The sequence below is a fragment of the Archaeoglobus sp. UBA230 genome (assembly GCA_002507545.1).
Taxonomy (GTDB): domain Archaea; phylum Halobacteriota; class Archaeoglobi; order Archaeoglobales; family Archaeoglobaceae; genus Archaeoglobus.
Map to the genome: position 1 here is coordinate 52,480 of DAVR01000024.1, position 54,696 is coordinate 107,175.

The 54,696-nt window shown below is 44.1% G+C and carries 65 protein-coding genes, 1 tRNA gene and 1 other RNA gene (2 of these 67 cut by a window edge); 41 read left to right on the forward strand and 26 right to left on the reverse strand.

Annotated elements, in window-relative coordinates; all coding sequences use genetic code 11:
• The 3 genes from proS to BP688_RS06490 all read left to right on the forward strand — a co-directional run.
• A protein-coding gene (gene proS, locus BP688_RS06480) for a proline--tRNA ligase (RefSeq protein WP_290598085.1) crosses the window boundary here: on the forward strand, positions 1 to 190 show its 3' end. It extends 1,232 nt beyond the left edge of the window; 190 of the gene's 1,422 nt are visible here — the last part of the coding sequence; its start codon lies off the left edge, out of view; the stop codon is at positions 188 to 190.
• 327 nt (positions 191 to 517) lie between these two features.
• Positions 518 to 856, forward strand: a complete 339-nt coding sequence (speD, locus tag BP688_RS06485) for an adenosylmethionine decarboxylase (RefSeq protein ID WP_290623564.1) — start codon at positions 518 to 520, stop codon at positions 854 to 856.
• A 4-nt stretch (positions 857 to 860) separates the two neighbouring features.
• Positions 861 to 1,883 carry a bis-aminopropyl spermidine synthase family protein gene (locus BP688_RS06490; RefSeq protein ID WP_290598087.1) on the forward strand — a complete coding sequence of 341 codons (1,023 nt, stop codon included), beginning with the start codon at positions 861 to 863 and terminating at the stop codon, positions 1,881 to 1,883.
• On the opposite strand, the gene BP688_RS06495 is transcribed toward BP688_RS06490, so the two are convergent.
• Both BP688_RS06495 and BP688_RS06500 read right to left on the reverse strand, forming a co-directional pair.
• Complete coding sequence (locus BP688_RS06495; protein WP_290598088.1) at positions 1,884 to 2,885, reverse strand: ABC transporter permease; 1,002 nt, start codon at positions 2,883 to 2,885, stop codon at positions 1,884 to 1,886.
• Positions 2,878 to 4,434, reverse strand: a complete 1,557-nt coding sequence (locus BP688_RS06500; RefSeq protein ID WP_290598089.1) for an ABC transporter permease family protein — start codon at positions 4,432 to 4,434, stop codon at positions 2,878 to 2,880. Before BP688_RS06500 ends, BP688_RS06495 begins: the two co-directional genes overlap by 8 nt.
• A gap of 72 nt (positions 4,435 to 4,506) precedes the next feature.
• Here BP688_RS06500 and BP688_RS06505 point away from each other — a divergent pair, with 72 nt between their 5' ends.
• Genes BP688_RS06505 through truA form a run of 4 tightly spaced genes read left to right on the forward strand, consistent with a single transcriptional unit; the run spans position 4,507 to position 6,840 of the window.
• Positions 4,507 to 4,698 (forward strand): CooT family nickel-binding protein, encoded by a 192-nt coding sequence (locus BP688_RS06505; RefSeq protein WP_290598090.1) that lies wholly within the window; start codon positions 4,507 to 4,509, stop codon positions 4,696 to 4,698.
• Positions 4,688 to 5,707 carry a type II glyceraldehyde-3-phosphate dehydrogenase gene (locus BP688_RS06510; RefSeq protein ID WP_290598091.1) on the forward strand — a complete coding sequence of 340 codons (1,020 nt, stop codon included), beginning with the start codon at positions 4,688 to 4,690 and terminating at the stop codon, positions 5,705 to 5,707. Before BP688_RS06505 ends, BP688_RS06510 begins: the two co-directional genes overlap by 11 nt.
• Before the next feature lie 22 nt (positions 5,708 to 5,729).
• On the forward strand, positions 5,730 to 6,041 hold the full coding sequence (locus tag BP688_RS06515) for a hypothetical protein (protein WP_290598092.1): 312 nt from the start codon (positions 5,730 to 5,732) through the stop codon (positions 6,039 to 6,041).
• A gap of 13 nt (positions 6,042 to 6,054) precedes the next feature.
• A complete protein-coding gene (gene truA, locus BP688_RS06520; protein ID WP_290598093.1) occupies positions 6,055 to 6,840 on the forward strand; it encodes a tRNA pseudouridine(38-40) synthase TruA in 786 nt (261 codons plus the stop codon).
• On the opposite strand, the gene BP688_RS06525 is transcribed toward truA, so the two are convergent.
• Genes BP688_RS06525 through BP688_RS06535 form a run of 3 tightly spaced genes read right to left on the reverse strand, consistent with a single transcriptional unit; the run spans position 6,827 to position 9,967 of the window.
• The gene (locus BP688_RS06525) at positions 6,827 to 7,759 is read right to left on the reverse strand and encodes an FtsZ/tubulin family protein (RefSeq protein ID WP_290598094.1); all 933 of its coding nucleotides are present in this window, start codon (positions 7,757 to 7,759) and stop codon (positions 6,827 to 6,829) included. The two genes, truA and BP688_RS06525, sit on opposite strands and share 14 nt — an antisense overlap.
• Before the next feature lie 22 nt (positions 7,760 to 7,781).
• The gene (locus BP688_RS06530) at positions 7,782 to 8,714 is read right to left on the reverse strand and encodes a glycosyltransferase family 2 protein (protein ID WP_290598095.1); all 933 of its coding nucleotides are present in this window, start codon (positions 8,712 to 8,714) and stop codon (positions 7,782 to 7,784) included.
• Complete coding sequence (locus BP688_RS06535) at positions 8,711 to 9,967, reverse strand: protoporphyrinogen/coproporphyrinogen oxidase (protein ID WP_290598096.1); 1,257 nt, start codon at positions 9,965 to 9,967, stop codon at positions 8,711 to 8,713. Before BP688_RS06535 ends, BP688_RS06530 begins: the two co-directional genes overlap by 4 nt.
• 97 nt (positions 9,968 to 10,064) lie before the next feature.
• Here BP688_RS06535 and BP688_RS06540 point away from each other — a divergent pair, with 97 nt between their 5' ends.
• The gene (locus BP688_RS06540) at positions 10,065 to 11,084 is read left to right on the forward strand and encodes a UPF0104 family protein (protein WP_290598097.1); all 1,020 of its coding nucleotides are present in this window, start codon (positions 10,065 to 10,067) and stop codon (positions 11,082 to 11,084) included.
• Here the strand turns inward: BP688_RS06540 and BP688_RS06545 are convergent.
• Positions 11,077 to 11,343, reverse strand: coding sequence for a hypothetical protein (locus tag BP688_RS06545; protein ID WP_290598098.1), 267 nt, complete (start codon positions 11,341 to 11,343; stop codon positions 11,077 to 11,079). The genes BP688_RS06540 and BP688_RS06545 overlap by 8 nt on opposite strands.
• A 74-nt stretch (positions 11,344 to 11,417) precedes the next feature.
• Between BP688_RS06545 and BP688_RS06550 the strand changes: the two genes are divergently transcribed.
• Positions 11,418 to 12,800: a cobyrinate a,c-diamide synthase gene (locus BP688_RS06550; protein ID WP_290623563.1), complete on the forward strand. Its 1,383-nt coding sequence runs from the start codon at positions 11,418 to 11,420 to the stop codon at positions 12,798 to 12,800.
• On the opposite strand, the gene BP688_RS06555 is transcribed toward BP688_RS06550, so the two are convergent.
• A complete protein-coding gene (locus tag BP688_RS06555) occupies positions 12,797 to 13,144 on the reverse strand; it encodes a TusE/DsrC/DsvC family sulfur relay protein (protein ID WP_290598100.1) in 348 nt (115 codons plus the stop codon). The two genes, BP688_RS06550 and BP688_RS06555, sit on opposite strands and share 4 nt — an antisense overlap.
• A 146-nt stretch (positions 13,145 to 13,290) precedes the next feature.
• Between BP688_RS06555 and BP688_RS06560 the strand changes: the two genes are divergently transcribed.
• The 4 genes from BP688_RS06560 (at position 13,291) to gatA (ending at position 15,878) form a co-directional block, all read left to right on the forward strand.
• Positions 13,291 to 13,363 (forward strand) — tRNA-Pro (locus tag BP688_RS06560).
• 32 nt (positions 13,364 to 13,395) lie between these two features.
• On the forward strand, positions 13,396 to 14,223 hold the full coding sequence (gene aroE / locus BP688_RS06565; RefSeq protein ID WP_290623562.1) for a shikimate dehydrogenase: 828 nt from the start codon (positions 13,396 to 13,398) through the stop codon (positions 14,221 to 14,223).
• A 9-nt stretch (positions 14,224 to 14,232) separates the two neighbouring features.
• Positions 14,233 to 14,514 carry an Asp-tRNA(Asn)/Glu-tRNA(Gln) amidotransferase subunit GatC gene (gene gatC, locus BP688_RS06570; protein WP_290598102.1) on the forward strand — a complete coding sequence of 94 codons (282 nt, stop codon included), beginning with the start codon at positions 14,233 to 14,235 and terminating at the stop codon, positions 14,512 to 14,514.
• On the forward strand, positions 14,511 to 15,878 hold the full coding sequence (gatA, locus tag BP688_RS06575; RefSeq protein WP_290598103.1) for an Asp-tRNA(Asn)/Glu-tRNA(Gln) amidotransferase subunit GatA: 1,368 nt from the start codon (positions 14,511 to 14,513) through the stop codon (positions 15,876 to 15,878). Before gatC ends, gatA begins: the two co-directional genes overlap by 4 nt.
• On the opposite strand, the gene BP688_RS06580 is transcribed toward gatA, so the two are convergent.
• Entirely contained in the window at positions 15,875 to 16,264 is a 390-nt protein-coding gene (locus tag BP688_RS06580; RefSeq protein ID WP_290598104.1) for a hypothetical protein, read from the reverse strand. The genes gatA and BP688_RS06580 overlap by 4 nt on opposite strands.
• Positions 16,261 to 16,539: an AF2331 family protein gene (locus BP688_RS06585; RefSeq protein ID WP_290598105.1), complete on the reverse strand. Its 279-nt coding sequence runs from the start codon at positions 16,537 to 16,539 to the stop codon at positions 16,261 to 16,263. Before BP688_RS06585 ends, BP688_RS06580 begins: the two co-directional genes overlap by 4 nt.
• Positions 16,540 to 16,742: 203 nt before the next feature.
• Between BP688_RS06585 and BP688_RS06590 the strand changes: the two genes are divergently transcribed.
• A complete protein-coding gene (locus BP688_RS06590) occupies positions 16,743 to 17,222 on the forward strand; it encodes a flavodoxin family protein (protein WP_290598106.1) in 480 nt (159 codons plus the stop codon).
• Here BP688_RS06590 and BP688_RS06595 read toward each other — a convergent pair.
• Positions 17,212 to 18,333 carry an aconitase X catalytic domain-containing protein gene (locus BP688_RS06595; protein ID WP_290623560.1) on the reverse strand — a complete coding sequence of 374 codons (1,122 nt, stop codon included), beginning with the start codon at positions 18,331 to 18,333 and terminating at the stop codon, positions 17,212 to 17,214. The genes BP688_RS06590 and BP688_RS06595 overlap by 11 nt on opposite strands.
• Positions 18,333 to 19,133, reverse strand: coding sequence for a spermidine synthase (gene speE / locus BP688_RS06600; RefSeq protein WP_290598108.1), 801 nt, complete (start codon positions 19,131 to 19,133; stop codon positions 18,333 to 18,335). The genes BP688_RS06595 and speE overlap by 1 nt, the downstream gene beginning before the upstream one ends.
• 33 nt (positions 19,134 to 19,166) lie before the next feature.
• On the opposite strand from speE, the gene BP688_RS06605 reads away from it, so the two are divergent.
• Entirely contained in the window at positions 19,167 to 19,682 is a 516-nt protein-coding gene (locus BP688_RS06605; RefSeq protein ID WP_290598109.1) for an isochorismatase family protein, read from the forward strand.
• Here BP688_RS06605 and BP688_RS06610 read toward each other — a convergent pair.
• A complete protein-coding gene (locus BP688_RS06610; RefSeq protein ID WP_290598110.1) occupies positions 19,679 to 20,422 on the reverse strand; it encodes an alpha/beta fold hydrolase in 744 nt (247 codons plus the stop codon). The genes BP688_RS06605 and BP688_RS06610 overlap by 4 nt on opposite strands.
• A 79-nt stretch (positions 20,423 to 20,501) precedes the next feature.
• On the opposite strand from BP688_RS06610, the gene BP688_RS06615 reads away from it, so the two are divergent.
• The 5 genes from BP688_RS06615 to BP688_RS06635 are packed head-to-tail and all read left to right on the forward strand — an operon-like array spanning position 20,502 to position 24,985.
• Positions 20,502 to 21,257, forward strand: coding sequence for a sulfide-dependent adenosine diphosphate thiazole synthase (locus tag BP688_RS06615; protein WP_290598111.1), 756 nt, complete (start codon positions 20,502 to 20,504; stop codon positions 21,255 to 21,257).
• Positions 21,254 to 22,066: a hypothetical protein gene (locus BP688_RS06620; protein WP_290598112.1), complete on the forward strand. Its 813-nt coding sequence runs from the start codon at positions 21,254 to 21,256 to the stop codon at positions 22,064 to 22,066. The genes BP688_RS06615 and BP688_RS06620 overlap by 4 nt, the downstream gene beginning before the upstream one ends.
• 42 nt (positions 22,067 to 22,108) lie before the next feature.
• The gene (locus BP688_RS06625) at positions 22,109 to 23,497 is read left to right on the forward strand and encodes an aspartate kinase (RefSeq protein ID WP_290598113.1); all 1,389 of its coding nucleotides are present in this window, start codon (positions 22,109 to 22,111) and stop codon (positions 23,495 to 23,497) included.
• Positions 23,475 to 24,791 carry a DHH family phosphoesterase gene (locus BP688_RS06630; RefSeq protein ID WP_290598114.1) on the forward strand — a complete coding sequence of 439 codons (1,317 nt, stop codon included), beginning with the start codon at positions 23,475 to 23,477 and terminating at the stop codon, positions 24,789 to 24,791. The genes BP688_RS06625 and BP688_RS06630 overlap by 23 nt, the downstream gene beginning before the upstream one ends.
• A complete protein-coding gene (locus BP688_RS06635) occupies positions 24,770 to 24,985 on the forward strand; it encodes a KEOPS complex subunit Pcc1 (protein ID WP_290598115.1) in 216 nt (71 codons plus the stop codon). Before BP688_RS06630 ends, BP688_RS06635 begins: the two co-directional genes overlap by 22 nt.
• On the opposite strand, the gene BP688_RS06640 is transcribed toward BP688_RS06635, so the two are convergent.
• Together BP688_RS06640 and minD are read right to left on the reverse strand one after the other, a co-directional pair.
• On the reverse strand, positions 24,982 to 25,170 hold the full coding sequence (locus tag BP688_RS06640; RefSeq protein WP_290598116.1) for a hypothetical protein: 189 nt from the start codon (positions 25,168 to 25,170) through the stop codon (positions 24,982 to 24,984). The genes BP688_RS06635 and BP688_RS06640 overlap by 4 nt on opposite strands.
• 4 nt (positions 25,171 to 25,174) lie before the next feature.
• Positions 25,175 to 25,969, reverse strand: coding sequence for a septum site-determining protein MinD (minD, locus tag BP688_RS06645; RefSeq protein ID WP_290598117.1), 795 nt, complete (start codon positions 25,967 to 25,969; stop codon positions 25,175 to 25,177).
• Positions 25,970 to 26,089: 120 nt separating this feature from the next.
• Here minD and rnpB point away from each other — a divergent pair.
• From rnpB to BP688_RS06690, 9 genes are all read left to right on the forward strand, one after another.
• An RNA gene (gene rnpB, locus BP688_RS06650) (RNase P RNA component) lies at positions 26,090 to 26,326 on the forward strand.
• Positions 26,327 to 26,374: 48 nt separating this feature from the next.
• On the forward strand, positions 26,375 to 27,304 hold the full coding sequence (locus tag BP688_RS06655; protein ID WP_290598118.1) for a MetQ/NlpA family ABC transporter substrate-binding protein: 930 nt from the start codon (positions 26,375 to 26,377) through the stop codon (positions 27,302 to 27,304).
• Positions 27,301 to 28,038 (forward strand): ABC transporter ATP-binding protein, encoded by a 738-nt coding sequence (locus BP688_RS06660; RefSeq protein ID WP_290598119.1) that lies wholly within the window; start codon positions 27,301 to 27,303, stop codon positions 28,036 to 28,038. Before BP688_RS06655 ends, BP688_RS06660 begins: the two co-directional genes overlap by 4 nt.
• Positions 27,996 to 28,739: an ABC transporter permease gene (locus tag BP688_RS06665; RefSeq protein WP_290598120.1), complete on the forward strand. Its 744-nt coding sequence runs from the start codon at positions 27,996 to 27,998 to the stop codon at positions 28,737 to 28,739. The genes BP688_RS06660 and BP688_RS06665 overlap by 43 nt, the downstream gene beginning before the upstream one ends.
• A 279-nt stretch (positions 28,740 to 29,018) precedes the next feature.
• The gene (locus tag BP688_RS06670; RefSeq protein WP_290598121.1) at positions 29,019 to 29,216 is read left to right on the forward strand and encodes a 30S ribosomal protein S17e; all 198 of its coding nucleotides are present in this window, start codon (positions 29,019 to 29,021) and stop codon (positions 29,214 to 29,216) included.
• On the forward strand, positions 29,209 to 30,075 hold the full coding sequence (dapA, locus tag BP688_RS06675) for a 4-hydroxy-tetrahydrodipicolinate synthase (RefSeq protein WP_290623558.1): 867 nt from the start codon (positions 29,209 to 29,211) through the stop codon (positions 30,073 to 30,075). The genes BP688_RS06670 and dapA overlap by 8 nt, the downstream gene beginning before the upstream one ends.
• Positions 30,076 to 30,105: 30 nt before the next feature.
• Complete coding sequence (gene dapB / locus BP688_RS06680; RefSeq protein WP_290598123.1) at positions 30,106 to 30,882, forward strand: 4-hydroxy-tetrahydrodipicolinate reductase; 777 nt, start codon at positions 30,106 to 30,108, stop codon at positions 30,880 to 30,882.
• Positions 30,883 to 30,921: 39 nt separating this feature from the next.
• Positions 30,922 to 31,401: a molybdopterin-guanine dinucleotide biosynthesis protein B gene (mobB, locus tag BP688_RS06685; protein WP_290598124.1), complete on the forward strand. Its 480-nt coding sequence runs from the start codon at positions 30,922 to 30,924 to the stop codon at positions 31,399 to 31,401.
• 31 nt (positions 31,402 to 31,432) lie between these two features.
• Positions 31,433 to 32,011, forward strand: coding sequence for a pyruvate kinase alpha/beta domain-containing protein (locus BP688_RS06690; protein ID WP_290598125.1), 579 nt, complete (start codon positions 31,433 to 31,435; stop codon positions 32,009 to 32,011).
• Here BP688_RS06690 and BP688_RS06695 read toward each other — a convergent pair.
• From BP688_RS06695 to BP688_RS06710, 4 genes are all read right to left on the reverse strand, one after another.
• The gene (locus BP688_RS06695; RefSeq protein ID WP_290598126.1) at positions 32,008 to 32,427 is read right to left on the reverse strand and encodes a PPC domain-containing DNA-binding protein; all 420 of its coding nucleotides are present in this window, start codon (positions 32,425 to 32,427) and stop codon (positions 32,008 to 32,010) included. The genes BP688_RS06690 and BP688_RS06695 overlap by 4 nt on opposite strands.
• 32 nt (positions 32,428 to 32,459) lie before the next feature.
• Positions 32,460 to 32,822 carry a DUF4870 domain-containing protein gene (locus BP688_RS06700; RefSeq protein WP_290598127.1) on the reverse strand — a complete coding sequence of 121 codons (363 nt, stop codon included), beginning with the start codon at positions 32,820 to 32,822 and terminating at the stop codon, positions 32,460 to 32,462.
• A 1-nt stretch (position 32,823) separates the two neighbouring features.
• Positions 32,824 to 33,330, reverse strand: coding sequence for a hypothetical protein (locus BP688_RS06705; protein ID WP_290598128.1), 507 nt, complete (start codon positions 33,328 to 33,330; stop codon positions 32,824 to 32,826).
• An 84-nt stretch (positions 33,331 to 33,414) separates the two neighbouring features.
• Positions 33,415 to 34,656: a lactate racemase domain-containing protein gene (locus BP688_RS06710; protein ID WP_290598129.1), complete on the reverse strand. Its 1,242-nt coding sequence runs from the start codon at positions 34,654 to 34,656 to the stop codon at positions 33,415 to 33,417.
• A 145-nt stretch (positions 34,657 to 34,801) separates the two neighbouring features.
• Here BP688_RS06710 and BP688_RS06715 point away from each other — a divergent pair, with 145 nt between their 5' ends.
• Entirely contained in the window at positions 34,802 to 36,001 is a 1,200-nt protein-coding gene (locus BP688_RS06715; protein ID WP_290598130.1) for a methionine adenosyltransferase, read from the forward strand.
• On the opposite strand, the gene BP688_RS06720 is transcribed toward BP688_RS06715, so the two are convergent.
• Entirely contained in the window at positions 35,988 to 36,938 is a 951-nt protein-coding gene (locus BP688_RS06720) for a M20 family metallopeptidase (RefSeq protein ID WP_290623556.1), read from the reverse strand. The two genes, BP688_RS06715 and BP688_RS06720, sit on opposite strands and share 14 nt — an antisense overlap.
• A gap of 313 nt (positions 36,939 to 37,251) precedes the next feature.
• Between BP688_RS06720 and BP688_RS06725 the strand changes: the two genes are divergently transcribed.
• Both BP688_RS06725 and BP688_RS06730 read left to right on the forward strand, forming a co-directional pair.
• Complete coding sequence (locus tag BP688_RS06725; RefSeq protein WP_290598132.1) at positions 37,252 to 37,728, forward strand: hypothetical protein; 477 nt, start codon at positions 37,252 to 37,254, stop codon at positions 37,726 to 37,728.
• A 43-nt stretch (positions 37,729 to 37,771) separates the two neighbouring features.
• Entirely contained in the window at positions 37,772 to 38,746 is a 975-nt protein-coding gene (locus tag BP688_RS06730) for an ATP-binding protein (protein WP_290598133.1), read from the forward strand.
• On the opposite strand, the gene thiC is transcribed toward BP688_RS06730, so the two are convergent.
• From thiC to BP688_RS06750, 4 genes are read right to left on the reverse strand one after another with little or no spacing between them, the layout of a single operon-like run.
• Positions 38,743 to 40,026 carry a phosphomethylpyrimidine synthase gene (gene thiC / locus BP688_RS06735; RefSeq protein WP_290623554.1) on the reverse strand — a complete coding sequence of 428 codons (1,284 nt, stop codon included), beginning with the start codon at positions 40,024 to 40,026 and terminating at the stop codon, positions 38,743 to 38,745. The genes BP688_RS06730 and thiC overlap by 4 nt on opposite strands.
• A 39-nt stretch (positions 40,027 to 40,065) precedes the next feature.
• Positions 40,066 to 41,157: an LLM class flavin-dependent oxidoreductase gene (locus BP688_RS06740; RefSeq protein WP_290598135.1), complete on the reverse strand. Its 1,092-nt coding sequence runs from the start codon at positions 41,155 to 41,157 to the stop codon at positions 40,066 to 40,068.
• Between the two features lie 45 nt (positions 41,158 to 41,202).
• Positions 41,203 to 41,685: a DUF2299 domain-containing protein gene (locus BP688_RS06745; protein ID WP_290623552.1), complete on the reverse strand. Its 483-nt coding sequence runs from the start codon at positions 41,683 to 41,685 to the stop codon at positions 41,203 to 41,205.
• Positions 41,686 to 41,701: 16 nt separating this feature from the next.
• Positions 41,702 to 42,385 carry a 4Fe-4S double cluster binding domain-containing protein gene (locus tag BP688_RS06750; protein ID WP_290598137.1) on the reverse strand — a complete coding sequence of 228 codons (684 nt, stop codon included), beginning with the start codon at positions 42,383 to 42,385 and terminating at the stop codon, positions 41,702 to 41,704.
• Between the two features lie 105 nt (positions 42,386 to 42,490).
• Between BP688_RS06750 and BP688_RS06755 the strand changes: the two genes are divergently transcribed.
• Together BP688_RS06755 and BP688_RS06760 are read left to right on the forward strand one after the other, a co-directional pair.
• Entirely contained in the window at positions 42,491 to 43,105 is a 615-nt protein-coding gene (locus BP688_RS06755; RefSeq protein WP_290598138.1) for an MBL fold metallo-hydrolase, read from the forward strand.
• A 39-nt stretch (positions 43,106 to 43,144) separates the two neighbouring features.
• Positions 43,145 to 45,445, forward strand: coding sequence for a DEAD/DEAH box helicase (locus BP688_RS06760; protein ID WP_290598139.1), 2,301 nt, complete (start codon positions 43,145 to 43,147; stop codon positions 45,443 to 45,445).
• On the opposite strand, the gene BP688_RS06765 is transcribed toward BP688_RS06760, so the two are convergent.
• Positions 45,442 to 45,720, reverse strand: coding sequence for a UPF0058 family protein (locus BP688_RS06765; protein WP_290598140.1), 279 nt, complete (start codon positions 45,718 to 45,720; stop codon positions 45,442 to 45,444). The genes BP688_RS06760 and BP688_RS06765 overlap by 4 nt on opposite strands.
• 98 nt (positions 45,721 to 45,818) lie before the next feature.
• Positions 45,819 to 46,109: a helix-turn-helix domain-containing protein gene (locus BP688_RS06770; protein ID WP_290598141.1), complete on the reverse strand. Its 291-nt coding sequence runs from the start codon at positions 46,107 to 46,109 to the stop codon at positions 45,819 to 45,821.
• A gap of 175 nt (positions 46,110 to 46,284) precedes the next feature.
• Here BP688_RS06770 and BP688_RS06775 point away from each other — a divergent pair, with 175 nt between their 5' ends.
• A complete protein-coding gene (locus BP688_RS06775; RefSeq protein WP_290598142.1) occupies positions 46,285 to 46,527 on the forward strand; it encodes a hypothetical protein in 243 nt (80 codons plus the stop codon).
• Here BP688_RS06775 and BP688_RS06780 read toward each other — a convergent pair.
• Positions 46,511 to 47,107 (reverse strand): hypothetical protein, encoded by a 597-nt coding sequence (locus tag BP688_RS06780; RefSeq protein ID WP_290598143.1) that lies wholly within the window; start codon positions 47,105 to 47,107, stop codon positions 46,511 to 46,513. The two genes, BP688_RS06775 and BP688_RS06780, sit on opposite strands and share 17 nt — an antisense overlap.
• Before the next feature lie 125 nt (positions 47,108 to 47,232).
• On the opposite strand from BP688_RS06780, the gene BP688_RS06785 reads away from it, so the two are divergent.
• The 6 genes in view from BP688_RS06785 to BP688_RS06810 are tightly spaced (at most 13 nt apart) and all read left to right on the forward strand, a layout consistent with a single transcriptional unit that may run on beyond the window.
• On the forward strand, positions 47,233 to 48,381 hold the full coding sequence (locus BP688_RS06785; protein ID WP_290623550.1) for an acyl-CoA dehydrogenase family protein: 1,149 nt from the start codon (positions 47,233 to 47,235) through the stop codon (positions 48,379 to 48,381).
• A 4-nt stretch (positions 48,382 to 48,385) separates the two neighbouring features.
• The gene (locus BP688_RS06790) at positions 48,386 to 49,639 is read left to right on the forward strand and encodes an acyl-CoA dehydrogenase family protein (protein WP_290598145.1); all 1,254 of its coding nucleotides are present in this window, start codon (positions 48,386 to 48,388) and stop codon (positions 49,637 to 49,639) included.
• A gap of 9 nt (positions 49,640 to 49,648) precedes the next feature.
• Entirely contained in the window at positions 49,649 to 50,932 is a 1,284-nt protein-coding gene (locus tag BP688_RS06795; RefSeq protein WP_290598146.1) for a hypothetical protein, read from the forward strand.
• Complete coding sequence (locus tag BP688_RS06800) at positions 50,929 to 52,041, forward strand: 2-hydroxyacyl-CoA dehydratase subunit D (RefSeq protein ID WP_290598147.1); 1,113 nt, start codon at positions 50,929 to 50,931, stop codon at positions 52,039 to 52,041. Before BP688_RS06795 ends, BP688_RS06800 begins: the two co-directional genes overlap by 4 nt.
• 6 nt (positions 52,042 to 52,047) lie before the next feature.
• A complete protein-coding gene (locus tag BP688_RS06805; protein WP_290624570.1) occupies positions 52,048 to 53,427 on the forward strand; it encodes a 2-hydroxyacyl-CoA dehydratase subunit D in 1,380 nt (459 codons plus the stop codon).
• 13 nt (positions 53,428 to 53,440) lie between these two features.
• Positions 53,441 to 54,696 carry the 5' portion of a 2-hydroxyacyl-CoA dehydratase subunit D gene (locus BP688_RS06810; RefSeq protein ID WP_290624572.1) on the forward strand. 130 nt of this gene lie beyond the right edge of the window, so only the first 1,256 of its 1,386 coding nucleotides appear in the window; the start codon lies at positions 53,441 to 53,443; its stop codon lies off the right edge, out of view.

The following is a 54,696-nucleotide window of genomic DNA, read 5'->3' on the forward strand; positions in this document are numbered from 1 at the left end:
GGTAGGAAAGGGTGTTGCTATCTTCCATCTCTGTAATAACGAAGATTGTGGTCTTTCGCTCGAAGAGCATGGTGGAAGTCTTCTTGGCTGGTTTGAGGAGGTGCCAGAGTGGATCAATCTCGATGTTGAGGGCGAGTGCATTGTGTGTGGTAGCAAGGGTAAAGTTGCGGCTCTCGCGAGGACTTACTAATATTATTCGTTTTAAAAATACATATTTTTCTCCGTAATGGTTAAAAAAGGAGTGAAAAATCATGTTTTGAATTAAACTGATTAAAATCTATCTGAAATCTTTTGAAACGACCATGTCATCGCTTTTTGGATGGATTTTTCACCTCTGAAAACTCTTTAAAATCATCGAAAAATTTAAAAGTCATGCCAACTCAAAATCTTTTCAGCCAGATTCGTGTATGATCGTTATATTTAGACCAAGTCTGATAAAACCTGACACAGAATGTGCAAAACGCTCCAAATTCGAATATATCCTGTAAGGAGGTGATAAAAATGGAGGGTGATAGCGATGATAGTCGGTCGGCATATTATAGCCGAACTTTATGGAGTAAAGGAGGAGTTGATAGCAAGGGAGGAGACTGTACGCGCTATCGTAGAGGAGGTGGTGGAGCAGGCTGGACTTACGAAAGTAGGCAGTATTTATAAACAGTTTAACCCACATGGTGTTACGGGAATAGTTTTAATTGCCGAAAGTCACGTTTCTATTCACACTTGGCCTGAATACGGGCTTGTGAACCTCGACATTTTTACCTGCGGTGATACAAGCAAGGTCGAGAAGGCTTTCAAACTGTTCCTCGAAAGACTTAAACCGAAATCCTACCGTCATTACGTTCTCGACAGGGGCTGATATCGTGGACAGAATAGAGCGGCAGATAATGCAGAGGCTCCTCGGAGGAGAAGTTAGTGTTTACGAGCTTATTGACTGGCAGGACGCGTCTTTGAAGGAGTTCTTCAACATCCTTAACTCTTTAAAGAAAGACGGGCTTTTAAAAATGGAAAATGGTAGAATATCCCTTACAGAAAAAGGCAGGGATAGAGCGGTAAAAGAGAGGTTGAAGTACGTCGGTAGGCTGAGATGTGAAAATTGTGAGGGTACTGGCTTTGAGATAAGCAAATTTTTCTCCGAAATTCTCAAAAAATACAAGGAAATAGCTGCGAGAAGACCCGAAGCGATTGAGATGTACGATCAGGGGTTTATAAGCCTCGAAGGTGTAATAAGAAGGGTCCAGTTTATCTACGAGAGAGGAGACCTGAACAGCAGGATTTTTGTCGTTGGAGATGATGACTTACTCAGTATCGCTTCAGCCCTAACCGAGATGCCCGAAAAAGTTGCCGTTGTGGACATTGATGAGAGGCTTATAAACTTCATAAACAGGATTGCCGAGGAATACTCGCTGAATGTTGAGGCTTTTGTTTACGACGTTCAGCAGGCTTTTCCCGACGATTTGAGAAGGAAGTTCGATGTTTTTGTAACAGACCCTGTTGAGACGGTTCCGGGTTTGAAGCTGTTTCTATCAAGGGGAGTTTCAACCCTTAAAGGTGTAGGATGTTCTGGATACTTTGGAATAACAACGCTGGAGGCTTCGAGGAAGAAATGGTATGAGATACAGAGGATGATACACGAAATGGGCTTTGTTATCACAGACATAATCAGGAAGTTCAACGTTTATCCAGAGGATGAAAAGAACTTTTTCAGATTTCAGGATAAATTACCGATTGTCAAGCAGCTTAACGTGAGAATTGATTACAACTGGTACAAGTCCAGCCTTTTCAGAATTGAAGCTGTTAAAGACCCTAAGCCCATAGTGGAGGGGGAGATGGTGATAGACGAGAAAGTCTATAAAGACGACGAAAGCTGGGCAACTCCCTACTGACTATTTCTCTCCAATTTTCATCAGGATGGGTGAGATGATCAAAAGACCGAAGGAAATAAGTATATAGCTGGCAGCTGCAATAATATCAAATTCTGTCCCTGCAGCAACTCTCCCAACCATAACTGCTGGACTTTTGGCCTTTGTTACAAGCAATGGTAAGAGTCCGGCAGCAAATATTGAGAAAACCAGCTGTGCTCTCTCCCTGTCTTTGAAGTAAGCAGCAGTGAAATATGCGATTGCTATAAAGAGTGCAGAGATTGATGCTGATATTACAAGTGCTTCAACAGGTTTCGCAATATCAATTCCGTTGATGGAGAGCAGTGAAAGCCAGATTACTGTCAGGGATGTGGAGAAAATAAAGGGTGTGAGAATTTTGGCCATTGAGATTTTGAAAGGTGTGAGTGGGGTAGATAGAAGTACTTCAAGTGCTCTCGTCTGAATTTCCTCGCAGACTGAGTCTATGGTTAGTCCTGCAGCCACCACCGCTGTTGTTACTGCGAGAAGTGGAATCAAAATAAGATATATAAACTTGAAAATCGTCGAGGAGCCAGAAGGAACTTTTACCTCTACACCATCAGCAAACACCTTCAGGTCGAGGTTCGGAACCCCGAACTCTTCCCTCAGTTTCTCCTCATACTCAACCAAATCTTTTTTCAGAGATGTTAGAACCTGAATTGCCTTTATATCATCCTCCGGCAGGATTACGTCAATGTACGTCAAGTTTCCAACTTTTGTAATGAACAGTACCGCGTCAACCCTCCCTTCTGCCAATGCTCTCATGGCAGTTCCCGCATCAACACATTCACCAGCAATGGAGCAGTCTCCGACAACCGCAATTCTGGCATTCCCTGAATAACCGAGATAATCCGGATTGTAAAGTATTAGTAGGCCGAATGTTATGACAGAGGATATGCTGGCAATGAATATTAGAAGGAACACTATGCTGGCAAAAGTTCTCTCTCTAAGCATCAGCGTTATGTCCTTTTTTATGATCTCAAACAAGCAGCATCACCACCACGTAGTTGTAGATCGCGTGAATAGCTACTGCAAGGCTGAGGGCGTATGGGACGAAAGAGTAGCTCTTCCTGACGATCGAAGCAAAGAGGATTGCTGTTAGTAAGTGGAGGGCGAGAGGGAACACGAGATGCTGACCGAGGAAAGCAAGACTATACTCCTGAAGAACATTTGCTACAATAAGGAACTTCTCCCCGGTGAAAAATCCAAGGGCTGTGGCAATAGCCCTTCTCATACAGGGCTGAGAAACTATAATCACTCCCTTTATGATTTCCTCAACAATGGCGACACTTACAATTAAAGCCGGAATCATGAGAGCCTGTGGGAGTATAAATACAGTCATCACTGCAAATATCTCAGCCATTAAGGCAAAGGATACGGAGAGAAATGCGAACAGAAAAGCTTGATAGGAATTTCTTACGCTGAGTCTCGAGATTTCGATAAGCTTTGCAATCATTGACCTCCCATGAGCTATATCCGGGTTGAGAGCCTTCGTGCTAAGGTAGAAAAGGATTGCAGCCATGACACCGAGGTGAGCGAATGATACCAAAGCATCCCAAAGGTTAACAGACTCCCCTCTCAGATGCGAAAGGAGCAGGGTTATGGGGGAAATTTTTGACAGTGGTATCGCAGTTGAAAAAACGGCTGGAATGAAGGCATAAATTGTTATCAGAAGTGAAACGACGAGCAGAAGAAAGGTTGCTTCCCTGTAACTTCTCGAAATCATCACAACAAAGCTCTGAGCAGTGAAAAGGAGGAATATGACAGGAAGAGCGAAGATAAACGCCATTGGACTGTTTAGGAGTAATGAAACGGCTAATGCAGATATGAAAGAAAGACTTAAGTAGGGAAGGAGTTTTCCCAGCAAAATATCAACACGACCGACTGCAGAGAGCATAACCTCAAGTCTTCTCAGCAACTTGTCTTCAAGTAGAGATGAGGAGAAGACCTGAACTGTGAAGTAGGATGGAATGATGAAAAGGAATGCGAGAACCATCTTCTCCACGAGGCTGGGAGTCTTAATATCCTCTGGCGGTTTGTAGTTCGTGGTATTGATGGTAGTTTTGTTGACCTCTACGCCTTTTCTTACCTTCTTCTCTGTCTGATTTTTACCCTTCTCTACCCCTGCCTCTCTCTGTGTAGTCTCGTATCCAGACTGAGAAAGATTCACGGTGATATACTTCACACTCACAAGGACAGGATGTGCGAGTTTACCATATTTTTCTTCAATAATCTCTCTATGCTGCTCCTTTAGTGTCTGAATAAGCTCATCAGCAGCAGCCAGACTCCTGTCCGTTTTTTTCACAAAAATACTGCTACCGTCAAAATAGACATCCGGATCGTCTGAAAGGATAAAGGAGTGGTCATTAATCAGAACATTTGTAGAGTATATTCCCGAATCCGAATCTATTCCAGTGGTAACCGAAAGGTAACTAACGATGAGAGCAAATAGCGAGGCAAGGGTTATCAGTAGCATGCTACCCTTGCCATATCTTCTTCTCGATTTTCTGAGCTCGAACCTTGCAACCCTCAGCACACCTTTCCTAACTAACTCAGGGATTTAACTTTTAAGGGAAACCTGATAAAGCCTAACAGTCAACCTCATATCATGTGTGAGTCAAAGGTGTTGTTATCAGGCAGTGATGAAACTTTAATGGAAGATGTTGTTCGTATAGTTGTGGAAGGAGAAAAAATAAAAATGTGGGACATCCTCGGTGATTACAGAGAGGTAAAGGGCAGAGTTGTTGAGATGGATCTTGTTGGACATAAAATAGTCGTGGAGGGATATGATGAAAGTTAAGGTAGCGATAAATGGTTACGGGACGATTGGAAAGAGGGTGGCCGACGCTGTTAGCCTTCAGGACGACATGGAGGTTGTCGGAGTAACAAAAACACGCCCTGATTATGAGGCCAAACTTGGGTCGAAAAGATATCCACTTTACGTTGCAAAACCTGAAAATGTTGAACTTTTTGAGAAGGCAGGGATTGAAATCCAAGGGACAATTGAAGACTTGCTTCCAAAGGCTGACATCATTGTTGACTGCAGTCCCAACAAGGTTGGAGCGGAAAACAAGACGAAGTACTACGAAAAGGCTGGTGTAAAAGCCATATTTCAGGGTGGAGAAAAAAAGGATGTGGCAGAGGTCTCCTTCAATGCCCTCGCCAACTACGACATGGCAAAGGGGAAAAGATACGTCAGGGTTGTGAGCTGCAACACGACTGGACTTACGAGGTTGATTTATCAGCTCAAAACTAACTTTAAAATAGGTAGAATCAGAGCAACAATGCTCAGAAGGGTCGTTGACCCTAAGGAGGACAAAAAAGGTTTGGTTAATGGAATCATGCCCGATCCCGTCGCCATACCCTCTCACCACGGGCCAGATGTTAAAACCGTCATGCCAGACGTTGATATAGTGACCACGGCCTTCAAATTACCCACAACCCTCATGCATGTCCACTCCCTCTGCATTGAGCTGAAAGAAGATGCATCACCCAAGGATGTTATCAGTGTTCTTGAGCAAGAGCCAAGGATAATGCTTGTCTCCGCCGGAGACGGTTTTACATCCACGGCGAAGGTAATTGAGTTTGCGAGAGAACTCAGGCTGAGGTATGATCTTTTTGAAAACATTGTGTGGGAGGAGTCCATTGGCATAGACGGAAACGACCTTTTTGTTACCCAAGCTGTGCATCAGGAGGCAATAGTCGTTCCTGAGAATGTAGATGCTATCCGAGCAATGTTCGAGCTTGCTGAGAAAGAAGAGAGCATAAAGAAAACAAACGAGACTCTCCGTATTCAGAAAGTTTTTTAAAATTTTTTGATACACAATCCCCATGGACGTTCAGACGAGAAAGTCAATCCTCTGGGATGCCTTCGAGGAGCTGAAAAACAAGTGGAGTGTTGACGAGAGATTTCTTGAACAGAAGGAGGAGGAAGAACCTACGATTGACGGTCTGCCTGAGAGCAGAGTTAACGATCTTATGGCAATCAAGGAAAAATACCAGCTTGATGATCTTGAATTTCTGTTCATTGTCGGCACAGCAGTTGGATTGTATCAGGGTCAGAAGCACGTAAAGGATTTGCTTCAGAAAAAGATGTCAACGATTAATGAGTTCGTGTCGTCTCTCATAGGCAGAGAGCTGTAAGCATGAGGTAAGCATGAGGTTTGCCTTCAAAGTGGCATATTTCGGAGAAAACTTCCACGGAAGCCAATATCAGCCGGACCAGAGGACGGTAGAGGGAGAAATCATCAATGCACTAAGGAAGCTTGGGGTTGAAAAGCCGAAGGTAAAGAGTGCTGGCAGAACTGATGCCGGGGTTCATGCTTACGGCCAAGTCATAACCTTCGATTCTGAGGAAAAGGTGTTTCCGAGAATGCTGAACTCGGAACTGCCAGAAGACATAGTTGCATGGGCATGGGCTAAAGTTCCAGAAACCTTTGATCCGAGAAGAGCAAAAAGTAGGGTTTACACTTACGTGATGTACGGCTCAGATTTTGACATTTCAAGCATGAGGAAAGCTGTGAAGGAACTTATTGGAGTTCACGATTTCTCGAATTTCACAAGGAAGTTTGGGGAAGGCGAGAACTGCGTTAGAGAGATTTACAGCGCAGACATAAGAGCGGACAGGGAGTTCATTATCTTCGAGATTGAGGGAAACGCCTTCACATGGAACATGGTAAGATGCCTCGTTACAGCACTCATAGAGATTGGAAAGCAGCACAGGAGTGTTGAGTGGTTCAGAGACCTTCTGAATCCGGAAAAATACAAGGAGAGAGTGGAGCCAGCTCCACCCTACGGTTTGATCCTCAAAGATGTGAAATACGATGATGTAGTATTCGAAGTTGATGATTATGCATTCAAAACGCTGCAATCGAGAATCGAGAGAAGAATAGCCTACAACGGGACGCTTTTCAAGCTTTTCTCTCTTTTCAGGCAAACCTGAACTTTCTAATTCCTGAGAATATGAGCACGGCAGCAAGTTTTCTCATTCCGGGTATTGGATAGTCTCCGTATCTCACAACTATATCTCTGTTCAGATTTTCTATCATCGAGATTGAGGAGAACAGTCCCTCCATTGTTATTTCCTCCGGCTTTCCTGCAAAAAGTAGCAGAGCTGATTTCGAGGTTTCCACGTCACCGTTTATGCTGACATTCCTCAAAGCCTCCTCAGTAAGCTCAATCATTCTTCTCGTCCTCAAAGCCTTTAAAGCGCTTTCCCGCTTGAAGATAAGGGATTTCAAGTCCAACGGTATTTTCCTCTCTGCTATTCCAGCAATGGCGAATCCATCACCTCTCAACGCGTTAAAGACGTCAGAAGTGTCAACAACAACTTCTCCGGCAACCTTCTTTTTCAAATCTATCTCCCCTGCCAGCGAGATGAGATTCATCACCCTTAGAATCTTTCGCTCAACACCTACATCCCCTTCAAAGAGGATTAGAACGTCAGCAGAATCTCGCAAACTTCTTATTCTCTTCTTGATTTCCCCGATACTTGATGTATCAAGCTGAGGGACAAGAGCAAGGGCGATTACAGTTTCACCTGTCATTTTCTTCAATCTCTCACAGAGTTCGAGTGAAGTTAAGTAACCAAAATCATCCTCTAAGGATGTTATCACTAAACTACCCTCAAATATTTCGTAGAGGGACGTTACTTTGTTTACAAACCCACTAACGTCCCCTCTCAGACCATGGACGTAGAATTTCCTGTCCTCTTTCAACGAAACGCTTCTCAAGTGTTCCTCATTGTTCAACACACAGAAGCACTTGAAAAGGGACACTCTATTAACTTTAACCCCCTTTTTATGGAGTAGTTCAGCGATCTTTGCCCCTCGCAATCCTGAGCCTATCGTCAGTAATCTCATTTTCCCAATATTCTCAAGAAGTTTAAAATATTTTTAGTTTGAGATAGTGGAACAGAGAGATTAAACTGTAGACAGAGTAGATCAGAATGCCTAAGAAGGGCGCAAAGAAGTAAATCTTTTTTGGTTTCTCTATGTATTTCATTGATCTGACAAAAATTGCTGTGGATGTCAGGAACAGCAACAGAAAGAGGCAGAGTGACAGTATGGGGTGAATAAAGGCAGAAGGTATTGGTATCAAAGCTGCCATCCAGATTAAAGAATCAGTTGGGAAAGCCCCGACTTCGTGGGCAGCCTCTGCAGCACCCTTCGCTCTCGCCATCTGCCACGTATGAACTTCACCGATACTCTCCGGAAGAGATACAAAGACTTTTGCGTCAGTTAACTTCTGTCTCAACCTTATTCCCTTCTTTCTTAGAATCAGGGAGAAACCGTAATCTTCAGCCCTCCGGCTTTCGGGATACTTGACTCTCTTGAATATCTCAACTCTCTCAGCTTTGTTGTTGCCTGGAATGTGCATTTCAGCAAGCTTTGGCACTATCGCGTGAATTGCATGATACCAAGCAAAGGCGTGGGCAAAAAATCCTCCCCTGACAACCGGCAACCCCCCAGCAGCATCAGCAGACTTCAGGCAATCCAGCATTTTTTCCACATAGTCCGGGAAATATACGTTTTCGGAATCGCCCCAAATCACGACATCGTATTTTTGCTTCAATGCATACTCACATGCCTCAACTCTTGCGTATCCCGTCCCTCCAAGCTTCTCCTGAACTTTAAATTGGATACACGGGTTGGAGTAGGCTTTGACAACTTCTTCCGAATTGTCGGTCGAGAGTCCATCAAGAACAAGGACATCAAAGTCCTCACAGAGCCTTGCCGACTGATTGAGCAGCGATTCGATGCAACTCTTCAATCCTTCTGCGTTATCTTTGTTCAGTATAACCACCAACGCCTTCATGTTCTCACGATGTTGCGCGCAAGAGCCTTAGCCTGAGCCATTACGGCATCCATGTTGAGATACCCCCACCCTCCAAATCTGCCGAAGGGTATGATATTTTTCTCCCTTAGATAAACCCTTATCTTCTCAACTGCCTTTCTGTAGTGGTGGTTGTAGACAACGTAAGCGTGCTCCCACTCCCAAGCCCTACAAACCTCCACATTGAAATCGAATCCTACATCTATGAGGTCACCGATAACCCTCTCACAAATATTACTGATTTTTTCACCCGGTTTCCTCGATATCTCTGCTATAATTGTAGAACAGCCATCTGGAGCCATGTATGGACTGTAGTTGCTAAGAAAGGCGATTCTGTGGAAGATAATATCAGATTGGGGGAAATAAAGCCAGTGAAAATTCGGCACCCTATCTTTAATCCCGAGCCCGACAACTGTTAGCGAGTTGTAGTCAAGTTTCTGTATCTCTCCCTCAATTTCATCGCAATCCATAATTTTCGGTAGATGGGTTAAGGGGGCGGTATAAACAAGCTTGTCAAATTCATACTGACCCCTTGTTGTTTCAACAACCACCTCACCCTCTCCTATCTCAATCTTCCTGACACCCTCACTCACCCTGACATCAACCTTTTCAGCCAAACTCTTCGCCAGAGTTTCTATTCCTCCCTTGAGGGGATAAAAAAATCTCAACTGGTGGGTGTATCCCTCCGTCTCAATGCCGACTGCTGATCTGAGAATGTCATCAACTGGGGGGTTTGGAACTCTTCCCCCAACCCAGTCAAGGGATATCTCCTCCAAATTCCTCTTCCATATTTTCTCATTGTAGGGTTTGAGATACCTATCAGTAATTTCTCTCCCAAAAACATAGTAAAACCACTCTAATAGGTTTTCCGGCTCTTTTTTCTCCCTTATCATGTTTTCCACAAAGTCCTTTAAGATTTGAAATCTCTCCTCAGCCGGAAGCATTGAAATGCCATTTTCAAAAGGATACTTTATAAACTGGTTATTGTAAAAGATGAAAGTTCTTCTTCTGTGCTCGACGTAATTCCCAATTGTCGCCAGCATCTCGAAAAGTGTTTCGTCGTCTTTTGAAAATATTATGTGGGAGCCTCCAGTATCAAATGTATAGCCTTCAATGGTATCTGTTCTAAGCAAACCTCCTGGTCTGCTTTCAGATTCAAAAACTACTGCATTTTTAATATTGTTTGCAATGGCAAGACCTGATAGCCCAGCTCCAACGATGCCGATTTTGCTCATCAATTGCACAAGATATTCTGGCAATTTAAATTTGTTTGGAAGCGTAAAGGATAAGTTACTTAAGTTTGTGAAGCAGAATAAAATTCGGAGGGAGATATTGAGTGGCAAATCGAGCGCAAGGGCAGCAGTGATTGGTATTTTAATCAGTATCGTAGTTACGGTAATCATCTTCAAGTATACCGAAAGTGAGATTACGTGGAGTGTTCTGAGGAGGGCAAACTGGATTTATCTCCTTCTTGCATTTCTGATGCAGGTTTCTTTCTGGTTGCTCTGGGCGTTCAGACTCAAGCTACTCACAAACTATCTCGGTTACAAGGTCTCATATTTCCACTCTTTGGAAATAACAATGGCAAGCATGTTTACTGCAGCTATAACCCCATCATCAGCAGGAGGAGAACCGGTTAGAGTTAAAATGTTGTCAGACAGAGATGTTGATGTTGGAACTTCAGCGTTTATAGTGCTCGCTGAGAGAATACTTGATTCCATGTTTTTCTCCTCTGCCCTTCCCGTATTTCTGATAATAACAGGTTTTTCTACCAGCTTCGGATTCAAGATTGCTGTTGTTTTCACTACACTTCTTGCCATTTTCATCTATATGCTTTTCAGAATATTCAGAAACGAGGCAAGTATTGACAGGTTTTCAAAAATACTTTACAGATTAGTGAAATGGTTCAATGAAGAGAAGGCAGAGAATTACTCCAGCGTTTTCTCAAGAGAGCTGAGAAGATTTAGAGAGGCAACAATTCAGATGCTGTCGAACTCGTTGAGTGGTATCTTTGTGCTTTACATTCTGACACTAATTTTATGGTCTGCAGGATTCATGGTTCCGTCTTTCATCCTTTTGTCTCTCGGCTACGACCCCTACTTCCTCTACTCATACACAGCACAGCTTATAATCGTGATAGTATCTCTTGTTCCACTCACTCCCGGCAGCAGCGGTATTGCAGAGGTCAGCATGGCTTACCTCTACTCAAACTTTGTTGACACGAACATACTCGGTGTTCTTGTAGCGCTATGGAGAATAATCACGTATCATGCAAACATATTCTTCGGGGCGCTTTTTGTGAATTACAGCCTAATAAAATCGAGGATATTAAAAAGTAAGAGTGTTAACTGACATAACTTTCGTCATCTTCAAATCCAAAGCTCATATCCTGAAGCATTTTCGTCGCAAGTCCCATAAGGACTTTATCATCTCCTACAATCTCCCTAATCAGCATCAGAGAGGCAGATTCTTTAAGTTCAAAACTCTTAATACCTTCAAGTAATGTCAAAAGTCTGGAGGCAAGCTTGTATATTTCTGCAAGCTTGACGTCATCTTCTCCCTCAACCTCTTCTTCATCATCCTCCATTAAAATATACTCAAATTCATCCATGCTAAATTTTAACCGCACGGCTTAATTTAAGCTTTTCCGTAAAAAGATAAATTACTAAACTGTAAATTCCACTGATGGATATTCCGAGGATTGTTATAGCTGGCACGAGCAGCAAAGTTGGGAAGACGATGGTTTCCATCGGTCTAATGAGGGCTCTGGTAAACAGGGGCTATGTTGTGCAGCCCTACAAAGTAGGTCCGGATTTTATTGACCCCGGTTTTCATCATCTTGCCACTGGCAGATACTCGAGGAATCTTGACAGTTTTATGCTCAGCCAAAGCGCCATCCTCGAGACATTTGTTAGAAATTTTAGAGGTGCAGATATTGCGGTTATTGAGGGCAAGACAGGTTTGTATGATTCTTCGGATGCTGTAAGTGAGAAGGGAAGCGTTGCAGAGGTTAGTAAAATTTTGAGAGCTCCAGTAATCCTTGTAGCAAATGTTGAAAGGTTGAACAGAACCTCTGCGGCGATAGTTCTTGGCTACAAGGTCTTTGACCCTGAGGTAGACTTGAGGGGGGCGATACTTAACAGAGTTGGAAGCGAGAGGCATGCGAACAAAGTCCGGACTGCTGTCGAGAAGCTTGCAAAGGTTAAGGTATATGGAGTAATTCCAAGAAAAGATGTTAGAATGCCTTACAGGCATCTTGGGCTGGTTACTGCATACGAAAGAGGAGATATTGACGAACTCATAGACAATGTGGCCAGTATAATTGAGGAGTGTGTTGACATTGATGCGATCGTTGAACTTGCGAATAACGCTCCACCCATTGACGCGTTTGCCTACGATGAGAGAGAAAGGGGCAAAGAAGATGGAGAGAGAGACCTCAAGATAGGGATACTGAGAGACGAAGTTTTCTCCTTCTACTATCAGGATAATCTGGATGAACTTTCGAAGTACGCTGATCTTGTTTTTATTGACGCATTGCGGGACAGAAAGCTTCCAGATGTTGATGCGCTCTACATCGGCGGTGGATTTCCAGAAGTATTTGCCGATAAGCTTGAAGGGAACAAAAAGTTGAGAGAGAACATATACGAATTTTGCGATTCTGGAAAGCCCGTTTATGCAGAATGTGGTGGACTCATGTATTTGGGAGAGAGTATTGACACTGGAGAAAGTGAATATGAAATGGTTGGTTTTCTACCCCTGAAAACAGTTATGTTCAAGAAGTTTCAGGCTCAGGGCTACTCCATTTACCGGGCAGTGAAAAGCTGTCCGATAGCGAAAAGAAATCAGAACATTACTGGGCACGAGTTTCACTACTCAAAGGCAGTTTTAACCGGAAAGGCAGAATTTGCATTTTCCGTGAAAAGGGGTTTTGGAATTGACGGAAGGAGAGACGGGATTATGGTAAAAAACGTTCTTGGAAATTACATACATGTTCACTTTCTATCTGACAGAAGCATTGCAAGAAGATTCGTTGAGCAGGCAAAAAAATCGAGAAAAATAAATGATTAGACACAGCCAGTAGGCTTTGGCAATCCGGCAATTCTACAGGCATCCTTTGCAGGACCCTGTGGGAAGAGCTTGTAGATATACTGAAGGTTGCAGTCGGGTTTCACTTCCTTCTTGCACTGTTTGACAAGCATTCTTACTGGCGGAGCAACACCGTATTTGATGAAGTAGTCCCTGAGATATTTTATTATCTTCCAGTGCTCCTCAGTCAGTTCAATAGGTTGCGGGCTGAATCTTGTATCTTTGGCCAAAGCCTCTGCAACCTCCTCATCCCACTCTTCCCAATCCTGCAGAAAACCGTCCTCGTCAAGTCTGAGCTTTTTTCCTTTAACTTCTAAATCTGGCATTACGTCACCTCCGTCTCACTGTCGTTTTCTACCTACGCATAAATAATTTACGGTATTTATCCACTCTACTTTCGAATCTATTGAAATTAAATGTTTTGTCATTTCAGCAAAAGTCTTTAAATACGTGCCTTGAATCTAAGACTGCTGGGGCCGTGGGGTAGCCTGGTAGCCTCTCGGCCTGGGGCGCCGGTGACCCGAGTTCAAATCTCGGCGGCCCCACATGTTTTTATCCTGAAACTTCAACAATCTCAATGATGTATCTCGGAGTTGTGGGCTACCCCATCAAACATTCCGTATCGCCAGCAATGCACAATGCGGCTTTGAAAAGGGCAGGAATCGAAGGGATTTACCTTGCCTTTGAAGTAAAGCCAGAAATGCTTGAAAAGGCAGTTATAGGAGCAAAGGCTCTTGGTTTTACCGGGTTGAATGTTACTATTCCCTTTAAAGAAGAGGTTGCGAAGTTTGTCAGACTTGAAGGTCACGCTGCAAAACTCAAAGCTGTGAACACGGTCAACCTGAGAAACATGGTGGGATACAATACGGACGTTTATGGCGTCAAAGCATCTTTTTCCGAGGTTGATGTTGATGGAAAAGTGGCCCTTGTGGTTGGCGCAGGTGGTGCTGGAAAGGCCGCTTCCCTTGCATTGATGGAGCTTGGAGCAACGGTTGTTTTGACAAACAGAACCGAATCCCGAGGATTAGAGACAGTTGAAATGCTCAGAAAGTATGGAGACTGTATGTTTCACCTCTACACCAGAGTTAAAGAGCTGAAGGGCAAAATTGACATCCTCGTAAATGCCACGCCAATTGGAATGAAGGGTTTTGATCAAAGGCTGCCCGTGCCCGAGGAAATTCTGCAGCCGGGCATGGTTGTGTTCGATACCGTATACAACCCCCTCGAAACCCCCCTCATCATGAAGGCGAAAAAAGTGGGCTGCAGGGTGATTTATGGCATAGAAATGCTCGTCCACCAGGGGGCTAAGGCCTTTGAAATTTGGACTGGTGTTAGGCCTGATGTGAACGTGATGAGGAAAGCAGCATTGGAGGCATTGAAAAAACAATTTATTACCCAACCTTGAGTGGTTCTCATGGTATCTGTCGAGGAGGTTTACCATACCGCAGAACTTGCAAAAATTGAAATTTCTGGGGAAGAGGCCGAAAAATTCCGCAAGGAGTTTGAGAGCATTCTGGATTACTTCAACATTCTCGATGAGGTTGAAGAGGATGTTGAACCCACATTTCAGGTTTTACCTCTAAGAAACGTTTTTAGAGAGGATAAACCGGGCGAATGTTTGAGTCAGGATGAGGCACTGAAAAATGCAACCCACAAGGAGGAGGGATACTTCAAAGGGCCGAGGGTGGTTGAGTGAAGATTGCCGAATGGAAGGAGAAGGTTGAGAATCACGGATGTTACGATGCAGTTGCAGAGATGCTGGATAGGATAGAGAAGAGCAAACTGAACGCATACATCACCGTCTGCAGGGATCAAGCCCTCAGGATGGCTGAGAAATACGACAGGGGAGAGCTGAATGGGAGACTTGCTGGTGTGCCAGTAGCGGTTAAGGACAACATTTCAACCAAGGATGTTTTGACGACCTGTGCTTCAAAGATACTGAGCAACTACAGACCGGTTTTTGATGCTCATGTTGTCGAGAGATTGAAGCATGAGGGAGCCATAATAATTGGCAAGGCCAACATGGACGAATTTGCAATGGGGACTACCACAGAAACGAGCTATTACGGAGTAGTCAGAAACCCTTACGACCTCGAAAGGGTTGCGGGTGGAAGCAGTGGAGGGAGTGGAGCGGTGGTAGCTGCTGATGAAGCAGTTTTATCACTCGGAAGCGATACAGGTGGGAGCATAAGGTGTCCTGCGAGCTTCTGTGGAGTTTACGGTTTGAAACCAACTTACGGTTTGGTTTCGAGGTATGGCTTGATCCCTTACGCCAATTCGCTGGAGCAGATAGGGCCGATGGCGGACTGTATCGAAGACCTCGCTCTGCTACTTGAAGTGATTGCAGGTAAGGATGTGAGAGATTCAACAAATGCGGGAAGAGAGTTTAGATTCGTTCCAGATGAGAAGAGGTTGAAGGTTGGTATTGTGAAGGAAATGGGTGGCAACGATGAGGTCATGGGCAGATTTAATGAGGTTGTTGAGGTCATAAAGCAGCACCACGAGGTCGGGGAGGTGAGCATGCCCTCCTTCAAGTATGCTTTGGCTGCATACTACATCATCGCCATGAGCGAGGCATCATCCAACCTTGCGAGATACGATGGTGTGAGATACGGCTTCGCTCTGGAAAAGCTCGACTCTTGGAGAAGATACTTCAGCAAGGTTAGAGCAGAGGGATTTGGTGAGGAGGTCAAGAGGAGAATAATGCTTGGCAGCTACGCTTTGTCTGCCGGATACTACGGCAAGTATTATTTGAAGGCTCAGAAGGTGAGAACGCTTGTGATAAGGGACTTCAGAAGAGCCTTTGAGCAATATGATGTCCTGATCTCCCCAACAATGCCAGCGCTGCCCTTCAAGATTGGCGAGCTTGCTGACCCCCTCACAATGTACAAGGCCGATGTCAACACTGTGCCAATAAACCTCGCAGGATTGCCAGCTCTAAGCGTTCCAGTTGGGTTTGTGAAAAAGCTGCCCGTAGGATTGCAGGTGATAGGCAACTACTTCTCAGAAAACACGCTGCTTAATTTCGGGAAGCAGGTATCAGAGTTGTGGAGTGGCTAAAGATACCCAAATTCTGCCAAGTAATAGTGCAGCTCCGTCAAAAATTCGTTAAGAGAGTGGAAAGGGACGATTATACAGCCCTCGTGGAACCTGACGCTGTCGTCTATAAATGAAACAATAACTGGCACGACTTCCTTTCCCGTAAGGACAGAGAAACGCTCACATCTCTTCTTGTGCTTTTCCGCCTCCTTTCTCAGCTGAGATGCTCTATATCGGGATGCAGAGTAAAGCTTTGCGTCAAAGCAAAGGATTAATCCGTATCTCTCGGCAACAACATCAATCTCACCCCTTCCCCCCTCATCCTTGAAAACGTGTCTGAAGCTCGTCTTAAATCCATGAGCCTCGCAGACTTTCCTTACCTCCTCCTCGAACTCCTGCCACCTCATCTTACTGCCTTAACCCCAGCTTCGCTGAGCATATCCTTATCTACGAAGACAACAACATATTTCATCAACTCGTCAATTTCGTCCTCATCTGCATTAAATATGTCTGTAGGGATCGCGAACTCCGTGAAGCAGTATTCCTTCTCCCCAACCATTGACTCAGTCTTTTCCACTCTGAAATCCGTGATGTCGCTGGAAACCACAATAACAACATCCTCATCCAGATGTCCCTCCAGAAACTTCAGGAAGCTCTCCCTGCTAAACACGTAGGCGGGCATAGTATAAGTTGGGAGGGAGGGTAAATAATTTTTTGAATGTCATACCTACAAAACAAAATCCCTCAGGAGTTATTATTCATGATACCAAAAAATATTCATGATACCAAAAAAACTTGTTTTGCAAACCTCTGCGGCAGACACTACACAGCTTCAACAGTTACTTCCAACCATAAGTTAAATTTTACCAACCCCTAATTAGACCAATGACGAAGATTAAGGTAAACGTCACATACAAAAACGTGAACATATACTTCTTCACTTACACCGGGAACAGCAGGAAGATTGCGGAAATCGTAGCGAGTAGGTTAAACACCAAGCCGAGGGAAATTAGGACTTACGAATTTCCTTACCCTATCTGGCTTATACTATCTTTCATCCCCTATTTGGGGGTTAAAATAGACGTGGACAAACCTGATGAAAGTGGAATCATTCTGTGCTTCCCGAAGTGGACCTTCAACTGCCCCCCAATTACAACCTTCCTAAAAAAGTTCGCCAGAGGCAAGGAAATCCTTATGATAATCTGTTACGGTGGTTTCGACGAGAGAAGATACGCAGAGTTTTACAGAAACTTTGCCCTGAAATGTGGGGCGGTTAAGGCAGAATGTCTGCTAATTAAGCGTAGAAAGCTAAAGGAAAATTCAGTAGAGGTCGAAAAAGAGGTTGAAGGGTGGCTTAACCTTTAACGGCCTCCTCCACACATCTTTTCAGGTTACCAAACGCCACATTGACTTTTCTCATTGATGGCAGATAGTTGAAGGCTTTGCCCGAGTTCACCATGACACACTCAAATCTCTGTGTTGCAGGAGAGACCACCATACACGTGTCGTTGAAAACCTTCACACCCAGAGTTTCAAGCTTCTTAACAACATCCCTCTTCTCGGAAAAAACTTTACGTGAAGTGAATATCCAAAATTCTTTTTTAACCTTCCTCCCATCCAGTAGCTTAAGAATTGTTTCTAATTCCTGGCCAGAGGTGTGGGGACAGCCAATTGTGATTAAATCCGGTTCACATTCAGCTTTAAGCTCTCCGGAAATCTCAATCTTCTCCGAAGGTTTCTCAAAATCCTCCCATTCCGGCGTGATTCCTTCAGCATGAAACATCACAGTGTTGCCGGATGCAGCAAGTGCAGCTCCTAACAGCTTGAGTTCCCACTCTTCCACCTCTCTCTCGAAAACAAAGTAGGGAATCTCATCTTTAAGCTCTTTTCCTCCAATATATCCCGCTGCTGCGAGATTACCCTTGATTTTAACTGTAATCGTCGGAGCTCTGTTCTCCTTTATGTGCAGCCCGTAGTAGGGTGTTTTTCCGATTATCGCTGCAGCTAATGCACAAGGCCCGCATTCTCTGTTCGTTCTCGCGCCTATAATGGAATTGGCATAAACTATGGCGGAACTCTCAGCCCATGCTATGTGTTCTCCAAATTTCGGCCTTGAAAGGTAGTAGGGTGTGCAAGTCAAAACAATCTCCACCCCAAGTTTTTCGAAGACCTCCAATACCTTCATCTGATTCTCGTAAAAATCCTCGCTTATACCCATCTCCCTCCATCTTTTCAAATCCATTCCGGCTGGATTAAGAGTGGTCGGAACTCTAACTCTTCCATCCAGTGATTCGAGCCACTCTAAACCCGCATCACCGATATTGTCATAGCTAACACCAGAAATATGTGCAGAGGTTATTTCAACCAGCCTTTCAGCGTCATTAGTCTCTCCTACTGCAACAAGAATCTCCATACACTTTCTGATGGTTTCATTCTCACTGTTAAGCATCCTCTCCTCCTCTTTTGTCAAATACATCACTCCACCTCCTTTTTGAGCCATTCGGGTAGAGCAAAGGCTGCTCTATGAACTTCGGGATTGTAGTGCTTAGTTTTACCCCTAAGTCTCTCGAATCTCTCTTCTAACCTATCAAAGTCAAAATTTCCGGCGATTATGAAGCTCCACAGTGCAAGCGGATAGGTGGGGATGCAGGAAGTGTAAACTCTCCTCTTCTCAAAAACCCTCGAATTTTCGATTAGTATTTTGAAGTACTCCTTTTGGACCAGAGGGGACTGGGACTGGCAGCAAAATACGTCACATTTCTTGGCAGCAAATTCGAAGAATTCTTTATCGAAGAGCGTGTCACTTACACCAACCGGATCGGTGCTGTCCACAATAACAACATCAAATCTTTCACAATTTGCGAGAAATTCTTTGCCGTCGGAAATCACAACCTCAACCCTTTCATCATCAAAAGCCCTCTCGTCAATTCCAACATACTTCCTGCAGAGGTCTATTACGTTTCTGTCTATGTCCACCAAAACAGCTCTGTCAACATCATGCTTCAGAACTTCCCTCAAAGCTCCACCATCTCCCCCTCCAATTATCGCCACCTTTTTCGGGTGAGTATGGGAAAGCATGGGAACGTGAACGAGCATTTCATGATAAATTGCTTCATCAAACTCGGTAAGCTGAATCTTACCATCTATTACAAGCATCTTTCCGAAGGACTCAGTTTCATAAATCTCAATTTTCTGAACCCCACTTACCTCGTAAATCTTCCTGCGGACTTTAATGGTCAATCCGCATCCATTGTAATACTCAACAAACCAATCCATAAGCTAATAAAGAGGCTGTGGAATTATAAAGGTATGGCTCTGGTGGTTGTAGACTTCCAAGAAAAACTCGCTCCGCACATCGAAGGAATTGATGACATCCTGAAAAGTGTAGTTAAGCTAATAAAAGCTTTGAAGGTGCTAAAAATCCCCGTTCTGGTTACAGAGCAGATAAAACTCGGAAAAACTGTTGATGTCGTGGCAGATGTAGTAGAGAGCAAAGCAATCGAGAAAACGACCTTTAGCTGCTTCAAAAACAGGGAATTTAGAGGGAGGCTGGAAGGTCTCAACACGGACAGGGTAATTCTTGCTGGAATAGAGGCACATATATGCGTTCTTCAGACAGCAATTGAGCTGAAAAAGGCAGGATATGAGGTTTATGTTGCAGCAGATTGCATAGGATCGAGGAGGAGCTATGACAAAGACATTGCTATTATGAGGATGCAGAGTGAAGGAATAAGGCTCACAACGTCAGAGAGCATAATCTACGAAATCACGGAGAGCGCTGAACATCCAGCCTTCAAAGAAATTCTGGAGATTGTGAAAGGTTAAAATTTCTTTAAAAACTCCTTAACTGCCCTGTTAAACTCTTCAGGTTTTTCGAGCATTACCATGTGCCCGGCTTCTGGTATAACCACCATCTCGGAATTCGGTATATGTTGCTTTAAAAATTCCGAGTATTTTACTGGTGTCAGCATATCCTTCTCCCCAACAATTATCAGCGTGGGAACGTCAATCTTAATTTCTCCACCTCTGTATTTCTCCAGAAGGTCAAACCTGTTGCAGAGAGACAGGTCTTTCAGAAGAATGGTAGCTCTCTCCGCAAACAGCTTTGAAAACTCATCTGCAAGCTTTTCATCTGAAAAAGCGTATCTCGATGTCATCTTTGCGGTTTCTTCAGGTTTCTCCTTCAATCCTTCGAGAATTTGTGGCAGAACTCTAAGTCTGACACCTGTTCCAACCAAAATCAGACCTTTTACGACCTTAGGATGGTTCAAATACACCTTTTGGGCTACCGCCCCTCCAAGGCTGTGTCCAACAACAATAGCTTCACCCAGTATTTTCTTTATGGCCTTTGCAACGAAATATGCGTAGTCATCAATATCCCTTATCTCAGCCTTGCAACTCTCCCCATGATTTGGCATATCCACAGCGTATCCGCCTATGTCTGAAAGCTGACTCTCCCACAAAGTTGCGTCACAACCCGAACCATGGATATAGACAATATCCACATCCTTTCCTTTAAGAAAAGACAGCTTGACAGCATCTACATCCACTTCAACCCTTTCCATACAACAAGTTTATTTTACAGGATATAAAATTTAGGATTTGCCGGCGAAAATTATTAAACAACGTTGCATTAAAGCCAGCATGGAGGCTGAAATTACACGGGCGATAATTGAGAGTGCATCTGAAGAGTGGGTCGAACTTGCTGAATCCGACGTAATAGTTGTTGGAGCTGGTCCCTCAGGATTAACTGCTGCAAAATACATAGCAGAGAAGGGGTTCAAAACACTCGTCCTCGAAAGAAGACTGAGCTTTGGTGGCGGTATAGGTGGAGGAGGTATGCTCTTTCACAAGATTGTAGCTGAAGAAGAGGCAAAAGAAGTTCTCGATGACTTCGATATAAAATATAAAGTCCGCAGAAATCTTCTTGTTATTGATGCAGCCGAAATGATGGCCAAGCTTGCTGCCAAAGCCATAGACAGCGGGGCGAAAATCATCCACGGTGTGTCGGTTGAGGACGTGATTTTCAGGGAGAATCCGCTTGCTGTAAAAGGTGTTTGCATTCAGTGGAGCGCCGTTGAAATTTCCGGCTTGCATGTTGACCCCATCTTCTTAAGAAGTGGAGCGGTTGTTGATGCCACCGGGCACGATGCAGAGGTGATATCTGTAGCTGCGAGGAAGATACCTCTTGATATCCCGGTTGTTGGAGAGAGATCAGCATATTCTGAGGTTGCAGAGAAGGAGATAGTGGAAAAGACGGGCAAAGTTGTGAAGGGTCTTTATGCTGCTGGTATGGCAGTAGCTGCAGTCCACAACCTACCCAGGATGGGGCCGATATTCGGCGGTATGCTCATGAGTGGAAAGAAGATCGCGGAAATAGTTGCTGAAGACCTCTCATGAAGGTGGTCTTAACCTCTCACAGAGTTGAGAACCTTTCTTTTATTAAAAAAGAGTTCGAAAAGGCCAGCATAATCATACTGGAGGAGCCAAAAAATGATTTGTTCCACGATGTTATTGAGGGGAAACTGGAGATAGAGGAATATGTGAGAAGGCTGGACACTCCATTCCCAATTTACACAAAAAAGCTCGTGGAGATGCTGAGGAATTTGAAAGGCAAAGAGATTTTACAGGTTGAACCTTATCTCGAAGAGGTAGAGAAGCTCAGAACTTTCAATTCTGGGGATGAGCGAGTTAGAGAGATGGAAAGGAAAGTCAACATGGCTTACATTGATTATACTGAGTCCTTTCTAAAATCCGACTTTGACGAGGTTGTTGAGAAGGTTATAAGGTTTGCACAGGCTGACGCGGAGAGGTTTATAATGAGAGACAGAATGAGGGCTGATGCAATCGAACCAGCAGATAATCAGGTTATTGAGGCTGGATTAATGCACAGGAAGCTCGCTGAATTTCTCGACGCTGAAGTTGTGAATATTCCGGAGATGATAGCAGAGAAGATTGGAGCAAAATATCTTGAAAGTCCGGGTAATATACTTACACAGGCCTTTATAAATGGTGAGGAATGCGACTTCAATTTACTTGCAGCGAGAAATCTCGTTTTTGTAACTCTCCTTGAAAAAAAGGAGATGACGCCTGATTTTGAGGGTGATTTTCCCCACTTCATCCACGAGCAGAAACTCGTGAGGTTTGTGAACAAGCTTGATTACGAGAAATGTAGGAAAGTCTTCACCAAATTCTGGAGTCACAAATAAGCTCAGCAAGGTTTATATTTCCTGCCAAAATCAGGCAGAAAGATGAGAATCGTAATGAAATTTGGAGGAGTCAGCGTAAAGGACGGTAAGAACATACTTCATTGCGCTAATCTTGTTAAAAAGTTCTCAGAAGGTAACGAGATTGTTGTAGTGGTATCAGCGATGTCTGGTGTTACTGATTCGCTCATAAAGGCTGCAAACAAGTGCTGTTCAGAGCCATCAGCAGGATACATAAAGATGTTCATCGCTGAGATGATGAAAAAGCATTACGAAGCAATCGAATACGCAGTGAGAAATGAAGAGGTTAAAGCAAAAGTCATTTCAGCCACTGAACGTCTTCTGGACGAGCTTGAAAAGGTTTTGCTTGGAATAAGCTATCTTGGAGAGCTTACAAGGAGGAGCGAAGATTACATAGTTTCTTTCGGAGAGAGATTGCTGGCTCCGATATTCTCAGCCACACTTCTTTCAATCGGTGTTGATTCTGTCGCTTTAACAGGCGGTGATGCGGGCATTCTGACAGACAAGAACTATGGAAGAGCAAAGCCAATTCCGGGTGTTTACAATACGATAAAGAGTAGGCTCGAACCTCTGTTAACCATAAAAAAGACAGTTCCCGTTGTCACAGGATTCATTGGAGCAACTGATGACGGAAACATAACGACACTTGGAAGAGGGGGGAGTGATTTCACAGCAACGATTTTAGCTGCGGCATTAGATGCAGATGAAGTCTGGCTTTGGAAGGAAGTTGATGGGATTATGACCTGCGATCCCAAGTATGTTCCCAACGCCAAAGTTATTCCTGAGATATCATACCAGGAGGCGATGGAGCTTTCGCATTTCGGAGCTAAAATCCTGCATCCGAGAGCTTTAGAGCCAGTAATGAGAAAAAATATACCGGTTAGAATCAAGAACACATTTAATCCCGACTCACCTGGCACCGTGATCGGAAGCAGAACTGAAGAAACAACAGACATAGTAAAGGCACTTAGCCTGATAACCAATGCAGGCATCGTAAACGTGAGCGGAGCAGGATTTGATTTTGCAGAGATAATGTCTGAGGTTTTCAGAAGGCTTGCCGACGAGAAAGTAAATGTAATCATGGTCGCTCAGAGTTCTTCGGAACTAAATCTATCCATTGTAGTTGACAGTAGAGACCTTGACAAGGCATACAAAACTCTAAAGAAACTTGAGAATGGGAATATAAAGGTTGACAAGTTATTAGATATAGCAGTGATAAGCGCTGTTGGATCAGGCATGGCTGGGACACCCGGTGTTGCGGGCAAGATATTCTCTGCACTTGGAAGAAACAAGATAAATGTTATAATGATAAGCCAGAGTTGTTCTGAATTTAACGTTTCATTTGTTGTGGATAACAAGGATGGAGTAAGTGCTGTGAGAGTTGTTCACGATGAGTTCAAACTCGGGGATTAGTCTGCTCAGAGAAAGGGCGAGAAAAGCAGCCGATCTTGTTGAAAGGCACGATTTCATCAGAGTATACACTCATCACGATGCAGATGGAATATCCGCAGGAGCGATTATCGCCAAAGCGCTTCTCAGGGCAGGAAAGAATTTCCAGATTTCTTTTTTAAAAGGTTTGAATGAAAGTTTTGATTACGAAAAAGGCGATTTACTGCTTTTTGCCGATATGGGGAGTGGTTATGCTGACCTAATGTCTGAAGTTGACACCGACCTTGTAATTCTCGACCACCACACTCCAAGCGGGGAAATTAATCCCAAGAGAAATCTTGCTCATGTCAATCCTCATCTTGTGGGTATGGATGGAACTTACGAACTTTCAGCAAGTGGTGTGTCCTATCTGTTTGCAACCGAACTTGGCAGAAACAGGGATTTGGCTTCGATGGCTGTTGTCGGCATGCTCGGTGACAAGCAGAAAATAGTTGGCGGCAATGCAGAGATCATCAAGGAGGGGATTGAGGCTGGAGTAATTGCGGAGAGGAAGGGGATAGCGCTGCATTCGGGTAAGCTCAGGGATTCTTTACTTAAAAGTCTTGAACCCTACCTTGATTTTTATGGTAAAAAGGAAGAACTTGAGGAATTCCTTAGAAAAGCCAAGCTCGATGGAGACAAAGATGTTGACGATTTAAGTGATGACGAGGTTAGAAGGCTCTCGGATGCAGTTGTTTTGAGGCTACTTCAAATGAAAGCATACACTGGCGTCTTTGAACATATTATCGGCAAACAGTTTATTTTGAAAAATATACTTGTAAAGAACTCGGTAATGTTAACAGACATTGTCAATTCATGCGGAAGGGCTGGAGTGATGAGTTTGGCTCTGTCACTGCTACTCGGAGACGTTGACTCGCTAAACAGGGCCTTGAAAATTAACGAAGATTATGTCATCCAGCTTCTTGAGGAACTCAAAAAGAGAAGGAACGAAATCAGAGAGGGGTTCTGCATCCGATACCTTGTCATGGAGAACGGTCTTTCGGCCAGTCCCATAGCAACAACCTTCTCCCGCTACCTTATGGCCGATAAACCGCTTGTAGTGATTAACATTAAAAATGAGCACGCCAAAGTTTCGGCGAGAACAAATGAGAATTTAGCAAAGAGGGTTGATCTTGCTGAGGTCATGAAAGTTGCAGCAGAGAAGGTCGGGGGAAGGGGAGGAGGGCACAGAGTTGCTGCAGGCGCCAACATATCTGCAGAGAAAGTTGATGAGTTTCTAAAGGAGGTAGATAGACTTTGCTGTGCCATGCTCGCTTAGAAATCGAAATAGATTGTGCAGAAAGAATTGTAGAAGCGCTGAAGCCCGATGATCCTGAGTGGTGCAGATGTTACGCTGAAAACGAAAAAATAATCATAGTTGTTGAAGTAAAAAAGCTCGGAACCCTTCTTTCAGCACTTGATGACTATCTCATGAACATAAAGATGTGTGAAAAAATACTGGAAGCTCTTTAAATTTCACCCTTCATCCTCTCCAGTCTCGCCCTTATCTGTGACAGTTCGTCCTTTGTCACGCTTACTCTTGCACCTACTTCTCTCAATTCTCTGTTTAGTGCTCTCACTTTTTTTAGCAGCACTAAATTCAAAACTATGCTTATCAAAAGAAGTACTATCAGAAGGTATTCAACTACGCTCTCCATCAGATCACCTTCGTCTCCTGAAGATTTTTAACATCTTCGCTAATGCACCCTCTTTTTTCTTTTCTCTTGCCTCGATAGCAACCTCTTTCTTTTTACCCCCTACAATGCGTTCAGCAAGTTCCATAATTGCTTTTGCAGCTGGAGAATTGGGTGATCTCAAAACAACTGGTTTTCCAAATGCTGCAGCCTTTCTAACCTCTGGATCGTCGGGAATCATTGCAATAACTTTCGCTTCGAGAATTGCCTCAATCTCGTTTTTAGCCATTTCAATACCCAAAGTCGTAATTCTGTTGACAACCACACCAAGTATCTTCGTTCCAAGCCTCTCTGCAACTATCTTGGTTTTAAGACCATCAGTAATTGAGGCAATTTCAGGATTGACAACCAGAATTAGCTCCTGAGCTGCTGCAATTGCTATAACGGCGCTTCTTTCAAGTCCAGCTGGAGCATCAAGGATAAGAATATCGGTACTTTCCATGATCTGAGTTAAAACATCTTCAAGCTTTTCAGGGTTAGCCTTTCTCAAACCTTCAAGACTGACACCAGCGGGAACAACCTTAACCCCACCTGGCCCAACATAAATAGCCTCATCAATCCTTGCCTCCCCAGCCAGAACATTTTGCAGCGTTATCGGCAGACCCTCCATACCCATGATGAGTTCAAGATTTGCCATCGCAATGTCCGCATCAACAATAGTGACATCATACCCAAGTTGAGAGAGAGCAACACCCAGATTTGCAGATATTGTAGTTTTTCCCGTTCCTCCTTTTCCAGATGCTACTGTAATTGTTCTAACCATCGTATCTCCTCCAGCTTATCTCCTAATACTCATTATGAACTTCCCATATTTAAACATTTTCAAGTTTTTAGCTAAAGCTTGGATAAGGCTTTAATAAGCGTTGATATTATTTAATATCGGGAGCGGCGGTGGGCGGCTGACCGAAAGGAGGAAAGTCCCCCCACCCGTAATGGCGGAAAGTCCCCGAGAGGGGGTGGAGGAGGCACAGAAACGATACCGGAATGGGGAAATGCGATGAATCCGAGAGGATGAGGTCACCCATTTCCGGATGAAACGAGCTCCTCCCCGCCGGGTGCAAGGCCTTGAGCCGCTCAGACTAATGCCGCCGGAACAGAAGGGGGCTTACCACCGCCACTCCCATCTCAGTTACGCTAAAATTTTATAACTTTATGTCTTTGTCCCGGCATGAGGTCGCTGCTGCTCTGTGCTCTACTGACAGTTGCCCTTCTCGTGATGGGATGCTCTGCAGAGAAACCAGCAGAGACAAAGATCAGAATCGGAATCCTCCCTATTGAAGATTCCTTACCGATTGTTGTTGCAGGTGACGAAGGGATTTTCTCAAAGCATGGTCTTGAGGTGGAGATTATCTCCTTCAACAGCGCTCTTGAGAGGGATGCTGCCCTCATGGCTGGAGATGTTGATGCTGTTATAACCGACCCGCTTGCTGTAATTCTTCTGAGAGATAAGGAGTATGATGTTAGAATAGTCTCGATTTGTCTCGGCAAGAAACCGGATGAAGGTGTTTTTGCAATTCTGGCTGCACCCAACTCAACTATAAGCACAGTAAAGGATTTAAACGGAAAGGAGATTGCAATTTCAAGCAATACAATTATAGAGTATATAACAGACGTTATGCTGTCTAAATACAACATAAGTTATAAGAAGGTCGAAATAAAACAGATACCCGTAAGACTTAGGACGTTGCTTGACGGGAAGGTTGATGCCGCTACGCTGCCAGAACCTCTTGCGAGTTATGCCATGAGTCAGGGTGCAAAGCTGATTCTCAGTGATGCAATGATGAATGAGAGCCTAACTCAGACTGTAATTGTCTTCAGAGGAGATTTCGTTGACGATCATAAGGATGAAGTCAAGAAATTCCTCGAATCATATAGAGAAGCAGTGAAAAAAATTAATTCGGAAAAAGACAGATACAGAGAGAAATTCATTGAAGTTGCAAGAGTTCCCGAGAACATAGCAAACAGCTATCCCATGCCGGAGTATCCTGAGCCTGAAAAGTTCCCTATAAATTTCTATCAGAGATACCTCGACTGGGCAACGAAGAAGAGCCTGATAAGTAAGGAAGTGGCCTATGAGGAAGCTGTGGCAGATATATGATTTCAGTTAGGAACGTATCAAAATCCTACGGCGATGTGAGAGCCTTAGAGGACGTAAGTCTTGAAGTTGAGAGAGGTGAGAGCTGTGCAATCATCGGACCTTCTGGCTGTGGGAAGTCAACCCTTCTTTTAATCATTTCCGGACTGTTACAGCCATCCAGTGGAGAGGTTTATATTGAAAACAAAATTGTGGGTGGTCCTGTGAAGAATGCGGCCTTAATTCTGCAGGATTACGGTCTGTTCCCCTGGAAAACCGTTTACGATAACGTGGCTTTAGGTCTGAGGATCAGAGGGGTAGAAAGAGATGTGGAAAGGGAGAAAGTAGAGGGGCTTCTGGAGAAATTTGGGCTTAAGAGGTTTGATAGGTATTATCCAAAGCACTTGAGTGGTGGGATGAGACAGAGAGTTGCAATCGCGAGAGCTTTGGCTGTGGAACCAGAGATACTGTTGATGGATGAACCGCTCTCTTCTCTCGATGCATTATCAAGAGAGAAAATGCAGAATTTCCTGTTGAATCTTTGGAAGGAGACCAAGACGACAATGATTCTCGTTACTCACAGCATAGAGGAGGCTGTATTTCTGGGAAAGAAAATTGTCGTGCTAACACCAAGACCGGGAAGAGTTAAGGCCATTGTGAATAACCCGAAGGTGGGAAAAGAGGACTACAGGCAAGAAGAGGTGTATTTCGAGAAATGCAGGGAGATAAGAGAGATAATAGAGGTTGGAGCTACTTAGGAACTCTCATCATTCTTCTAATACTCTGGAAGGGTCTGTCAGTCCTGATAGCCCATCCCGCACTCCCATCTCCTGAGGTTGTCTTAGCTTCCCTAATCAACTCTGCACACGAGCTGTCGAGGCATGCTGCTGTTAGCCTGCTTAGAGTCGTTTATGCTCTCCTTCTGGCTTTCAGCCTTGCCTTTCCTGCTGGCATTCTGAGCAGAGAGGACACTGTTGACAGGCTTATCTCCCCTCTCATTTACCTCCTCTACCCGATTCCACATATCGTTCTCCTCCCCCTCTACATACTTTTATTTGGCATTGGTGACTTTTCAAGGGTTGCACTGATTGCCACAATTCTCTTCTTTCAGATTGCAGTAACAACGAGAGATGCGGCGAGGCAGGTAAGCGAGTATTACATCTATTCGATTAAATCGCTTGGAGCTTCAAAACTGGATGTTTACAGATATGTCATAATTCCGGCAGCGATGCCGAAGATAATAACTGCCCTGAGAATAAGTGTCGGCACAGCAGTAGCTGTTCTTTTCTTTGCAGAAAGCTTCGCCACAAACACCGGTCTTGGATACGTAATTCTGGACTCTTGGAGCAGGGCTGATTACGAAATAATGTATGCAGCTATAGCTGCAATGGCCTTGCTCGGCTTCTCCCTTTACATCATACTCGAAATTGCAGAGAGGAGGATTTGCAGGTGGATGTAGCCTTTTTGGAGGGCTATACTCATACATACAAATTTTTAATGTCTCTGGATATTCCATAGAAGCAAACTCAAAAAATGCCAAAAATCCACATCAGATGGTCAAACAGCAATAAGCATACAGTGTGAGACAGCAAAATACGTTAAGAAGTTCCACTCTGAGTTGCAGATTACGGCAAAAGGTTGAGGGGCTTAAGAACAAAAATGCGAAACTGACGCATGGATTTCGGGTTATGATAATAGAGTGGCAAACGTTAAATAATCTTGCTTAAGCAGTCAAATCATGGGGACGGTAAAACCTGCATATATCAAGGTTATTGCGAGAGAGTTGCTAAAGAAGTATCCAGAAGTGTTTACTGGAGATTTTGATGAGAACAAGAGACTTGTTGCCGAATTAACCAATATTCAAAGCAAGAAAGTTCGCAACAGGGTTGCAGGGTATATCACAAGGAAGGTGAACAGGGGGTTGGTCAATGTTTGAGGGCGTTATACCTGCAATGGTGACGCCATTCAGGGAAGATTTCAGTGTTGACTTTGAGGGGATAGCTAAAAATCTAGATTATCTGGAAAAACACGTAGATGCTCTGGTTCCTGCTGGAACAACTGGTGAAGCTGCAACACTAAGTTACGAAGAGCATGTTGATGTTGTGAGATACGTAGCTGAGACGTCAAAGCTTCCCGTGATAGGGGGGGCAGGGTCAAATTCCACGAGAGAGGCTATATGGCTTGCTAAAGAAGTGGAAAAGTCTGGAGCTGAAGCTGCGATGCTTGTTACACCCTATTACAACAAACCAAATCAGGAGGGGTTGTATCAGCACTATAAGACCGTGGCTTCTGAAGTTTCAATACCGGTGATAATTTACAATGTACCGAGCAGGACGGGGATCAACACAACACCTGAGCTTATTAGAAGGCTGGCAGAGATAGACAACATCGTTGGAATTAAGGAGGCAAGCGGGAACCTGAAGCAGATTTCCGAGATAATCAGAACAACACCCGATGATTTCGTCCTTCTCTCAGGAGATGACTTTCTGACTTTGCCAATACTTTGTCTTGGCGGGAAAGGTGTTATAAGCGTTGCAGCGAATGTTGCCCCACATCTGATGAAGGAAATGTACAACGCTCTTGCTGCGGGTAACCTGAAAAAAGCCGCCGAGATTCATCACAAACTTTCACCCCTCTTTGACGTGCTCTTCATTGACACAAACCCGATTCCTGTTAAGAAGGCCATGAACCTGATGGGTCTTGCAGCGGGGAGGCCAAGATTGCCACTTGTCGAGCTTTCGGAAGAAAAGACTGATAAGGTTAGGGCTGTCCTAAAAGAGCTTGAGCTTATCTAAAATTTTTAAAATCTCGCGTCTATTTCTTTCATGAGAGTTGCTGTTTGCGGAGCAGCAGGGAGAATGGGGAGACTTGTTGTAAAAAAGGCTGTCGAGAGTGGTTTGAACATCGTTCAGGCTTTTGACGTTGTAGAAGTTGGGAAAGATGCGGGTGAGCTTGCAGGAATCGGTAAAATTGGTGTGCCGATACAGGATGATGTTTCAAAACTCGATGCGGATGTTATGATTGACTTCACCGTTGCCGATGCTGCAGTTCAGAACGCAAGGATTGCAGCTGAAAAAGGTGTTAAGATCGTAATGGGCACAACAGGTTTTACTGAAGAACAGAGAAAAGAGCTTGAGGAACTTTCGAGAAAAGTTCCCTTTATTCTCTCACCGAACTTCAGCCTTGGCGTCAACGTTTTCTTTAAGGTTGTTGAATATGCTGCGAGCTTTCTGAGTGACTTTGATGTTGAAATTGTCGAGATACACCACAAACACAAACGAGATTCGCCGAGTGGGACGGCATTGAGAGCTGCAGAGATATTAAGAAGTGTGATGGCTGAAAAGGGGAAAAGCTTAGACATTAAAACCTGTAGGGAAGGCCTATCGCCGAGAGGGGATGAAATAGGAGTATTTGGCGTGAGAGGAGGAGATGTTGTTGGAGAGCACATGGTTTTCTTCTTTGGCAATGGAGAGAGGATAGAGATCACACACAGAGCGACGAATAGAGAGTGTTTCGCATCAGGTGCTGTCAAGGCTGCATTGTGGCTGGCTGAGGTTGATAAACCTGGCCTTTACTCGATGGCCGACGTGCTGGGGTTCTGAATCGGTAGAATTATGAACCCCTCACCCCCATATTTCCCCATGATCCTGAGCATAGTGGGCACTTCTGACAGCGGCAAAACAACTCTCATAACCAGAATTGTTCCCATTTTGAGGGAGAAAGGGTTGAGGGTTGTTGTTGTAAAAAGACACGCTCATGGGGATTTTGAGATAGATAAAGAGGGAAAGGACTCCTGGAAGATATACCAGAGTGGTGCTGATGTCGTTATCGCCTCACCCGTGAAGCTCGCACTCATCAGAAGGGTTAATGAGGAAGAGGGAAGTGATCTCGACTGGATTTGTGAACGCTATCTTAGTGAATACGATATTGTGTTGACCGAAGGGTTCAGCAAGGCTGGAAAGGATAGGATAGTTGTTGTTAAAACGCCGGATGAGGTTGAACACTTCAGACAGGGCAGAATTTTGGCTGTTATCTGCGACGAGAGAGTTAATGGGTACAGGTGGTTCAGGAGAGATGATATTGAGGACATTGCGGAGTTCATGATAAGCCTCTTACCTTAGCTTTTTTATTTCCTGAAATTCTCAACAAGCCATGCAGGAGAAAAGAATAGTCTATTTCGATAAGCCGGGTAGGAAAAATACGGACGCAACTCTCAAGCTTGCGGTTGACAGGGCAAGGGAGCTTGGAATAAAGCACATTGTTGTTGCATCCTCCTATGGCGATACTGCTCTGAAAGCAGCGGAGATAATAGACGAGAGTATGCAGCTGGTTATCGTGACATACCACACGGGTTTTTTGAAAGAGGGAGAGAACACGATGCCTCCTGAGGTTGAGGAAGAATTAAGGAGAAGAGGTGTAAAGATTGTCAGACAGTCCCACATACTCTCAGGGCTTGAGAGGAGTATTAGCAGGAAACTTGGTGGCGCAAGCAGAACCGAGGCAATTGCCGAAGCTCTTCGCTCTCTATTTGGGCACGGACTTAAAGTTTGCGTTGAGATAGCGATTATGGCAGCAGACAGCGGAGCGATACCGATTGAAGAGGTTGTTGCAATTGGTGGGAAAAGCAGAGGTGCTGACACGGCAGTTGTGATAAGGCCTGCTCACATGAACAACTTTTTCGATATGGAAATTAGAGAGATAATCTGCATTCCAAGGTTTAAGCGATCCTAAGACCAGAGAAACAGTCCCGTCTGCCTGTCAAATTCCCTTACTGGTGCTTCACCGTCCAAAACCAAAAGGAAAATTTCACACGCAAAGACTTCGGCAGAAAAGAGATGTCCCGCATAAACATTACCATCCTTGCCAAGAACTACGTGGATGTGGGGATATGGTCTACCATCCTTTAACGATACGTTGCCAGAAAGACTCAGTATCTCAAGTTCTTCCTCAATCCTCCTTTTCACGTACTCTTTCTTTTCTTGGTCATAATATCCAATTTCAGCATTTTTAACAGCTCCAATTCCGCTTACGTAAGCAGCCTCTATCCCTTCTTTCTCCAGAAAGCTGGAAAGCTGATCAACCAGATTCTTTCCATAATCCAGCCTTAATAGATGGCATTTTTCAATCTGAAATTCGAATTGTTTCATAATTCCTGATAAAAAAGATTAAAATAAAAAGGTTAGGTTTCAAAGCTTCCGACCTGTTGCTCGGCTATGTCTCCAACAACTGGAAGTTTGAACCACTCACCCTTGTATGCCTTGTACATGCAGACTATCCAAGTGACAAAGGCAACTATGTTGATTAGCATCACCAGCAGTCCGCCAAAGAACAAGAATCCAAATCCCATCACCGGGATCAGGGCATATGACAAAATCATACCGACGATCCAGAATCCAGCGAACGTAATCGCGGATTGCATCGCATGAAATCTGACAAACTTGCTTTCCTTCTCAACAATTAGAAACACTATACCCGTTATGAAGCCGAGCAGATACGCAAGTGCACCCTCTACATTCTCATTTAGCCCTACAGATGTCGCCATTTTAGCTACCCTCTCCCCATACTACAGTGATATAATTTCCACCGATATCCCCACCAACTATCAGGATTTTGTTGTCTTTGACAAACTGGAAACCAAAACTGTCACTCTCCATCCCACCATAAATCGAAGTATATCCCGCAGATGCAATTCTGTCCCTGAGTTCCTGAGCTTTTCCTGAATCTATAGTATTTTTGACAACATATACGAGCGAAACACCCTTACCTCCCGGTCCCTGACTTGATAGGTAATCGGTAAGCTTAGCACCTCCGAAAACTGAATCGAGAATGGGCTTTATAGTTTCGTGCACGTCAGCTGCTTCTGGTGGGGGAGATATCTCATTTGCTGTATCATAGGGATTGCCACTTCCCTCCTGTCCCCCTGCCTCTGTAGGTGTAGGAGTTGTTTCTGCTGTCCCAGCTCCTGACTCTGGCTGGCCACCACTACAGCCTGCAAGCAAAACGCTCGCTAATACGAGCGAAAGAAACAGTAGTTTTATTTTACCATTCACTTTCTTCACCTCAACTAAATTTTTTAAAATTAAGAGCTATTGGTATTAATATCTTACTCTGATTTGAAAAAATATTCAAAAATTTTAAAATGGCTTTTGTATAGTGGCATCAGGAAACACAGCAACCCTCTGCTTTTCCCTCCCAATTTCTTCGACTACATCTTCCATTGATTTAACTTTGATTACTCTATCGTCATATACCTCAAGCCAGGGCTGTTTTTCCTGATATTCAGACACAAATAAGACTTTTCCTACCTTCTTCAGTGTATCTGGAGGGGGAAGGTACAAAAGTCCACCTTTTTTCCTCATTCCCCACCTTCCGTGAACATAATGGCTGATCTGACCAGTTTTCGAGTTGCAGACAATGACAAGGGTTCCTCCTTGTTTCAGACATATGGATGTCCACGTGGCAATAGCAGATTCGCTTGCCTTCGAATATGCGTTTGATATAACTACATCAAAATCCATTGAAATCTGTGTGGAATAGTGACTTTTCGCCACCTCAACCCCTTTTCTCTGTGCCTCGATTATGTCTCCTGCAAATACATGCGTGTTCTCCCTTTTTGTATTCACAAGAGTGTTGACAATGAAATCGAACTCTGCCATCCTTGCTGCCTCTTCTGCATCTTTTCTCAGAATATTCTCTTCATTTACCCTTCCGTAAGCCATTTGGCAAGTAGGGTGTAGTTCTCTCACGCTCATCGCCGCACTCCAACCCCCTATCACCCCGTGGTTATAGGTTATACTCCTTATGCCAGCTACACCCGGTAAAACCAACTTCGCTCCACCGCCGTAACCAAACTGTGGGTGAGGAACTATGCATCCCAGTCCGATTTTTAGACGGTAGCTCATCACCTCAGCATTTATATCAACCGGAGTTCCTGCTGTTGTGTCTCCAAGATATTCGAGGTTTGTGAGGCAGTTGTGGTTGAAAGTGGGGTAACTTTCCACAATATCTTCCCCGAGCTTCTTTGCGAAATCTTCTCTGTCATAAGTTCCGTGAGCACCGTTTGCACAGACGAAGACAATATTCTCATCCGAGACACCACCCTTCTTAATCTCCTCAATAACAGTCCTTGCTATTTCGTCAAGCTTTGTTGGTCTCGTCATGTCATCAAACACTATCACTGCCTCCCTCTTCTCTTCGGCGAGCTTAGATAGCGGTTTCGATGCTACAGGTTCTCTCAGGCTTTGAATTATTTCTTCCCTGCTGATTGAAGCAGCCGAATCACCTGACATCCTGAAAACGGTAACATCCCAGTTCTCTGGTGGTTCAAAGCGCAAAGGCTCATCTTCATACCAGACATTACTTGGAAGCTCAATCATCAATTGAAATTGTAAACAATATTTTAGATTTTTCCTTAAATTTTGGATTTATAACGAGAAGGGATCGAAGGCAAGACGAAGGGTAGTTTAAATTCCCAACTGCAACTTTTATATTTCCTATCATAAGCTCAAGTCAGGTGAGTCTATGCCGAACATTTACGTGGAAGAACTGGTTCACACCCCTATTGAAGAGCAGATAATCGAGATAGTCGAGAGAAAGGGCATCGGTCATCCCGATAGCTTGGCTGACGGAATGGCTGAAGCTATGAGTAGGGAACTGAGTAAAGAATACATCCGACGTTTTGGCGCTATTTTACATCACAACACAGACGAGACGCAGATCGTTGCTGGCCGCTCTAACCCCCAGTTCGGAGGGGGAGAGGTGATAGAGCCGATTTATGTCCTCCTCGTTGGCAGAGCGACGAAGTACTTCAATGGCGAATACATCCCTACCGACAAGATAGCACTCAAGGCGGCAAAGGACTACATAAAGCAGCACATGCAGAACCTCGATGCTGATTTAGACGTTGTTTTTAACGTAAGGCTTGGAGAGGGCAGCACTGATCTGCAAGATGTGTTCAGGAGAAGGAAAGGTCAGGTTGCTCTTGCAAACGATACTTCGTTCGGCATAGGTTTTGCCCCACTATCTGATACTGAAAATCTGGTCTACAATGTCGAAAGGAGAATTTATGAGGAATTCAGAAAAATTAATCCGGCTATTGGAGAGGACGTGAAGGTAATGGGTCTGAGAGAGAAGAACAAAATAACCCTTACGATTGCCGCTGCCTTTGTTGACAGATATGTTGAAAGTATAAAGGACTACGATGCGATCAAGGAAGAGCTTGAGAGGTTTGTCAGGGATATCTCTTCAGAATATACAGAGAGGGAAGTGGAGGTCTTCGTTAACACCGCGGATGACTATGAGGCAGGCTGCATATATCTGACCGTCACGGGCACATCTGCCGAAAACGGCGATGATGGAAGTGTGGGTAGAGGAAACAGGTGTAACGGGCTCATAACTCCCGGAAGACCCATGAGCATGGAGGCAAGTAGTGGAAAAAACCCGATAAACCATGTTGGAAAGATTTACAACCTTCTCGCAAATCTAATTGCAAGGAAAATTTCAGAGAATGTTGAGGGCATACAGGAAGTTTATGTCAGAATACTGAGCCAGATAGGGAAACCGATTGATGAGCCGAGAGCTCTGAGCATTCAAGTCATCCCCAAGAGAGGTTACGATATTCAGAAGATAGAGAGACCTGCAAGGGATATCGCCGAAGATATGCTTGGGAGGGTAGGAGAGATTACAGATATGGTAATTGAAGGCAGGGTTAGGACCTTTTAAAGTTTGAAAAGAGCTCAACCACTCTTCTGTAGATTTTTCGAACCCTTTCAAGCTCGTCAATGTAGACGAATTCGTCATCACCGTGCATGTTTCCACCTCCCGGTCCGAGGTAGAACGCTGGAATTCCATATTTTCTAACATGCCTCGTATCACCGACACCAAGAGAGAAGACAGCCTTTGGACTCAATCCCTGAGACTTTATCGCTTCTGAGATTATTTTAAGAAAAGCCACGTCATCTTCAACCTTTACCCTGTCGCACAGCACACCATACGGCTGAAGAAAGCCCTCAACCTTGAACTCGACATCCTCTTCATAAAGCTCTTTTCTAACATCATCTATGCTCACCCACGGTGCAAATCTGACATCAGCCCCAACGGTGCATCTTGGAGCAACAACGTTTCTCTTAACCCCTCCTCTTATCATTGATGGGTTGAAGACTGCATGCCAGCTTTTGATTATGAAATCCATTCCCAGTCTGGTGAAGAATTCTTTATAACGGGAAAAATCACCCTCAAGTCTTCTGAACGTCTCAACTTTATCAACTATATAACTCGAGGCTTTGTAAACCGCACCCTCCTTAGAGTCTTGAGAAGCCGTGTGTCCGGCATTTCCAATAAACTCAAGGTCAACGGCAAGCACTGCTGCCTGTATAGCACCGATAACAGCACTTCCGGTCGGTTCACCAATTAACACGGCATCAGCTTTCTCCCTCTCAAAAACATATCCAAGACCGCTGACCCCACCAGTTTCTTCATCGCATGTAAAGGCCAGCTTCAAACCACAATCAACATCCTTCAATCCAAGAACTGCAGAACAAATAGCTGCAACGCATCCCTTGGCATCACAGCTCCCCCTACCATAAAGTTTCCCATCAACAAGGACAGGATTCAGCAGTTCATCCCCTGAAGGAACTGTATCGAGGTGAGATGTAAGCATCAAAGTCGGTTCTCCTTTTTTTATTACAACAATAAGATTCTCTTTTCCATCTTCTTTTTTATATATTTTTATTTTATAAGATGAAAAAAGCTCTTGAAGATACTCTATGGCTTCAGTTGTTATGCCGGGTGGGTTTCGTGTATCTATTTTAATTAGATCGGCCGTAATTTTTGTTGTATCCATCATCACTGGCCAGATTCGGGCAGGTTACTTAACAATTATTCAGGTTGTGCATATCTTGTCACTATCATAATTGTGGATTACACGATAATATGCGAAAAATTTATTATTTCCAAGATTAAACATAAAGTAGATGGTAGTTACACTTAGCGAATTCGCTCAGTTGTTGATAGCTACTGTTGACTTACTTTTGCAAATACTTGAAAATATCGCTACCCTTCTTATTCATGCTTCTACAAACAATACTCTTGCTACTCAAAATGCAAATCTGAATTTTTCCAACGTTTGGGGTGTTGCTTACGGAGCGTTGGTAGCAAACTACTGGATTTCTCAGATATTGATCGAAACGTTGAATGCTACAAAGTATAACATTGATGCACTGAAAAATTTCTCACTTGCTATAAACTATCTTGGAAGCAATGCTACGGTTGTGTTTGGTGACATAAACGCAAATTCAGGAATTTCCTATATTCAGAAGGGTGTTTATCAGAGACTGGTTACAAACCAGACCGAACTAAATAGCCTTGCTTTAAGCCTCTCAAAGACCTTCAAAGCACAGGTGGAACTTCTCATCAAGCTAACTGAAGCCATTAACAAGACCTTTACCTGATTTCCGAAAGCAATATATCTCTGTTCGTGCAGAGGGAAAAATAGTGATAGATTGGAAAAGGGTTGTTGATGGTCTACCAGCCGGGGTTGCTATTTTCGACGATAAGGGCAGGATTGTATATGTAAATGGCAGAATATCTGACAGGACGGGTATAGAGGACGAACAAGTGAAAAAGAATCCTCTGAGCCTCATCCATCCAGAAGATGTGGACAAAGCAATCAAAACTATTGATGCAGCGTTGAGAGGTGAGACAAACAAGGAAGAATATCCGCTGCTTGTGAGAGCGGTAAAAAAAGGTGGGGGTTATCAATGGATTGAGGTAAGATTTAAGGAGATGGAGAGTGATGGTAGAAGGTACTTTGTGGCTGTTTTTACAGATGTCTCAGAAAGAATCAGACTACAGAAAAAGATTGAAAGTCTTCTGGACTACTTAAAGTTCCTTAACAAGATGTTGAGGCACGACATTCTTAATGTCTTCACGAGAGTTTATACCTACGCAGAATTGCTGGAGGAAAAGCACGATGCAGGATTGATCCAGAAGATTAAAGAGAGTGTCGAAAGTGGTGTGAGAATAATTAAAAAGGTTGGGGAGCTTGAATCTTCTGCTGAAGAAGATAAAAAGCGTTTTAGGATTGGGGAGGTCGTAAGAGAGGTTGCTAAGGGATACAACGTGAGGGTAGAGGTGAAGGGCGATGCTGAAATCATGGCGAATGATGGAATATACAGTGTGTTTGAAAACCTAATAGGGAATTCTGTTAAGCACGGTAAAGCAAGCAGAATCGAGATTGAAGTTCAAAAGGGTGAAAATGGTGTCTGTATAAGGGTTGCAGATGATGGAGTTGGCATACCTCCCCATATAACAGACAAAATCTTCGAAGAAGGTTTTACAACTGGTCCTGGTAACGGTTTAGGACTTTACATCGTCAGGAAGCTTGTAGAGAGTTTTGGTGGAAGTATAAAAGTTGAAAAAAGTGTTCCAAAAGGGACGGTTTTTGTGATTGAAATACCACAAACTTAAACTTGGCGTTCTTCGAGGGCTTCCTTAACAAGTTTTATCGCACACAGATCGCCACACATGCTGCATGCATCGCTTTCTGACCTTCTTCTACCGTGCACTTCCTTCGCCTTCTCAGGATCAATGGATAGCTCAAATTGCCTCTTCCAATCGAGATTTTTTCTGGCAAGAGACATTTCATAATCTCTCTGCCTTGCCCTCTCTCTCTGCCCGTCCTTTACCAAGTCTATTGCGTGAGCTGCAATCTTTGCCGCAATAACGCCCTCTCTGACGTCCTCAACTGTCGGCAGTGCAAGGTGTTCTGAAGGAGTCACATAGCAGATAAAATCTGCTCCGGCCATTCCCGCAATGGCTGCGCCAATAGCTGCGGCTATATGGTCATATCCAGCGGCTATGTCGGTCACAAGAGGACCAAGGAGGTAGAGGGGGGCATTGTCGGTGACGCTCTTCATCGCCTTTACTGATGTCTCAATCTGGTCGAGAGGCACATGCCCTGGCCCTTCAACCATGCACTGCACTCCAGCTTCTCTGCATTTCTCAACAAGCTCACCAAGCATTATAAACTCGGTGTACTTCACCCTATCTCCAGCGTCATGGATGCATCCCGGCCTGAAAGCATCACCAAGGCTGATGGTAACGTCATATTCCTTTAAAATTTCAAGAAGATAGTCGAAATCCTTGTAGTAGGGATTTTCCCTTTCATTGTGGAGCATCCAGCCGATAATAATTGCTCCTCCTCTGCTTACCACACCAAGGAGTCTGTTTGACCTTTTCAACCTTTCCACGCTCACCCAATTAACTCCAGAGTGAATTGTCATGAAGTCAACCCCATCCTTCGCCTGCCTCTCCACAACCCTGAAAAAGTCATCCTCGTCCATGTCAACAACCATCCTGCAGTCCCTTGCAGCCTGATAAATTGGCACAGTACCAAATGGAACTTTAACAACTTCCATTATCCTCTTTCTAATTGAATCGAGGTCTCCTCCCGAAGATAAATCCATAACTGCATCTGCTCCTGCCTTCTGTGCAATGACTGCCTTTTCAACCTCCTCTTCAACGTTGATGTAGTCTGCTGAAGTTCCGACGTTGGCGTTGACCTTTGTTGAGGTGAGCATACCTATGGCTCTCGGCTTTATTTCCTCCCTAAGCACGTTTTTTGGTAATACAACATACCCGTGAGAGATAAGCCTAACCAACTTTTCAGGCTCAATTCCTTCATATTCTGCCGCCTTTCTGACAAATTCGGAAATGACTGCCTTTTTTGCCTCAGTGATTAGGGTCATAATACTAAAAAAGACATGAGGGCAAAAAAATTTTGCCCGCTAAAAGTGACTCATGATCTCATCAACGAGGGCATAGGAAGATTTTATCTTGCTCACATCTCCGAAGTATGTCAGATTCCATATCACGATGTGGCTCACTCCGAGTTTTTCATACTGCTCAAACTGCTGAACGATTTCTTCAGGCGTTCCTGCCACATAGGCGATTCTCATTATTTCATCGGGAACTTGCTTTATTGCCTCCATGATTTGATCCTTGGTATATTTTGTTGGAATGTAGTCCAGCAGGCCATAGAACTTCCCGAAGGGATGTTTGTAGCCGAGAGCTTCATAGAATTCCGAGGGAAGGAGAAGGGCGTGCACCTTCAGAATCGGAGATTGCAGAAGTTTCTCCACATCTTCTGGCTTCTCATCAACGATCAGGCTAATGAATATGGCTTTTGTTATCTCATCCGGGTCTCTACCGAACTCCTTCGCGTATTTGTCCAGCTTCTCTGCTCTCTCTGCGTATGCTTGGGGTGGAAGAGTGGTAGGCAGCCATCCATCCCCATGCTTTGCCGTAAGCTTTAGCATTCTGTCTCCATGAGCGCCGAACCAGAAAGGCATCTCCCCAACAGGTTTTACGTCAAATACAGCATCCTCCAGTCTGTAAAACTTACCCTCATAGTTAACAGTCTCTCCATAATCCGTAGAGAGGAGCAGTTTCATGATCTCAACAGCCTCTTCAAGTCTTGCTACAGGCCTTTCAAAGTCTATGCCATAGGGCACAATGTTTTCCGCCTCTCCTGCACCGATACCCAGAATAAACCTTCCGTTGGTAGCGTGATCTGCTGTTACAGCCTGCTGAAGTAAAACAGCAGGATGTCTCCTGAAAACCTCAGTGACGCTCACTCCAAACTTTATTCTTTCCGTAAAAGGTGCAGAGTAGCAGATTTCGCAGAAAGCGTCATAGAACATGTGGCATGATGGATAGCGCATTGCAAATACAGTCTCTTTCCACAGATCATGTGGATACCAGCCCATCAGGTGGTCGGCAACCCATATTGCAGCGTAGCCCTTCTCTTCCATCCTCTTGGCAGTTTTTGGAACATCACCAATCGGCGGGAAGGTTGGTGCAACGGTTCCGAACTCCATGACTGCAAAAAGATTTCGGACTTTATGAACTTTTTCATTTAAAAATTAACGATACATAGACATGTCAACTTCCGAATGTCCTCCAAAGGTCTTCTGCATCACCCAGATGACGAAGAGCTTGCAGCGGTGAACCTGCTTTAAGGCATCCATGAACAGATTCTTGTTCAGACCATCAAAGTAAACCTCCCTCGTGAACTGGAATATCTGGGGGTCTTTCACATTCGGTAGAATCTGAAAACCAGTCTCAAGAAACAGCAGCCTGAATCGTATATCCCATAAAATCTCATCTCTTTTTGCTTCTCCGAGGCTCATGATGGAGCGATAATGTTCATCACTAAGCTTAACACCGGACGCTATCACAATCATGTCGTCCCTGTTTTTGGGGAAAACGATGTCTATATACTGTCTCGAATTAGGAGGAATTTCGGCAATGAAGTGGTAATCGGCATTTTCGTCGGCAATCTTGTCCTTGTAAACCCCCTCGTCAACCAGCCAATCCCTGACTTTCTTTGCTATTTCATCCTTCATATGGTTCGATTGTCAATCAGGCTTTATTTTTCTTCCCCCATGGGCAAACTTTGATGCAAATTCCACAGACCATTGTTCCTATGTTCGGGTCTGCGGCAAATTCCTTGAGCTTTGAGGCACATTTGTCAACGTCAAAGACCTCCTCTCTTTCGGGATAATTTTCGAATTCGGAGAAATGCAAAGCCTTGGTGATACAGTGATCAATGCACTCCTTGCATTTCCCACATCTGTTTTTCGCTGGTTTTCCAGCTTTGAGTGGCATATCTGTCAGAATGCTTGCCAGCCTTAACCTTGGACCGAATTCAGGGGTGATGAGGAGAAGATTTCTGCCGATCCACCCCACACCAGCAGCCCTCGCAATGGCCTTATGGGAGATGTAGCTCCTCCAGTAAAGACCATCTATTACCTTAGATGCCGGGATAGGAAGTGCTTTATACCCTTCTTTTTCAATGTATCTGCTCAACCTGAGGGCAATGTTATCGAGAAGGTCGTTGGCCACAACATAATAGCGGGAATATACTGGCCTTGATTCGGGTAGCAAGTCAAATATCGGGTCTGGAAGTTTCACACCAACAGTGATTCCAAAGTCAAAACTCTCGAGCAGGTTTTCAGGGTAAACGGGGTAACCTCTGATAGCGTCCAAATCTGCAACCCCAAAAATGTCCGCTCCCAACTCAAATGCCAGTTCTGAAATTTCCATGTGGTGTGATGTTTTTAACCAACTTAAATCTTCCGCAGCCTTTTTTAACATGACCGACAAATTAGCACAGCATATTTAAAAAATGTTGCCGTCTAAGCTTAAACAATGAAGCTGTTCGACAAGGTTTACGCCTACATTTGGGGAAAGGCATTTTATGACTCCTCAAACTGCTATATCATAGCCGATGAGGAGTTTGTTGTTATTGATCCGGGCACTTTTAAGAGTTACACCAACCTACTCGGTTTGATGAGGAACGATGGGATTGAAAAAGTTGATTTCGTAATAAACACGCATTTGCACAGGGATCATTGCGAGAGTAACGTCATGTTTACTGAAAAAGGTGCCTTGCTTGGATTTGACGAAAAGGATAGCCAGGTTTCCCAGTTCCGCTTTAATTCAGACATCAAGCTTGGAAAGGTTTTTGTTGTTGGCAGCACTGAGATAGAGGTAATCAGGACGCCCGGACACTCGCCCGGTAGTCTGACCTTCTTCCTCCCTGATTATTCCGCCGCCATAACCGGTGATTTGATTTTTGAAGGTGGAGTTCCGGGTAGGTTCGACATATATGGCAGCAACAAAAAGGATTTGGCTAAGTCACTCGAAAAAATAAGAACACTGGAGGCGGAATACATCCTCCCCGGCCACAAGAGGATTATGGAGGGTAGAGAGGGTATTGACGCTCTTCTCGAGAGAGGAATAGAGTTTCTCAGCATCTACTGATGGCATAACCCATTTATTACCTCCTGTCGAATCACATAAGTGGTGGAGGAGTTATTCTGCTCGCAATGCGGCAGACTCAAGACAAGGTGTATCTGCAGGAAGGAAACGATAAGGCAGAAAAATCTGGAGATGCTCCGGAAAGTTGGTTACAGAAAAATGCTCGAACCTATTTTTAACTGCGAAGATGAAATCGTAATGTACAGAATTTTCAGCCCTTTCCGTGAATATCCGACAAAACCCCTTGATTTTCTACCCCATAAGCTCTCAGAAGTGTTGAAGAGTAGGGAGATAACCAAACTTTATGAATTTCAGAAAAAAGCCATAGAACTTCTCATGAAAGGTAAAAATGTGGTAATTACGGCTCCAACTGGTTTTGGTAAAACTGAGGCCTTCGCCATTCCGCTTATCGAGAAAGTGTTAAGAGGAGGAAAGGGCATAATATTTTATCCCACAAAAGCGCTTGCAAGAGATCAAGAACTGAAAATAAAAGAATACTCGGCATCTGTTGGATTGAAGGCAGTAAGATTCGATGGCGATTCGGATTCTACAAGCAGAAAGCTTGTTCTCGGTGGTAAAGCGGATATAATACTAACCAACCCAGATATGGTTGACTACCATCTCAGGTATACTCCAGCCTTTCGCCATTTCTGCCGTGATGTCGTTTTTGTCGCAGTTGATGAACTTCACACCTATACTGGGGTTCTGGGAAGCAACATGCATTATCTCATGAAAAGACTTTCGAGATTTGCCGATTTTCAGGTTGCGTGTGCGTCAGCAACTCTGTCAAACGCCAAAGAGTTTGCGGAGGAGCTTTTTGATCGAGAATTTATCCATGTGAGTGGAGAGCACAGAAAGGCAACGCTATACCTCATCGCTCGCTACACGCCGAGTATGTATTCTACAATCAGAGACATCGTGATGGCTTTGAGAAACAGGAAAATAATTGTTTTTGGTAACAGTTACAGGAGCGTTGAGACCATAAATCTTGTCCTGAGGAGATCAGGCATTAAATCTGCAATACATAAAAGCGGGCTGCCCAAGGACGTAAGGAGGGGTGTGGAGGAAAGATTCCGGAATGGTGAGATAAATGTTGTTGTGGCAACTCCAACTCTCGAGCTTGGAATTGATGTCGGCGATGTGGATGTCGTGATTTCTGAGCTTGTCCCCTACAGCCAGATGCAGCAGAGAATGGGAAGAGCGGGGAGGAAAGGACAGGAGAGTGTGGGAATCATAGTTTTGAGAGAAGAAGATTCGATAAGCACCTACTACAAAAACAATCCAGAAGAATATTTCAGGGATGAGGCAAGTGGTTATGTGGAGAGGAAAAATGAGGAGATTATGAAGTACCAGATACTTTCTATGTGCATCGAGAGACCGCTAAAGGATGATGAGGCGGAAGAATACATCCAGACTTTGAATGAGCTTGAAAGTAGGGGGCTGGTTATAAAGAGGGGCGGCATGTATTTACCAACAGCCCTTGGACTCGAGTTTGCAAAAAGCTTCAGCATGCGTGGCATAGGAGATTCGGTCAAAATGTACTGCGATGGAAAGCTTATTGGAGAAAGAACTTTGCCCATCGCCGTTAAAGAACTCTTTCCCGGCAGCATAATAATTCACAACGGCGTGAGATACCGCTCCCAAGAGCTTGATTTAAGAAAACTTAGAGCAGAACTCGTTAGTATCGGGGACGGGAACGAGATCACTGATCCCCTCTACACAACAATTCCAAGGGTCGTTGATGTTGAAGCCGAGATTTTCGAACCTGTAAACGCCTGCTACTGCACCCTTGAAATCACAATCATCCTCCACGGATACATCGAGAGAAACGTCTTTGAGAAGGAAAGAAAGAGCATTCGTCATCTCGACGAGCCCGTCAGCTACACCTTCAGGACAAAGGGTGTGATCTTCTCCGCCCCTTTCCCCAACCCCGAGGATTACGAGGACTACTATGCTGGAAGCTTCCATGCCCTTGAGCATGTTCTGATTGAAACGACTGATGCTATAACCGGAGGAGGTAGCAGAGAAATGGGAGGAATTTCCGTTCCGGAAGGAGATATTTTTATATACGACGCAACAGCTGGTGGCAGTGGTTTATCCAAGCTGCTTTTCAAAAGATTAAACCGAGCATTCAAAATTGCACAGAGCATACTCAAGGGTTGTGAGTGCAACAGAGTTGACGGCTGTCCGAGATGCACCTACAGCTACCAGTGCGGAAACAACAACCAGCCCCTAAACAGAATAGGGGCTTTGAACATTGCTGAAAAAGTTCTAAGAGGTGAGATAAGAAGAACTGACTGGAAAAAGTATAGTGAAGTTGCTGAGTTTCGATATTTTCCTTAGTACGTCGCCCTAACCATCGCGATTTTCTTAAGAGTTTTGCAAACTTCTTCAGCTTCTCTCTCCTTTCCCATTGCCTTCATTATTCCCATGCATAGTTTGAAAATTGCTTCCTGATGCTCGTTTTTCTGTCTGAAAATCTGCACGGGCGATATCTTCAAATCGTCGTACTCTCTGAAGTATTCGTTGTCAATACCATAGCATTCAAAAGTTTTTTTGACATGGAAAAGCAACAAATGCAGATGAACAAGCTCTTCTTTGCCAAACTGGCCAGACATAATTTCGCTTCGAATAAGGACACTTAAATGTATCGGTAAATCCGAAATTAGGAAAATTTAAATTTTAAAAAAGAATATAATAATTTATCATCACACAACTATACAAGTGTAAACAATTGCTCAAGAATTCTAACAAGCCTCTTGCCACTCTCAGTCAATTGATAGGAATCAGAAGTTTTATCTACTATCCTAAGCTGCATCAGGGCCTTTAAATGTCTGTCTAAAATTCCAGGATTCAACTTGGTCTCAAACATCAACTGAGAAAATCGAAGGGGCTTTCTGTCGAGGCTAAAAAGGATGTTACTCATGCCACTGCGGGATATGATTTTCAAAACCTTTTCACTTTCTCCGTTCGGTTTTTTTCCGAACAATGTATCGACATCTAGCACCCTACCACCTCACTGATCACGTTTTCATGATTACTATAATTGTAATTACCGACATAATATAACCTTTGTGGTTGGGCTTGAAATTACAAAAATGCAATTCAATACAATTATTTATAAGATTTAAATCACACAATTGCAGAAAAATGCTTTATTTTGTCGAGAAATAGACTCTGCAATGGTCATTAGCACTCTTGAGAGCAATATCATAAAGTTATCTATTGTTCAAAGAAAAACAATGGCACTTATAGTTATGGATGTCGAAAAACTGAGCTACAGGGTTGTTGACTGTTCTCGAAAACTCTTCTGCAGAATCCATGTCTCAAAAAGTTGTCCTGCTTACTGCCCAGTAATTGTTGCAGCTAAGGATTTTGTTACGAGAAGACGGGAACCAAAAGCAGAAGTTAAGGTTTTGGAGTAGCCTTAATCTCCGTATTATTTGAAACCCCAAACTTGGGTTCCTTCTCCCTAATAAAAAGGCTGTAACCCTGCGGAAAAACTTCAAATGTAACCGTAACGCTGTAATTTAATTCAAAAAATCTTCTCAAAGCCTCACATATTATCAAATCAGTGTTCTGACCGAGATTTGAGGTAACTAAAAGATAGTATCCCGTATCATCTCGTTTAAGACTAACTTTTGTTGCTTTTCTCGTTGTGATTAGACACGTTTTAACACCTTCAACAGCTTCTGAAAGGGATATCTCGGAGATGGGTTTGTTGTACTGTTTCCTGATCAATATTTCGAGTTCGTTATCACAAAGAGCCCTTTCAATTTCGCCAGAAACAACGAGTTCAATCGTTTTAGCGTTGAACGCAACGAGATTTGCCTCGTCCATTATCTCAGAAAGGTTGCAGGCCTCCTCGCCCACCCCTCTTTTGTATCTGTCGAAAACAGTCAAAGCCTCCTCGATCACATTGTTGACTCTTCCATATTCTGGAAGATACCTCTCAATTATCCTGCTTGCCTCTTCGCTGATTGTTGTGTGCAGTCTTCTTTTCATAGTGAATAATAATCATCAAAATTTTAAAAGATTTGTGCATGAACCAAGCTATTGTGTGCATGGAACAATTAAATATTATCATATTCATCCCATAATGATTTTATCTTTGTTGATGGCATGTGTGGATGATGAGAGCAAAACTCGACCCCCTTGCTGAACTCAGGAGCGATACTGCTGAGATGATCACCAGAAGCATTAAAGAGTGGGCTGAGAAGGAGGTAATGCCCTACCGCCACGAAATTGACGACAATTTCGAGATATCCGAGAGAGCGATGAAAAAACTGTTTGTTGATATCGGCATGCAGAAGCTGATAGTTCCAGAATCTGCCGGAGGAGCAGGGGTGAGCTTTGATGAGCTTCCGCCAATTGTTTACCACAGCTTTTCAGAAATAGGAAAGGCTGATGCTGGAATTGGTTTCGTTCTTTCTGCTCTTGTAGCCTCCTCTGCTTCAGCAATTGGCAGTGAGGCTTTTGACTTTATAGTTGATAGGCTGTCCAGCAGTTTCTGCAGAATATCTATCATGCCACCACAGTTCGGGAATGACGATTTCAGAGGGTTTGAACTCGCCAAAGCGGTTGAGAAAGGAGACAAAGTTAGGATTAAATGTTACGGGAGGCCCCTCAATTCTGGCTTCGATGCTGACGTCTTTGTTGTGTTCTGCAACTATGATGGAGTCTCTCTTGCCCTTCTTGATGGAGAAGAGGTGGAGAGAGGAGAAATTGTAAAGACTGCTGGGCTAATTGCAAGCAGAAACTGTGATGTAAAGATAAGGGCTGAAGTTGAGAAGAGCAGAATCATAAAGGGCGATGCTTGGAAAAGGCTGGAGGTCTACCTAAACCTCTGCCTGTCCTCACTATGTGTTGGGTCTGCAATGGATTCATGTAGAATTGTGGGTGACTGGGCTGAGAAGAGGTTCATAAGGGGGAAACCGCTTAAGGATAACACGGTTGATGCTGAGGTCCTTGGAGAGGTAGCGAAAGAGGCAATTGAGGCAAACATGGCTGCTCAGTTTCTGGCCAAGACAATGCTTGAGGACAGGAGCGATGATGAGATACACGCGCTATCTAAAATTACAGCTTTGAAATGCTCAAGGGCTGCCTTCAATGTCGCTGATAGGGCAATGGAACTCATGGCGTCTCAGGGATACGCGAGAGAGGGATTACTGGAGAAGCAGTGGAGAGATACCAAGAGCATTGCAGCATTGTTGAAGCAGCAGCACTCTCTGCTTGAGCTCTCTGAAAGATTTTTCGCCAGTAAACTGTGGGAGGGGTGATATTTTGGAGTTCGCGAGAGTTCGAGAGTTTGAGTCCCCCCTTGAGAAGTATCTGGCAGAGATGATAAAGGATTGGGGAGAAAAATACGTCTTGCCCTACAGAAGAGAGTTTGACGAGGACTGGAAGGAGCACCGCTACGTTGAACCTGCTCTTGAGAAGCTGATGGTTGATTACGGCTTTCAGATTGCTGTTTTTCCTGAAGAGTTTGGTGGATGGGGATTCGGCAATTCCGATTATTTTGGTTCCGTAACTGCAAGACTGATGGAAGAGATTGGAAGATACGACACGGGCATCGCTGTTTCAGTGGGTGTAACCTTCTGGCCGCTTTTCATGATAACTGTAAAGCCTCATGTGAATTATGATCTCTGTGCTGAATTTTCCCAGCTTTTTGCCAGGAAAAAGCTGACAATAGCTGCAAACGCCATGACAGAACCGCAAGGTGGCTCGGACATCGAGAATCTGGACGAGTTGAAGGGAAAGACTATCAGAACGACCGCAGTTCTTGAGGGGGACGAGTGGGTGATCAATGGGCATAAACTTTGGCCTACCAACACGGGTGGAGTGGCGGATTTGTTCGGTGTTGTATGCACAACGAAGCCCGGAGAGGCTGATGAGAAACATTTTACCTACATATACGTCCCCGCCACTTTACCGGGAGTCAAGCAGGGTGAACCGTATCGCAAGGCAGGGATGGCGGCGGATAAAAACTCGGACATATGGTTTGACAACGTCAGGGTGCCAAAGTATTACAGAGCGTGGGGGGAGGGGCTGGATGCCAAGTACTTCAGAGAGATAATCACTACAGGTTGTCTCGGGAGCGCTGCGATGGCTCTGGGTGCGATGGAAAACATATATGAAATTCTGTACGAGAAGTGCAGTGAGCTGAGATACCGAGGGAAGCCTTTAAAGGAGAACACCGCTGTTGCAGCAGTTCTGGCAGATATAGCTGCTGAGATTGAGGTAAGCAGAGCAGCAGTTTACACCTACGCAAGGATGCTCGACCGCCCGGATATCTATGGTGAGAGGTATTCTGCTGAAATGGTTGCGAGAGGTAGGGCTTTGAAGCTGAAGGTTTGCGATGTCTGCTGCGACGTGGCAAGAAAAGCCGTGGATCTGCTTTCTCATTATGGAATAGACAGAAACTTCGACATAGAGAAGCACTGGAGGGATGTCAAAATGATCCAGCTCTGGATGGGAGGAAGGCAGCTCTGCCAGATGGATGTTGCGAGGCATTTTTATGATTGTAAGCAGCTTTGAGGTGGTTTTATGGGCGATATGAGTTTTGGGATTTTCAGGATTCTCGCAGGGTCTCCCTTCTACAAAGACTTTCTCAGAAAGACCGCAAATGAGTTCTTTGATCCTGCTGTTGTGGAAAACGAGGTTAAAGAGATACTGGATAAAGACATAGAGTTTACAGCAACGATCTTCAGCCTCATGCCAAGAACCGCAAACACCCTGTTCGGTGTAATGAGAGGATTTAACGCATATTCAAGCAAATTCACAAGCGATGCTCTCGTAGGAATACTGAAGGGGGTTGCAGGAGATTTCGATGCAAAATATGCTGCAGAAACGCTAAACGAGTTCTTTGATGGAATGGAGAGGCTAAGAAAAGACTATCCAAAGCTCTTTGCTGAAATCACAGGTCAGAAAATAGAGGAGTTTTTCGATACACTGGATTTTGGCAAGCTGAGGAAGTTTATTGAGGATACTGCCTATTGCTCGCAAGGTATCTTTGAGATACTAAATGAAAAGATTATCGGTAACCCGATTAAGCTCGCAAATCTCATGGCTTCAATGCCTGCAGTAACTAATGCCAGCATTGCCATTGCAAATGATGCTTTACAGAGGACCGAGATGCCATCTGAACTTCTTGCAAGTGCAACCTTTAACACTCTGGAAAGCTTGAATGTGGAGGATTTAGCCAAACTGGTTGAGAATCTGGCAAAATTCGTGAATAAGCTGCATGAGGGCAATTATATACTGGGAAGGGGAGAGGCAAAGTTCAAAGAAGTTGCTGAAAATATAATTGAGCGGTTTCTGAACAGTATAGATGTCGAGGAGCTGAAAAAAGCCGTTCTTGCCCTTCTGGATGATGCAAGGGATGTGAATGAAGCTTTTACCAACGCACTCTGGCGAAATCCTCTTGCGTTGATGTCTCTGTCATCCTTGGTTCCAATTGCCGTTAACGTCCTTGTTGAGATGCTGGGCAAAATCCTGTCAAAATTCGAAGAGCTGCCAGTTGAACTGACAGCACAGATCGTAACAACAATCATCAAGGAAATAGATGCCGACAAGTTGGGCGATGTTATCACTGTTGCTGCAAGAACCTTCAACGAGGTTGCAAAGAGAAATCCCGAGGTTATTTCGGGAGTAATCAACGCGGCAATTGCGTCTGCAGACAGCAAGGAGATTGAAAAGCTAATCAACAACCTCACGAAGTCTTTTGTTGATGTTTTACTCTCCAATCCTGAAGTCCTCACAGCAGCTGTAACACCACTTGTCCAGTCCTTTGCTGATATTGTTAAGATTAACAAAGGAGGTGAAGAATGAGTTTATCGAAAATTCATGAAATAGCATCAACTCTTGAAAACGAATACGTTAGGAAATGGAAGTCAGAAGGAAATGCAGTTATAGGGCATGCCTGCATAGCGATGCCAAAAGAGGTGGCTGAGGCTGGCAGAATCTTGCCCTTCAGACTTAGGGGGGCTGAGAATGCCGACACATCCACAGCAGACTCTTATCTGTCAAGGTACAATTGCAGTTTATGCAGAAGCTGTCTCGAATTGGTTCTTAACGGTAGCTATGACTTTCTTGACGGTCTTGTGAGGATAAGAGGATGTGACCACTGGATGGGCACCTTTGACGAAATCCAGCATGCGAAAAATCCAGAGTTTATGCACTACCTCAAAGTTCCCCATCTCGTTAACGAAGATACGCTGGACTTCTTCTCAAATGAGATAAAGAGGTTGAAAGAGGCTTTTGAGAACAGATTTGGTGTGGAAATTACCGAAGACGAAATTGTAAGGTATGCAAAAGTTCAGGACAAAATAAACAAGAAAATGAGGGAGTTTTACAGGCTGAGATTCAAGAAGTCGAGATTTTACGGAAGTGATGCAATAGCAATTATGGTGGCGAGAGAGTCTTTACCCTCTGAAGCTTTCTTACCGCTGCTTGAATCTGCAATGGCTGAGAAAAAGAAAGTAGAGTATAGGGCCAAGGTTCTGCTCGCTGGTAGCCCTCTTGATGAGATCGAGCTTATAAGGAAGATAGAAGAGATGGGTGCTTTGATCGTGGCTGAAACTACATGTTTCGGAGGGGGGAGCTTCTGGAACATGGCTGAGTATGACGGAAGCGAGATTTACGAGTTTTTGGCAAGTAAATACCTCAACAACCTGAAGATTTGTGCAAGAATGTTTGGAGAGTATGCTTACAGAAAGAATTTCATTAAAACCATAGCCGAAGAGGCTGAGGTGGATGGTGTGATTCTGCAGCACAACAAGTTCTGCGATCTATTCGGCATCGAAAATGCAAAGCTGAGAATAGACCTTGAGAGGGAGGGTTTACCGACACTCGTTCTTGAGAAGGAATATGCCTCGACAGCTGACATTGGCAGGATAAAGACGAGGGTTCAGGCTTTTCTTGAGAGATTGAAGAGGTGAGGGCTTATGACCTCACTGCCGGGACTTGTAAAAAGAAGTTATGACTTGATCAAAACAATTGAAAGATTGGAGAATTATACCCCGATGGAAGTTGAGGGGCTTTACAGAATTGTTGGAAAGGATTTGGGTCAGAGTGCAAAAGCTCTATTAGATGAAAGACATGACGGAGCAGGACTGCACTTCATGAGAGTTATTGCAAGACATATAGCGGAGGCTGTCGAGGCAAAAGAGGATGGAAAGAAGGTAATTCTGATCCCTTTCAACTTTCCACCCGAACTCATCCACGCTTTTGAGAACGCTGTTCCTTTGACAACCGAAGTTATCAGCACAATCGGTGTTACAACCCTTGAAGGACAGGGAGAGCCATACTGGGATTATGCCATGTCCCTCGGCATTCCTGACTATGTATGTTCTGCAAACACTATCGAGCTTGGTTCTGCATTGATGTCGGTCGAAACCCTTGAACTTGCACCTGATATAATCATATCTGGTGCTCCGGGGTCATGCGATGCCAACTCGAAAATTCATGAGTTTGTTGCTGAATATCTTGACATTCCTGAACTTACAATAGACAAAACCGGGAGTGGTAAAAGAGACTACGAACTCTACAGAAAACTCTTTCTGAATATGGTTAAAGAACTTGAGGAGTTTGTTGGAGAGGATATAGATGAAGACAAGATAATTGAGGTCATGGAAAGAGCAAACGAATGCACGGAACTCTACTGGGAGCTTCATGAACTCAAGAAACACTCACCGTGTCCAGTTCCCAACATGTTCACACTCTTCACCTACGGGACGAGATTTACCATGTGGGGAAGAGATGAGGCAATATCAATGTTCGAAAAGCTCGTGGATGTAGCAGAGAAGAGACTGAAGAGAGGAGAGTATCCTGCGGAGAAAGAGATAGCGAGGAGTTTGTGGGTTTACACGGGTTATTACATAGACCTCTACGACCTCTGGATATGGATGGAGAATAATGGGATAACGTATCTGACTGACGGTCTGAACTCCTTTTTCCCAGCCCAGTTCGAGATTGAAACAAAGGAGGATGCTCTTGAAGCCATTATTTCTTCAGCATGGAACTATCCAATGACAAGGCAGATGGGGGCTGACAACATGGGGATAAGATGGTTCGAGGATTTGACACATGTCGGTAAAGAACTTAATGCAAACTGTGCGATTTACTGCGGTCACCACTCATGCAAACAGACGCAAAGCGTTTTCAGAATCTTTAGGGATGAAGCAAATAAAATCGGAATTCCCGTTTTGAGGCTCGATGGGGATGCATGGAATCGGAGAATAACACCTGTCAGTGTCCTTCAGGAGATGATTCTCGATTTTGTTCAGAATGTTGTTACCAAAAGAAGGAGGAGAAGGAGAAGGTAGAAAAGGTGACATAATGTCCGAAATTGTAGGAATAACCAAAAGAAGTTCTGAAATTCTAAGAACTATTGAAAAAATTGAAAAATACAGCGAGAGTGAACTTGAAGGACTTACGAAGCTGGTTGGAGACATACAGGCTCATACGATTCTCTCTTTTCTTGATGAGAGACATGGTGATGCCGGTTTGTATTTTCTACAGAATATACTTTCAAAACACGTAAACGAGGCAGTGAAGGCGAAAGAAGAGGGGAAGAAGGTAATTCTGATCCCTTTCAACTTTCCACCCGAACTCATCCACGCTTTTGAGAACGCTGTTCCTTTGACAACCGAAATGATGAGCACGATTGGCTCTCTTGCACTTCAAGGACAGGGAGAGCCATACTGGGATTATGCCATGTCCCTCGGCATTCCTGACTATGTATGTTCTGCAAACACTACCGCTCTTGGCTCAATGCTTACTGCTGTAAAGGGCTTTGAAATAGCTCCTGATGCTATGATCTCAGCCTGTCCGGGAGCGTGTGATGCCAACTCGAAAATACATGAGTTTGTGGCTGAGACGCTCAACGTCCCTGAATTCATGCTGGATAAAATGGGAGATGGTGTTTCCGACTACGAACTCTACAGAAAACTCTTTCTGAATATGGTTAAAGAACTTGAGGAGTTTGTTGGAGAGGATATAGATGAAGACAGAATTGTGAAAGCAGTAGAGAATGGCAATATCTGCACGGAACTCTACTGGGAGCTCCATGAGTTCAAGAAACACTCACCATGTCCAGTTCCCAACATGTTCACCCTGTTTAGCTGTGGAACCCGTTTCACAATGTGGGGAAGAGATGAGGCAATATTAATGTTCGAAAAGCTCGTGGATGTAGCAGAGAAGAGACTGAAGAGAGGAGAGTATCCTGCGGAGAAAGAGATAGCGAGGAGTTTGTGGGTTTACACGGGTTATTACATAGACCTCTACGACCTCTGGATATGGATGGAGAATAATGGGATAACGTATCTCACAGACATTTTGAATTCGGGTGGATTTCCCCAAATTTACGAAGTTTTCACGAAGGAAGATGCACTTGAAGCTATCATCAGAACTTCCTGGAATTACGGGATGACAAAGCAGATGGGTGCTGAAAACATGGGTTTGAAATGGACTGAAGATTTTATCTTTTTGGCGGAAGACTTGAATGCAAACTGTGCCATTTACTGTGGTCATCACGCATGCAAGCAATCGCAGGCGGTTTTCAGAATACTTCGCGATGGCATGAGTAGTAGGGG

Bases quoted from the DNA above. Each gene is read 5' to 3' on its own strand.
- speD (WP_290623564.1), top strand. From the start codon at position 518: ATGATAGTCGGTCGGCATATTATAGCCGAACTTTATGGAGTAAAGGAG.
- BP688_RS06505 (WP_290598090.1), top strand. From the start codon at position 4,507: ATGTGTGAGTCAAAGGTGTTGTTATCAGGCAGTGATGAAACTTTAATG.
- BP688_RS06510 (WP_290598091.1), top strand. From the start codon at position 4,688: ATGAAAGTTAAGGTAGCGATAAATGGTTACGGGACGATTGGAAAGAGG.
- BP688_RS06515 (WP_290598092.1), top strand. From the start codon at position 5,730: ATGGACGTTCAGACGAGAAAGTCAATCCTCTGGGATGCCTTCGAGGAG.
- truA (WP_290598093.1), top strand. From the start codon at position 6,055: ATGAGGTTTGCCTTCAAAGTGGCATATTTCGGAGAAAACTTCCACGGA.
- BP688_RS06525 (WP_290598094.1), bottom strand. From the start codon at position 7,759: ATGAGATTACTGACGATAGGCTCAGGATTGCGAGGGGCAAAGATCGCT.
- BP688_RS06530 (WP_290598095.1), bottom strand. From the start codon at position 8,714: ATGAAGGCGTTGGTGGTTATACTGAACAAAGATAACGCAGAAGGATTG.
- BP688_RS06535 (WP_290598096.1), bottom strand. From the start codon at position 9,967: ATGAGCAAAATCGGCATCGTTGGAGCTGGGCTATCAGGTCTTGCCATT.
- BP688_RS06545 (WP_290598098.1), bottom strand. From the start codon at position 11,343: ATGGATGAATTTGAGTATATTTTAATGGAGGATGATGAAGAAGAGGTT.
- BP688_RS06550 (WP_290623563.1), top strand. From the start codon at position 11,418: ATGGATATTCCGAGGATTGTTATAGCTGGCACGAGCAGCAAAGTTGGG.
- BP688_RS06555 (WP_290598100.1), bottom strand. From the start codon at position 13,144: ATGCCAGATTTAGAAGTTAAAGGAAAAAAGCTCAGACTTGACGAGGAC.
- aroE (WP_290623562.1), top strand. From the start codon at position 13,396: ATGATGTATCTCGGAGTTGTGGGCTACCCCATCAAACATTCCGTATCG.
- gatC (WP_290598102.1), top strand. From the start codon at position 14,233: ATGGTATCTGTCGAGGAGGTTTACCATACCGCAGAACTTGCAAAAATT.
- BP688_RS06580 (WP_290598104.1), bottom strand. From the start codon at position 16,264: ATGAGGTGGCAGGAGTTCGAGGAGGAGGTAAGGAAAGTCTGCGAGGCT.
- BP688_RS06585 (WP_290598105.1), bottom strand. From the start codon at position 16,539: ATGCCCGCCTACGTGTTTAGCAGGGAGAGCTTCCTGAAGTTTCTGGAG.
- BP688_RS06590 (WP_290598106.1), top strand. From the start codon at position 16,743: ATGACGAAGATTAAGGTAAACGTCACATACAAAAACGTGAACATATAC.
- BP688_RS06595 (WP_290623560.1), bottom strand. From the start codon at position 18,333: ATGTATTTGACAAAAGAGGAGGAGAGGATGCTTAACAGTGAGAATGAA.
- speE (WP_290598108.1), bottom strand. From the start codon at position 19,133: ATGGATTGGTTTGTTGAGTATTACAATGGATGCGGATTGACCATTAAA.
- BP688_RS06605 (WP_290598109.1), top strand. From the start codon at position 19,167: ATGGCTCTGGTGGTTGTAGACTTCCAAGAAAAACTCGCTCCGCACATC.
- BP688_RS06610 (WP_290598110.1), bottom strand. From the start codon at position 20,422: ATGGAAAGGGTTGAAGTGGATGTAGATGCTGTCAAGCTGTCTTTTCTT.
- BP688_RS06615 (WP_290598111.1), top strand. From the start codon at position 20,502: ATGGAGGCTGAAATTACACGGGCGATAATTGAGAGTGCATCTGAAGAG.
- BP688_RS06620 (WP_290598112.1), top strand. From the start codon at position 21,254: ATGAAGGTGGTCTTAACCTCTCACAGAGTTGAGAACCTTTCTTTTATT.
- BP688_RS06625 (WP_290598113.1), top strand. From the start codon at position 22,109: ATGAGAATCGTAATGAAATTTGGAGGAGTCAGCGTAAAGGACGGTAAG.
- BP688_RS06630 (WP_290598114.1), top strand. From the start codon at position 23,475: ATGAGTTCAAACTCGGGGATTAGTCTGCTCAGAGAAAGGGCGAGAAAA.
- BP688_RS06640 (WP_290598116.1), bottom strand. From the start codon at position 25,170: ATGGAGAGCGTAGTTGAATACCTTCTGATAGTACTTCTTTTGATAAGC.
- minD (WP_290598117.1), bottom strand. From the start codon at position 25,969: ATGGTTAGAACAATTACAGTAGCATCTGGAAAAGGAGGAACGGGAAAA.
- BP688_RS06655 (WP_290598118.1), top strand. From the start codon at position 26,375: ATGAGGTCGCTGCTGCTCTGTGCTCTACTGACAGTTGCCCTTCTCGTG.
- BP688_RS06660 (WP_290598119.1), top strand. From the start codon at position 27,301: ATGATTTCAGTTAGGAACGTATCAAAATCCTACGGCGATGTGAGAGCC.
- BP688_RS06665 (WP_290598120.1), top strand. From the start codon at position 27,996: ATGCAGGGAGATAAGAGAGATAATAGAGGTTGGAGCTACTTAGGAACT.
- BP688_RS06670 (WP_290598121.1), top strand. From the start codon at position 29,019: ATGGGGACGGTAAAACCTGCATATATCAAGGTTATTGCGAGAGAGTTG.
- dapA (WP_290623558.1), top strand. From the start codon at position 29,209: ATGTTTGAGGGCGTTATACCTGCAATGGTGACGCCATTCAGGGAAGAT.
- dapB (WP_290598123.1), top strand. From the start codon at position 30,106: ATGAGAGTTGCTGTTTGCGGAGCAGCAGGGAGAATGGGGAGACTTGTT.
- mobB (WP_290598124.1), top strand. From the start codon at position 30,922: ATGATCCTGAGCATAGTGGGCACTTCTGACAGCGGCAAAACAACTCTC.
- BP688_RS06690 (WP_290598125.1), top strand. From the start codon at position 31,433: ATGCAGGAGAAAAGAATAGTCTATTTCGATAAGCCGGGTAGGAAAAAT.
- BP688_RS06695 (WP_290598126.1), bottom strand. From the start codon at position 32,427: ATGAAACAATTCGAATTTCAGATTGAAAAATGCCATCTATTAAGGCTG.
- BP688_RS06700 (WP_290598127.1), bottom strand. From the start codon at position 32,822: ATGGCGACATCTGTAGGGCTAAATGAGAATGTAGAGGGTGCACTTGCG.
- BP688_RS06710 (WP_290598129.1), bottom strand. From the start codon at position 34,656: ATGATTGAGCTTCCAAGTAATGTCTGGTATGAAGATGAGCCTTTGCGC.
- BP688_RS06715 (WP_290598130.1), top strand. From the start codon at position 34,802: ATGCCGAACATTTACGTGGAAGAACTGGTTCACACCCCTATTGAAGAG.
- BP688_RS06720 (WP_290623556.1), bottom strand. From the start codon at position 36,938: ATGCTTACATCTCACCTCGATACAGTTCCTTCAGGGGATGAACTGCTG.
- BP688_RS06725 (WP_290598132.1), top strand. From the start codon at position 37,252: ATGGTAGTTACACTTAGCGAATTCGCTCAGTTGTTGATAGCTACTGTT.
- thiC (WP_290623554.1), bottom strand. From the start codon at position 40,026: ATGACCCTAATCACTGAGGCAAAAAAGGCAGTCATTTCCGAATTTGTC.
- BP688_RS06740 (WP_290598135.1), bottom strand. From the start codon at position 41,157: ATGGAGTTCGGAACCGTTGCACCAACCTTCCCGCCGATTGGTGATGTT.
- BP688_RS06745 (WP_290623552.1), bottom strand. From the start codon at position 41,685: ATGAAGGATGAAATAGCAAAGAAAGTCAGGGATTGGCTGGTTGACGAG.
- BP688_RS06750 (WP_290598137.1), bottom strand. From the start codon at position 42,385: ATGGAAATTTCAGAACTGGCATTTGAGTTGGGAGCGGACATTTTTGGG.
- BP688_RS06755 (WP_290598138.1), top strand. From the start codon at position 42,491: ATGAAGCTGTTCGACAAGGTTTACGCCTACATTTGGGGAAAGGCATTT.
- BP688_RS06765 (WP_290598140.1), bottom strand. From the start codon at position 45,720: ATGTCTGGCCAGTTTGGCAAAGAAGAGCTTGTTCATCTGCATTTGTTG.
- BP688_RS06775 (WP_290598142.1), top strand. From the start codon at position 46,285: ATGGTCATTAGCACTCTTGAGAGCAATATCATAAAGTTATCTATTGTT.
- BP688_RS06780 (WP_290598143.1), bottom strand. From the start codon at position 47,107: ATGAAAAGAAGACTGCACACAACAATCAGCGAAGAGGCAAGCAGGATA.
- BP688_RS06785 (WP_290623550.1), top strand. From the start codon at position 47,233: ATGATGAGAGCAAAACTCGACCCCCTTGCTGAACTCAGGAGCGATACT.
- BP688_RS06795 (WP_290598146.1), top strand. From the start codon at position 49,649: ATGGGCGATATGAGTTTTGGGATTTTCAGGATTCTCGCAGGGTCTCCC.
- BP688_RS06800 (WP_290598147.1), top strand. From the start codon at position 50,929: ATGAGTTTATCGAAAATTCATGAAATAGCATCAACTCTTGAAAACGAA.
- BP688_RS06805 (WP_290624570.1), top strand. From the start codon at position 52,048: ATGACCTCACTGCCGGGACTTGTAAAAAGAAGTTATGACTTGATCAAA.